General features: G+C 67.3%; 51 protein-coding genes, 1 tRNA gene and 1 riboswitch (2 of these 53 only partly in view). Of the genes, 21 read left to right on the top strand and 31 right to left on the bottom strand.

The features are described from left to right. The 3 genes from AC3WLE_RS13260 to AC3WLE_RS13250 form a co-directional block, all read right to left on the bottom strand. Window positions 1-1199, bottom strand: partial view of an ABC transporter permease gene (locus tag AC3WLE_RS13260; protein ID WP_492353089.1) — the 5' end (the start) only. It extends 1408 nt beyond the left edge of the window; 1199 of the gene's 2607 nt are visible here — the first part of the coding sequence; it begins with the start codon at window positions 1197-1199; its stop codon lies beyond the left edge, outside the window. A gap of 75 nt (window positions 1200-1274) precedes the next feature. After that, window positions 1275-1877, bottom strand: coding sequence for a DUF4126 domain-containing protein (locus AC3WLE_RS13255; RefSeq protein WP_492353088.1), 603 nt, complete (start codon window positions 1875-1877; stop codon window positions 1275-1277). Window positions 1878-1998: 121 nt separating this feature from the next. Next, window positions 1999-3096: a substrate-binding domain-containing protein gene (locus tag AC3WLE_RS13250; RefSeq protein WP_492353087.1), complete on the bottom strand. Its 1098-nt coding sequence runs from the start codon at window positions 3094-3096 to the stop codon at window positions 1999-2001. A 144-nt stretch (window positions 3097-3240) separates the two neighbouring features. On the opposite strand from AC3WLE_RS13250, the gene AC3WLE_RS13245 reads away from it, so the two are divergent. After that, entirely contained in the window at window positions 3241-4074 is an 834-nt protein-coding gene (locus AC3WLE_RS13245; RefSeq protein WP_492353086.1) for an ABC transporter substrate-binding protein, read from the top strand. A 26-nt stretch (window positions 4075-4100) separates the two neighbouring features. Here the strand turns inward: AC3WLE_RS13245 and AC3WLE_RS13240 are convergent, their stop codons facing one another. Continuing rightward, a complete protein-coding gene (locus tag AC3WLE_RS13240) occupies window positions 4101-5048 on the bottom strand; it encodes a LysR substrate-binding domain-containing protein (RefSeq protein WP_010809162.1) in 948 nt (315 codons plus the stop codon). 233 nt (window positions 5049-5281) lie between these two features. Between AC3WLE_RS13240 and xdhA the strand changes: the two genes are divergently transcribed. From xdhA to AC3WLE_RS13205, 7 genes are all read left to right on the top strand, one after another. After that, on the top strand, window positions 5282-6784 hold the full coding sequence (gene xdhA / locus AC3WLE_RS13235; protein ID WP_492320942.1) for a xanthine dehydrogenase small subunit: 1503 nt from the start codon (window positions 5282-5284) through the stop codon (window positions 6782-6784). A 25-nt stretch (window positions 6785-6809) separates the two neighbouring features. Further along, window positions 6810-9158: a xanthine dehydrogenase molybdopterin binding subunit gene (gene xdhB / locus AC3WLE_RS13230; RefSeq protein ID WP_492357429.1), complete on the top strand. Its 2349-nt coding sequence runs from the start codon at window positions 6810-6812 to the stop codon at window positions 9156-9158. Window positions 9159-9339: 181 nt separating this feature from the next. Next, complete coding sequence (xdhC, locus tag AC3WLE_RS13225) at window positions 9340-10329, top strand: xanthine dehydrogenase accessory protein XdhC (protein WP_492320972.1); 990 nt, start codon at window positions 9340-9342, stop codon at window positions 10327-10329. Between the two features lie 55 nt (window positions 10330-10384). Next, a complete protein-coding gene (locus AC3WLE_RS13220; protein ID WP_035819904.1) occupies window positions 10385-11440 on the top strand; it encodes an adenosine deaminase in 1056 nt (351 codons plus the stop codon). A 76-nt stretch (window positions 11441-11516) separates the two neighbouring features. Beyond that, the gene (gene guaD / locus AC3WLE_RS13215) at window positions 11517-12839 is read left to right on the top strand and encodes a guanine deaminase (RefSeq protein ID WP_492357428.1); all 1323 of its coding nucleotides are present in this window, start codon (window positions 11517-11519) and stop codon (window positions 12837-12839) included. Window positions 12840-13024: 185 nt separating this feature from the next. Then, the gene (locus tag AC3WLE_RS13210; protein ID WP_492320945.1) at window positions 13025-14200 is read left to right on the top strand and encodes a fatty acid desaturase; all 1176 of its coding nucleotides are present in this window, start codon (window positions 13025-13027) and stop codon (window positions 14198-14200) included. Between the two features lie 49 nt (window positions 14201-14249). Next, window positions 14250-14455, top strand: a riboswitch (yybP-ykoY riboswitch). A 64-nt stretch (window positions 14456-14519) separates the two neighbouring features. Next, window positions 14520-15095 (top strand): TMEM165/GDT1 family protein, encoded by a 576-nt coding sequence (locus AC3WLE_RS13205; RefSeq protein ID WP_492320946.1) that lies wholly within the window; start codon window positions 14520-14522, stop codon window positions 15093-15095. A gap of 161 nt (window positions 15096-15256) precedes the next feature. Here the strand turns inward: AC3WLE_RS13205 and AC3WLE_RS13200 are convergent, their stop codons facing one another. Beyond that, entirely contained in the window at window positions 15257-16465 is a 1209-nt protein-coding gene (locus tag AC3WLE_RS13200; RefSeq protein ID WP_010809170.1) for a urate hydroxylase PuuD, read from the bottom strand. Between the two features lie 31 nt (window positions 16466-16496). Next, window positions 16497-16850: a hydroxyisourate hydrolase gene (uraH, locus tag AC3WLE_RS13195; protein WP_010809171.1), complete on the bottom strand. Its 354-nt coding sequence runs from the start codon at window positions 16848-16850 to the stop codon at window positions 16497-16499. Window positions 16851-17147: 297 nt separating this feature from the next. On the opposite strand from uraH, the gene AC3WLE_RS13190 reads away from it, so the two are divergent. From AC3WLE_RS13190 to AC3WLE_RS13165, 6 genes are all read left to right on the top strand, one after another. After that, window positions 17148-17918 carry a GntR family transcriptional regulator gene (locus AC3WLE_RS13190; RefSeq protein ID WP_492320947.1) on the top strand — a complete coding sequence of 257 codons (771 nt, stop codon included), beginning with the start codon at window positions 17148-17150 and terminating at the stop codon, window positions 17916-17918. 179 nt (window positions 17919-18097) lie between these two features. Then, on the top strand, window positions 18098-19504 hold the full coding sequence (locus AC3WLE_RS13185) for a nucleobase:cation symporter-2 family protein (RefSeq protein WP_492320948.1): 1407 nt from the start codon (window positions 18098-18100) through the stop codon (window positions 19502-19504). 125 nt (window positions 19505-19629) lie between these two features. Then, window positions 19630-20580, top strand: a complete 951-nt coding sequence (gene puuE, locus AC3WLE_RS13180; protein WP_492363578.1) for an allantoinase PuuE — start codon at window positions 19630-19632, stop codon at window positions 20578-20580. Continuing rightward, window positions 20577-21095 (top strand): 2-oxo-4-hydroxy-4-carboxy-5-ureidoimidazoline decarboxylase, encoded by a 519-nt coding sequence (gene uraD, locus AC3WLE_RS13175; RefSeq protein ID WP_492340245.1) that lies wholly within the window; start codon window positions 20577-20579, stop codon window positions 21093-21095. The genes puuE and uraD overlap by 4 nt, the downstream gene beginning before the upstream one ends. Window positions 21096-21275: 180 nt before the next feature. Continuing rightward, window positions 21276-22343, top strand: a complete 1068-nt coding sequence (locus tag AC3WLE_RS13170; RefSeq protein ID WP_492320949.1) for a porin — start codon at window positions 21276-21278, stop codon at window positions 22341-22343. A 240-nt stretch (window positions 22344-22583) separates the two neighbouring features. Continuing rightward, the gene (locus AC3WLE_RS13165) at window positions 22584-22829 is read left to right on the top strand and encodes a hypothetical protein (protein WP_010809178.1); all 246 of its coding nucleotides are present in this window, start codon (window positions 22584-22586) and stop codon (window positions 22827-22829) included. 106 nt (window positions 22830-22935) lie between these two features. Here AC3WLE_RS13165 and AC3WLE_RS13160 read toward each other — a convergent pair whose 3' ends face one another. Beyond that, window positions 22936-25257, bottom strand: coding sequence for an NADP-dependent malic enzyme (locus AC3WLE_RS13160; protein ID WP_010809179.1), 2322 nt, complete (start codon window positions 25255-25257; stop codon window positions 22936-22938). A 341-nt stretch (window positions 25258-25598) separates the two neighbouring features. After that, window positions 25599-26222 carry a DUF4136 domain-containing protein gene (locus tag AC3WLE_RS13155; RefSeq protein ID WP_492320974.1) on the bottom strand — a complete coding sequence of 208 codons (624 nt, stop codon included), beginning with the start codon at window positions 26220-26222 and terminating at the stop codon, window positions 25599-25601. A 270-nt stretch (window positions 26223-26492) separates the two neighbouring features. Here AC3WLE_RS13155 and pepN point away from each other — a divergent pair, with 270 nt between their 5' ends. The 3 genes from pepN to AC3WLE_RS13140 all read left to right on the top strand — a co-directional run bounded on the left by pepN (window position 26493) and on the right by AC3WLE_RS13140 (window position 30529). Continuing rightward, on the top strand, window positions 26493-29189 hold the full coding sequence (pepN, locus tag AC3WLE_RS13150; protein WP_492357345.1) for an aminopeptidase N: 2697 nt from the start codon (window positions 26493-26495) through the stop codon (window positions 29187-29189). A gap of 97 nt (window positions 29190-29286) precedes the next feature. Then, entirely contained in the window at window positions 29287-30303 is a 1017-nt protein-coding gene (locus AC3WLE_RS13145; RefSeq protein ID WP_492320951.1) for a class 1 fructose-bisphosphatase, read from the top strand. Between the two features lie 150 nt (window positions 30304-30453). After that, window positions 30454-30529: transfer RNA gene (locus tag AC3WLE_RS13140), tRNA-Thr, on the top strand. A gap of 342 nt (window positions 30530-30871) precedes the next feature. Here AC3WLE_RS13140 and ppk2 read toward each other — a convergent pair. After that, window positions 30872-31789, bottom strand: coding sequence for a polyphosphate kinase 2 (ppk2, locus tag AC3WLE_RS13135; protein WP_436221104.1), 918 nt, complete (start codon window positions 31787-31789; stop codon window positions 30872-30874). A 130-nt stretch (window positions 31790-31919) separates the two neighbouring features. Further along, entirely contained in the window at window positions 31920-33308 is a 1389-nt protein-coding gene (locus AC3WLE_RS13130) for an FAD-binding oxidoreductase (RefSeq protein WP_492320952.1), read from the bottom strand. A gap of 245 nt (window positions 33309-33553) precedes the next feature. Here AC3WLE_RS13130 and AC3WLE_RS13125 point away from each other — a divergent pair, with 245 nt between their 5' ends. Beyond that, window positions 33554-34666 (top strand): CapA family protein, encoded by a 1113-nt coding sequence (locus tag AC3WLE_RS13125; protein WP_492320953.1) that lies wholly within the window; start codon window positions 33554-33556, stop codon window positions 34664-34666. A 61-nt stretch (window positions 34667-34727) separates the two neighbouring features. On the opposite strand, the gene AC3WLE_RS13120 is transcribed toward AC3WLE_RS13125, so the two are convergent. The 19 genes from AC3WLE_RS13120 to AC3WLE_RS13030 all read right to left on the bottom strand — a co-directional run bounded on the left by AC3WLE_RS13120 (window position 34728) and on the right by AC3WLE_RS13030 (window position 51828). Further along, window positions 34728-34883, bottom strand: a complete 156-nt coding sequence (locus AC3WLE_RS13120; RefSeq protein ID WP_013955963.1) for a hypothetical protein — start codon at window positions 34881-34883, stop codon at window positions 34728-34730. A 255-nt stretch (window positions 34884-35138) separates the two neighbouring features. After that, window positions 35139-36752: a flagellar assembly protein A gene (locus AC3WLE_RS13115; protein WP_492357346.1), complete on the bottom strand. Its 1614-nt coding sequence runs from the start codon at window positions 36750-36752 to the stop codon at window positions 35139-35141. A gap of 177 nt (window positions 36753-36929) precedes the next feature. Then, entirely contained in the window at window positions 36930-37736 is an 807-nt protein-coding gene (locus AC3WLE_RS13110; RefSeq protein WP_492320955.1) for a hypothetical protein, read from the bottom strand. A 41-nt stretch (window positions 37737-37777) separates the two neighbouring features. Then, window positions 37778-38119: a hypothetical protein gene (locus AC3WLE_RS13105; RefSeq protein WP_492352958.1), complete on the bottom strand. Its 342-nt coding sequence runs from the start codon at window positions 38117-38119 to the stop codon at window positions 37778-37780. A 16-nt stretch (window positions 38120-38135) separates the two neighbouring features. Continuing rightward, entirely contained in the window at window positions 38136-38879 is a 744-nt protein-coding gene (locus tag AC3WLE_RS13100) for a lytic transglycosylase domain-containing protein (RefSeq protein ID WP_492320975.1), read from the bottom strand. Beyond that, entirely contained in the window at window positions 38879-40249 is a 1371-nt protein-coding gene (locus tag AC3WLE_RS13095) for an OmpA family protein (protein ID WP_492357347.1), read from the bottom strand. The genes AC3WLE_RS13100 and AC3WLE_RS13095 overlap by 1 nt, the downstream gene beginning before the upstream one ends. Before the next feature lie 58 nt (window positions 40250-40307). Further along, window positions 40308-40700 carry a hypothetical protein gene (locus AC3WLE_RS13090; protein WP_492352960.1) on the bottom strand — a complete coding sequence of 131 codons (393 nt, stop codon included), beginning with the start codon at window positions 40698-40700 and terminating at the stop codon, window positions 40308-40310. A 168-nt stretch (window positions 40701-40868) separates the two neighbouring features. After that, on the bottom strand, window positions 40869-41579 hold the full coding sequence (locus AC3WLE_RS13085; protein ID WP_492320958.1) for a TadE family protein: 711 nt from the start codon (window positions 41577-41579) through the stop codon (window positions 40869-40871). After that, window positions 41576-41941: a DUF192 domain-containing protein gene (locus AC3WLE_RS13080; protein WP_492357348.1), complete on the bottom strand. Its 366-nt coding sequence runs from the start codon at window positions 41939-41941 to the stop codon at window positions 41576-41578. Before AC3WLE_RS13080 ends, AC3WLE_RS13085 begins: the two co-directional genes overlap by 4 nt. Further along, window positions 41938-42819: a type II secretion system F family protein gene (locus AC3WLE_RS13075; protein WP_492320960.1), complete on the bottom strand. Its 882-nt coding sequence runs from the start codon at window positions 42817-42819 to the stop codon at window positions 41938-41940. The genes AC3WLE_RS13080 and AC3WLE_RS13075 overlap by 4 nt, the downstream gene beginning before the upstream one ends. A gap of 12 nt (window positions 42820-42831) precedes the next feature. Continuing rightward, window positions 42832-43680 carry a type II secretion system F family protein gene (locus tag AC3WLE_RS13070; RefSeq protein WP_492311138.1) on the bottom strand — a complete coding sequence of 283 codons (849 nt, stop codon included), beginning with the start codon at window positions 43678-43680 and terminating at the stop codon, window positions 42832-42834. A gap of 9 nt (window positions 43681-43689) precedes the next feature. Continuing rightward, on the bottom strand, window positions 43690-45549 hold the full coding sequence (locus AC3WLE_RS13065; protein WP_492320961.1) for a TadA family conjugal transfer-associated ATPase: 1860 nt from the start codon (window positions 45547-45549) through the stop codon (window positions 43690-43692). A 7-nt stretch (window positions 45550-45556) separates the two neighbouring features. After that, window positions 45557-46981, bottom strand: coding sequence for a type II and III secretion system protein family protein (locus AC3WLE_RS13060; protein WP_037024375.1), 1425 nt, complete (start codon window positions 46979-46981; stop codon window positions 45557-45559). A 172-nt stretch (window positions 46982-47153) separates the two neighbouring features. Continuing rightward, entirely contained in the window at window positions 47154-48185 is a 1032-nt protein-coding gene (cpaB, locus tag AC3WLE_RS13055) for a Flp pilus assembly protein CpaB (protein WP_058696948.1), read from the bottom strand. 42 nt (window positions 48186-48227) lie between these two features. Further along, entirely contained in the window at window positions 48228-48401 is a 174-nt protein-coding gene (locus AC3WLE_RS13050; RefSeq protein WP_010809200.1) for a hypothetical protein, read from the bottom strand. A gap of 4 nt (window positions 48402-48405) precedes the next feature. Then, window positions 48406-49131: a hypothetical protein gene (locus AC3WLE_RS13045; RefSeq protein WP_492357349.1), complete on the bottom strand. Its 726-nt coding sequence runs from the start codon at window positions 49129-49131 to the stop codon at window positions 48406-48408. A 1-nt stretch (window position 49132) separates the two neighbouring features. Beyond that, on the bottom strand, window positions 49133-49894 hold the full coding sequence (locus AC3WLE_RS13040; protein ID WP_010809202.1) for a hypothetical protein: 762 nt from the start codon (window positions 49892-49894) through the stop codon (window positions 49133-49135). A 58-nt stretch (window positions 49895-49952) separates the two neighbouring features. Continuing rightward, a complete protein-coding gene (locus AC3WLE_RS13035) occupies window positions 49953-51482 on the bottom strand; it encodes a pilus assembly protein TadG-related protein (RefSeq protein ID WP_011614820.1) in 1530 nt (509 codons plus the stop codon). Window positions 51483-51534: 52 nt separating this feature from the next. After that, a complete protein-coding gene (locus AC3WLE_RS13030; protein ID WP_010809204.1) occupies window positions 51535-51828 on the bottom strand; it encodes a Flp family type IVb pilin in 294 nt (97 codons plus the stop codon). A 430-nt stretch (window positions 51829-52258) separates the two neighbouring features. Here AC3WLE_RS13030 and AC3WLE_RS13025 point away from each other — a divergent pair, with 430 nt between their 5' ends. After that, a complete protein-coding gene (locus AC3WLE_RS13025; RefSeq protein WP_010809205.1) occupies window positions 52259-52555 on the top strand; it encodes an ArsR/SmtB family transcription factor in 297 nt (98 codons plus the stop codon). A 516-nt stretch (window positions 52556-53071) separates the two neighbouring features. After that, entirely contained in the window at window positions 53072-53914 is an 843-nt protein-coding gene (locus AC3WLE_RS13020) for a class I SAM-dependent methyltransferase (protein WP_011614818.1), read from the top strand. On the opposite strand, the gene AC3WLE_RS13015 is transcribed toward AC3WLE_RS13020, so the two are convergent. Continuing rightward, on the bottom strand, window positions 53915-54490 hold the full coding sequence (locus AC3WLE_RS13015) for a DUF1415 domain-containing protein (RefSeq protein ID WP_492357350.1): 576 nt from the start codon (window positions 54488-54490) through the stop codon (window positions 53915-53917). 90 nt (window positions 54491-54580) lie between these two features. Between AC3WLE_RS13015 and AC3WLE_RS13010 the strand changes: the two genes are divergently transcribed. Beyond that, window positions 54581-55846, top strand: a complete 1266-nt coding sequence (locus AC3WLE_RS13010) for a TIGR03862 family flavoprotein (RefSeq protein WP_492320966.1) — start codon at window positions 54581-54583, stop codon at window positions 55844-55846. Here AC3WLE_RS13010 and AC3WLE_RS13005 read toward each other — a convergent pair. Beyond that, window positions 55843-56381: the final stretch of an NAD(P)/FAD-dependent oxidoreductase gene (locus AC3WLE_RS13005; protein WP_492320967.1), read on the bottom strand. It continues 1087 nt past the right edge of the window; only the last 539 of its 1626 coding nucleotides appear in the window; the start codon falls outside the window, past its right edge — the gene reads right to left on this strand; it ends in the stop codon at window positions 55843-55845. The two genes, AC3WLE_RS13010 and AC3WLE_RS13005, sit on opposite strands and share 4 nt — an antisense overlap.

The raw sequence follows: 56381 nt of genomic DNA, 5'->3' as shown, positions 1-56381 counted from the left end.
GCCAGCAGCACCAGCCCGGCCAGCACGCCCACCAGTGCCGGCAGCAGCGACGGCTGCGGCAGCGACACCCGCAGCAGCCCGCCCAGCGACAGCAGCAGGCCATAGTGCGCCAGGTACCCGAGCAGCACCCCGGCGAGCGCGCCCGCGGCCCCAACCAGCAGGAACTCCAGGCCGAAGGCGCGCAGGATCTGCCCGCGCGACAGCCCCAGGCACTTGTAGACCGCGCAGGCATCGGTGTGGCGCTGCATATAGCGGCGCGCCGACATGGCGATGGCCACCGCGGCGATCATCGACGACAGCACCGCCACCAGCGACAGGAAGCGCTCGGCGCGGTCCAGCGTGGCACGCATCTGCGGCTGGCCCGACTCCAGCGACTCGACCCGCGTATTGCGCAGCTTGCGGCGTCCGATCTCGTCCTGCGCCCATTTCTGGAAGGCAGCGCCCGCGGCGTCGGGGCCGGCCACCAGCAGCCGGTAGGTCACGCGGCTGCCCCAGCCGATCAGCCCGGTGCTGTCCAGGTCCGACAGCGGCATCAGCACGCGCGGCGCGAAGTTCATGAAGCCGGTGCCGCGATCAAGCTCCTGCGTGATGATGCGTTCGATGCGGAAGCTGCGGCTGCCCAGTTGCAGGGTGTCGCCCACGGCAACCCCCAGGGCGCCCAGCAGCGCCTCGTCGACCCATACCGTGCCCGGCGCCGGAATGCCTTCGGCGGGCGCATCCGGCGCCCCCGCCGCACTGGCTACCTTGAGCTTGCCCCGCAGCGGATAGCCGTCGGTCACCGCCTTGAGCGCGGCCAGCTGGCTGGGCGCGTCGCCGCCGGCCGGCGCCTTGCCGTTGGCAGTAGCCATGCTCGGGAAGGTGACGGTCTGGGCCACGGCCAGCCCCGCCGCTTGCGCACGCTGCGCGAAGGCGGCATCGAAAGGCTGGTCAGCCACCAGCAGTACGTCGGACGCGATCATCTGGCGTGCGTCGCGCTCCAGCCCCAGCCGCATGCGGTCGGCCATGAAGCCCACGCTGGTCAGCGCAGCCACGGCAAGCACCAGCGCAAACAGCAGCAGGTAGAGCTCGCCGGCCAGCCAGTCGCGCCGGGCCATGCGCAGCGCCTGGTGCCAGGCGGAGAAGCGGCCGCCATGCGCGGGACGCGTGCCGGCGGGGTTGGCGGCCGTGGCCGGGGCTTCGATGGCGGACTCGGGAGGCATCGGTTGGTTGGTTCTTGGTTTCTGGCGGCGGCGCGCCTCGGGTCAGTCGAAAAAAAAGCGGAAATGGCCGGGAAGCTAGCGAGGTGTGCCAGGCCGCTCAGACCTGCCGCGCAGGCTCGCATGCAGCCGGCGCACGCCGCGCCACAATTTCGGCAGCAGCCACACCGACACCAGCAGGAAGACCACCAGCAAGACCAGGAACACCACCGGCAGGAAAAACGCCAGCAGCAGGCTGCCGGTCGCGGTCAGGTCTTCAGTGAATGAGGCCGTCCAATTGGAGAACGGTTCCGGCGACACATTGATCAGCGCGCGCGTGCCCGCCTTGACCGCATGCGCGGTGCCGGCCAGCGTGCCGCCGATCAGCCCTGCCGCCACTATCCACTGCGGATCCAGCTGGCCGAAGGCGGCGGCGGCCAGGATCGCGCCGGCGGGGATCCGGATAAAGGTATGGATGCCGTCCCAGACGGTATCGAACGCGGGCACCTTGTCGGCGACGAATTCGGCCACGGCCAGCACGGCGGCCACGCCGATGACCCACCAGGATTCCAGCGGCTGCAGCCCGGGCGGCAGGTCCAGCCATCCCAGGCGCGCCAGCACGCCGGCGGCCAGCACCGCAAGGTAGAGGCGAAAGCCGCTGGCCCAGGACATGCCCGCGGCCAGCGCGGCGGTTTCCAGCATGGCGCTCCTTGCAAGGGTCTGGCGCAAGCCGATGCAAACCGCGGTGCGCCTGGCAGGGAGTGTAATACGGACCGGGCCGCGCAGCCGCGCGCCCGTCGGCGTCATGCCGCCTGGCTGGCCCTCAGTTGTCTTCCTTGCCGCCCGGCCCGAACCACGGCAACGCCTCCTGCGGCGTCAGGATACCGGCCGGCTCGGCCATGGTGTAGCCGGGCAGCGCCTCGATGCGCCGGGCAAAGGCCGGATCAGCCAGCAGGGCCAGCAGCGCTGCCATCCAGCCGGCGGTCTGGTCGTTCTTGCGCAGCGCCAGGTAGTAGGCCTCGCGCGTCAGCGGCACAAAGGCGAGCCCGTGGGCCTCGGCATTCATGCGCAGCCCGAAGCCCACCTGCGCGCGGCCGCCGTGCACGGCCTCGGCCACCTTCTCGTTGCTGAACTCGGTCTCGTCGTAGCCGGCGATCTGGTCGGGGTACAGGCCCTGCGCGGCCAGCAGCTGGTCGAACAGCATGCGCGTGCCCGAACTGCGCTGCCGGTTGACGAAGCGTGCCTGGGTGCGCGCCAGGTCGCGCAGGTCATGCACCTCGCGCGCCACCTCCGGCGCCAGGATCAGGCCCTGCTCGCGCCAGGCCAGCCGCAGCAGCCGCACCGCGGCCGGCCGCAGCCACTTGCGCAGCGTCACATGCGCGACCGAGCCCGCGGTCTGCACCGGCGAGACATAGAAGCCGGCCAGTTCCGACTGCCGCTCCTGCAGGCAGATCAGCCCCTCCACGCTGCCGCAGAACACCGTGTCGAGCTGCAGCGAGGTTCCTGCCTCGCCCAGCGCGGCGGCCAGCACCTCCACCGCCGGGTCATGGCTGCCGGTGAAATGCACCTGCGACTGCGGCTGCTGGGCATCGTCCAGCTCGGCAACGAAGTCGGCCATGGCCTTCTGCACCACCGGGTCGACCGATTCGCGCAGGCGCAGCTCGGCGCGCAGCAGGCGTTCGCCAAAGCGGGTCAGCGAGGCACCGCGGCCGCGCTCCATATCGAGCACGCTGCGCCCGAGCATTTCCTCCCAGGCCCGCATCACGCCCCAGGCATGGCGGTACGACAAGCCGATCTCGCGCGCGGCGCGGTGCAGCGAGCCGGTCTCGCGCACGGCCTTGAGCAGTTGGAAGACCTTGCCGTTGGCGCGCGGATTGTCGTCGGGCGCGATCACGGGGAACAGGTCAAAGCGGAAGGTCATATGTCATCCGCAGCATATTTACTTGTCGATCTCGGCTGGACCACAATGAATACCCCATTCTTATGTTCTTTTGCCGCATTCTCCATGAGATCGAAAGGCAAAAGCAATTATGTCTGAAAAAACATAATACCAAGGAGCCACCGCATGTCGCCTCGCCTTGCCCAACGCCTGCGCCGCCCAGCGCGCCATCTCGTTGCGATTGCCTGCGCAGGCCTGCTGTCGGCGGCCCATGGCGGGGAACTGAAGCTGGCCACCACCACCAGCACCGAGAACTCGGGCCTGCTGAAATACCTGCTGCCGCGCTTCGAGCAAAAGGCAGGCGTCACCGTCAAGGTGATCGCGGTCGGCTCGGGCAAGGCCATGAAGATGGGCGAGATGGGCGACGTCGACGTGCTGCTGGTGCATGCGCGCAAGATGGAAGACGCCTTTGTCGCGGCCGGCTACGGCGTGAACCGCCGCGACGTGATGTACAACGACTTCATCGTGGTCGGCCCGGCCAGCGACCCGGCAGGCGTCAAGGGCGGCAAGGACGTGCTGGCGGGGTTCCGCAAGCTCGCCGGCAGCGGCAGCAAGTTCATCTCGCGCGGCGACAACTCCGGCACCGACGTGATGGAGAAGGACTACTGGAAGCAGCTCGGCATCGAGCCCAAGGGCCAGCCGTGGTACGTCAACGCCGGCCTGGGCATGGGCGAGGTGCTGACGATGGCCGCGCAGATGCCGGCCTATACGCTGTCGGACCGCGCCACCTACGGCGCCTATCGCGCCAAGACCGGCCTGGCCATCGCCATCGAAGGCGATCCGAAGATGTTCAACCCGTACGGCATCATCGCGGTCAACCCCGCCAGGCATGCGGGTATCAACCACACGGATGCGATCAAGCTGGTGGAGTGGATCACGTCAAAGGAAGGACAGGACGCGATTGCCGGGTACCAGGTGGAAGGCGAGCAGCTGTTCTTCCCGAGCTACAAGGCAAAGTAAGCTCCTCGCCTGCTGCCCCGGCCCGCTCAGCCGGCCTCTGCCTCCAGCCGCGGCAACTGCGGCAGGTCCGCCGCCACCTCGGCGATCATGCGCCGGATCCACATCACATCCGGCGCCGCGTGGCAGCGCTCGTGCCACAGCTGGTAGAAGCGCATGCGCGGGAACGACACCGGCGAGGGCACCATGCGGATCGGCAGGTACTGCGCGTAGTGCGCGGCAAACTGGCGGCCGGTGGTAAAGACCATATCCGTCTTCATCAGCACATACGGCACCAGGCCGAAATACGGCAGCGTGACCTGGATGTTGCGCTTGTAGCCCTGCTCGGCCAGCGCCTGGTCGATCATGCTGCGCTGCATCGACGCATACGGCGCCGGGGCCAGGTGCGGCATCTCCAGGTAGTGCTTGAGCGTCAGCCCCTTGCGCGCCAGCGGATGCTGGGCGCCCAGCATGCACACCACCTCGTCGTCGAACAGCGGCGAGATATGCAGGTGCTCCGGCGGCGACAGCCAGTTGCCGACCACGATATCGAGCTGCCCCTGCTCCAGGTCGTCCAGGAAGTCCGACGACGACGTCATCGGATGCACGAACAGCTTGGCGCCCGGCGCCAGCCGGCGCACGCGTTCGACGATATTGGGCAGGAAGAAGGCGTCCAGGTAGTCCGGCGCGCCCAGGTGGAAGGTGCGCGTGGTGGTAGCCGGGTCGAACTGCTGCGGCGGGCGCGCGATGCGGTCCATCGCCGCCAGGCTCTGCTCGGCCAGCGCCAGCAGTTCGCGGCCGCGCTCGGTCGGCACCATGCCGTTTTTGCCCCGCACCAAAATGGCATCGCCGGTGATCTCCCGCAGGCGCTTCAGGGTATTGCTGATGGCGGGCTGGGACTGGCCCAGGCGCACGGCCGTGCGGGTCACGCTCTGCTCGGTCAGCAGGGTGTGAAGCACCCGCAGCAAATATGTATCGAGATGGTCGCGTCCGTGCATGGCGATGGCGGCCCTCCGGCGGGGGCCAGATGGGTGGCGTGGGGGATGGGAACGGCGCATAGTGTATGACAGGCGCCCCGCAAACGGTCAAATCACCTCCTCCAGGGGGGGGCGCCTTGCGGTGCGGCGGGGCACCAATCGGGCCGCCCGCTGATGGGGCATATCACCTGGGCCGAATATTGCATGAAAGGCCAGGGTGCTATGTTTCCGCCATCACCAAGAGAGAGAAGACCATGGAGACGCAAACCATCCGCTTTTTCCACCGCGGCCAGGTCAAGGAAGTATCCGACGCCCCCATCACCCGCACCGTGCTGCAGTACCTGCGTGAAGACGCGCGCTGCACCGGCACCAAGGAAGGCTGCGCCGAAGGCGACTGCGGCGCCTGCACCGTCGTGGTCGGCGAGCTGCAAGACGGCGGCGATGTCGAATTCAAGGCGGTCAACGCCTGCATCCAGTTCCTGCCCACGCTCGACGGCAAGGCCCTGATCACGGTCGAGGACCTGCGTCAGGCCGACGGCAACCTGCACCCGGTGCAGGAAGCCATGGTCGAGTGCCACGGCTCGCAGTGCGGCTTCTGCACTCCCGGCTTCGTGATGTCGCTGTGGGCGCTGTACCAGCAGCACACCCCGGGCGGCGAAGCGCCCTCGCGCCAGACCATCTGCGACGCGCTGACCGGCAACCTGTGCCGCTGCACCGGCTACCGCCCGATCATCGACGCCGGCGAGCGCATGATGGCCCTGCCCGCCCCGACGGCGGACAAGCTCAACCCGAAGCAGATCGCCGACACCCTGCGCAACCTCAAGCGCGGCGAGACCTTCCGCTACCGCGCCCAGGGCCAGGAGTTCTTTGCCCCGCGCAGCGCGGCCGAGTTCGGCGCGATCAAGGCGGCACAGCCCGATATCCGCATCCTGGCCGGCAGCACCGACGTGGGCCTGTGGGTCACCAAGCAGTTCCGCGAGCTGGGCAACCTGCTCTACGTGGGCCAGGTGGAAGACCTGAGCCACATTGAGGAACGCGACGGCATGGTCGAGATCGGCGCCGCCGTGACGCTGGAAAAGGCCTACGCCGCACTCAACGCCGCACACCCCGAGCTGGAAGAGATGTGGAAGCGCTTTGCCTCGCTGCCGATCCGCAATGCCGGCACGCTGGGCGGCAATATCGCCAACGGTTCGCCGATCGGCGACTCGATGCCGGCGCTGATCGCGCTGGGCACGGAAGTGGTGCTGCAGCATGGCGAGACGCGCCGCACGCTGCCGCTGGAAGACCTGTACCTGGCCTACCAGAAGACCGCGATGCAGCCGGGCGAATTCGTCGCCGCGCTGCGCGTGCCGGTGGCCGGCCCGCAGCACTTCCGCACCTACAAGCTGTCCAAACGCTTTGATGAGGATATTTCCGCCGTGTGTGCCGCATTCGGCATCACCGTGCAGGACGGCATCGTCACGCAGGCCCGCATCGCCTTCGGCGGCATGGCCGCCACGCCCAAGCGCGCCGCCGCCACCGAAGCGGCCCTGACCGGCCAGCCGTGGAATGAAGCCACCGCCCGCGCCGGCATGGCCGCGCTGGCGCAGGACTACACGCCGCTGTCCGACATGCGCGCGACCGCGTCGTACCGCAGCCGCGGTGCCGCCAACCTGCTGTACCGCTTCTGGCTGGAGACCCGCGCCGAAGCGCTGCCCGCGGCAGCCGTCAACGTCCGCGCCATCGGCGCCGGCGCCACTGAAACCGCCACGGCCTGAGCCAGAGAAAAAGGAAAGCATCGGCATGAACAAGCAAACCGAACCCTTCCTGCTCGACGCCACCGCCGAACAGGTCTCGCAGGTCGGCATCTCGCGTCCGCATGAATCCGCCCACCTGCACGTGGCCGGCACCGCCACCTACACGGACGACATCCCCGAGCTGGCCGGCACGCTGCACGCCGCGCTCGGCATGAGCACCCGCGCGCACGCCCGCATCAAGTCGGTCTCGCTCGACAAGGTGCGCGCCGCGCCCGGCGTGGTCGACGTGCTGACGGTGGACGACATCCCCGGCACCAACGACTGCGGCCCGATCATCCACGACGACCCGATCCTGGCGCGCGACGTGGTCCAGTTCGTCGGCCAGCCGGTCTTTATCGTGGTGGCGACCTCGCATGACGCCGCGCGCCGCGCCGCCCGCCTGGGCACGATCGACTACGAAGACCTGCCCCCGGTGCTGTCGCCGCAAGCCGCGCACGAGGCCGGCAGCTATGTGCTGCCGCCGATGCACCTGACGCGCGGCGAGCCCGCCGCGCGCATTGCCGGCGCGGCCCACCAGGACAGCGGCAGGATCCACCTGGGCGGCCAGGAGCAGTTCTACCTGGAAGGCCAGATCTCGTACGCCGCGCCGCGCGAGAACGACGGCATGCAAGTGTGGTGCTCGACCCAGCACCCGACCGAGATGCAGCACGCGGTGTGCCATATGCTCGGCTGGCAGGCGCACCAGGTGCTGGTCGAATGCCGCCGCATGGGCGGCGGCTTCGGCGGCAAGGAATCGCAGTCGGCGCTGTTCGCCTGCTGCGCCGCGCTGGCTGCCTGGAAGCTGATGTGCCCGGTCAAGCTGCGCCCGGACCGCGACGACGACATGATGATCACCGGCAAGCGCCATGACTTCGTGTTCGACTACACCGTGGGCCACGACGACGAAGGCCACATCGAGGGCGTCAAGGTCGAGATGGTGTCGCGCGCCGGCTTCTCGGCCGACCTGTCGGGCCCGGTGATGACCCGCGCCATCTGCCACTTCGACAATGCCTACTGGCTGCCGAACGTGCAGATCGACGGCTACTGCGGCAAGACCAACACGCAGAGCAATACCGCCTTCCGCGGCTTCGGCGGCCCGCAGGGCGCGTTCGCGGTCGAATACATCCTGGACAATGTCGCCCGCACGGTCGGCAAGGATTCGCTGGACGTGCGCCGCGCCAACTTCTATGGCAAGACCGAGAACAACGTCACGCCTTACGGCCAGACCGTGGAAGACAACGTCATCCACGAGCTGATCGACGAACTGGTGGCCAGCAGCGAATACCGCGCCCGCCGCGAGGCCACGCGCGCGTTCAACGCCACCAGCCCGGTGCTGAAGAAGGGCATCGCCATCACCCCGGTGAAGTTCGGCATCTCGTTCAACGTGGCCCACTTCAACCAGGCCGGCGCGCTGGTGCACGTCTACAACGACGGTTCAGTGCTGGTGAACCACGGCGGCACCGAAATGGGCCAGGGCCTGAACACCAAGGTGGCGATGGTGGTGGCGCATGAACTGGGCATCCGCATGGAACGCGTGCGCGTGACCGCGACCGATACCAGCAAGGTGGCCAATACCTCGGCCACTGCCGCTTCCACCGGCGCCGACCTGAACGGCAAGGCCGCGCAGGATGCCGCCCGCCAGATCCGCGAGCGCCTGGCCGTGTTTGCCGCGCGCAAGGCCGGCGTGGAGCCGTCCGAGGTGCGCTTCAACGATGACCTGGTCAGCGCCGGCGAACTGCGCGTGTCGTTCGGCGAGCTGGCGCGCGAAGCCTACGTGGCGCGCGTGCAGCTGTGGTCCGACGGCTTCTACACCACGCCCAAGCTGCACTGGGACCAGAGCAGGCTGCAGGGCCGCCCGTTCTACTACTTCGCCTACGGTGCCGCGTGCTCCGAGGTGCTGGTCGACACGCTCACCGGCGAATGGAAGCTGCTGCGCGCCGACGCGCTGCACGACGCCGGCCGCTCGCTGAACCCGGCGATCGACATCGGCCAGGTCGAAGGCGCCTTTATCCAGGGCATGGGCTGGCTGACCACCGAGGAACTGTGGTGGAACAAGGACGGCAAGCTGATGACGCACGCCCCGTCCACGTACAAGATCCCCACGGTCAACGACTGCCCGGAGGCATTCAACGTGCGCCTGTTCCAGAACCGCAACGTCGAGGACAGCATCCACCGCTCCAAGGCCGTGGGCGAGCCGCCGCTGCTGCTGCCGTTCTCGGTGTTCTTCGCGATCCGCGACGCCGTGGCTGCCGTTGGCGACTACCGCATCAACCCGCCGCTGAAGGCCCCGGCCACCAGCGAAGCGATTTTGGACGCCGTCGACGCCGTGCGCGCAGCCGCGGAGCAGCCAGCCTGAGCTGGCGGAACGATCGCAGGAAGCGCGCGCCTGCGGGCGCCCCCGGACTTTCCCCCCTTGGCCGCGTTGACGGGCAAGGGGCCGGTGGCAGAAGCAGGCGCGCGCCACTCTTGCGATGACACAGCGCAGGCAGCACCACAGCATCAAGCAGCAACCAGGCAACACCGACAAGGCCCCCGACATGCAGGACGCACCGCTCAAACCCTTCCGCTTCGCCGACGCCGCCCGCATGGTGCACGCCGGCGTGCCGGTGGCGATGGTCACCATCGTCGAAGTCAAGGGCTCGGCCCCGCGCGAGGCCGGCATCCGCATGCTGGTCAGCGCCGACGACCTGGTCGGCACCATCGGTGGCGGCCACCTGGAGTGGCGCGGCATGGATATCGCACGCGAGATGCTGGTGCGCGGTGAACAACGCCGGATCGAGCGCATTCCGCTCGGGCCGGCGCTGGGCCAGTGCTGCGGCGGCGTGGTGCAGCTGGCGTTCGAGGTACTGGGCAAAAGCGACCTGCACTGGCTTGACGCGGTCGAACGCAATTTCACCGCCGGCAAGGCAGTGCAGCGGCAGGTGCCGGCCAGCGGCGCGATCACCCATGGCGACAGCCATGCCGTGATCCCCGGCGTAACGCTGCACGCCGACGGCAGCTGGACCGATACGCTGGTGCCCGACACCATGCACGTGGTGCTGTTTGGCGCGGGCCATGTCGGCCATGCACTGGTCAAGGTGCTGGCCACGCTGCCGTGCCGCGTGCACTGGGTCGACGAGCGCGACACGCTGTTCCCCGGCGGGCTGCCCGACAATGTCGAGGCCGAGGCCAGCGACACGCCCGAAGCGGTAGTGGCCCAGGCGCCCGCGGGCAGCTACTTCCTGGTCATGACGCACAGCCATGCGCTGGACCAGACCCTGTGCGAGGAAATCCTCAAGCGCACCGATTTCGCCTACTTCGGGCTGATCGGCTCCAAGACCAAGCGCGCGCGCTTTGAACACCGCATGGCCGAGCACGGCATCGACCCGGCCCGGTTTGCGGAAATGACATGCCCCATGGGGGTTCCCGGGATTACCGACAAGGCTCCGGCTATGATTGCGGTAGCCATCGTCGCCCAGCTGCTCCAGGTCCGCGAACAGCGCCTTGCCGCGCTGCGTCTGGGCCGCCCGGAGGCGGTGCATCCCTGAACCCGTGCCGCCGGCCCCGCCGGCAGGCACAGAAATGCCCAGAAACGAGGCCCCCATGACCATCGATGCCGCGCTCGCGGAACAGATCCGCCGCACTCCCAAGGCCGAACTGCATGTGCATATCGAAGGCACGCTTGAGCCGGAACTGATCTTCCGGCTGGCGCAGCGCAACCAGGTGGCGCTGCCCTATCCCAGCGTCGAGGCGCTGCGCGCCGCCTACGCCTTCACCGACCTGCAGTCGTTCCTGGACATCTACTACGCCGGCGCCAGCGTGTTGCTGACCGAGGAAGATTTCTTCGACATGACCATGGACTACGTCAAGCGCGCCGTCGCCGACAACGTCCGCCACGCCGAGATCTTTTTCGATCCGCAGACCCATACCGCGCGCGGCGTGCCGATCGGCGTGGTGATCGACGGCATCGCCGATGCCCTGGCCCAGGCGCGCACCGAATATGACTTCTCCAGCAGCCTGATCCTGTGCTTCCTGCGCCATCTGCCGGAGGAAGACGCCTTCGCCACGCTGGAAGCGGCGCTGCCCTACCGCGACCGCTTTGTCGGCGTGGGCCTGGATTCGTCCGAGCAAGGCAACCCGCCCGAGAAGTTCGCGCGCGTGTTCGCCAGGGCGCGCGAGCTGGGCCTGCACCTGGTGGCCCACGCGGGCGAGGAAGGTCCGGCGCAATACGTCACCGACGCCCTCGACATCCTCAAGGCGCAGCGTATCGACCACGGCGTGCGCGCCATCGACGATCCGGCACTGGTGGAACGCCTGGCGCGCGAGCGCGTGGCGCTGACCGTGTGCCCGCTGTCCAACGTCAAGCTCAAGGTCTACCCGGACCTGCGCGACCACCCGCTCAAGCGCATGCTCGATGCCGGCGTGGTGATCACGCTGCATTCGGACGATCCGGCCTACTTCGGCGGCTATATGAACGCCAACTGGGAAGCCACCTTCGAGGCGCTGCCGCTGGACGCGGCCGATGCCCACAAGCTTGCCCGCAACAGCTTTGAAGCGGCCTTCCTGCCTGCCATGCAGAAGGCCGAATTCCTGGCGGAAGTCGACCACTTCTGGTCGAGCCCGCCCAAGTCCCCGCCCGCAACGGCCCCAGCGGCCTGAGCGCGGCGCATGCCAATAGCCCGGCCCGCTGCTTGAACCATGCCGTTCCGCGCGGGCCGGCCACAAGAGACAAACCATGACGACCAACCCCAAGACTGACTCCCTCACCCGTGCCATTCGCGGCCGCGTGCTGCATTTCCTGCGCGATCCGCAATTCCATGAGGATGCGTATCAGTATTGGGACGACGGGGTGCTGATCGTCACCAACGGGCGCATCGCCGCCGCCGGCGACCATACGCAGCTGGCTGCGCGCATTCCGGCTGATGCCGAGATCGTCGACCACCGCGGCAAGCTGATCGTGCCCGGCTTTATCGACACCCACGTGCACTACCCGCAGACCGACATGATCGCGTCGCCGTCGCCGGGCCTGCTGCACTGGCTCGACACCTACACCTTCCCCGAAGAGCGCCGCTTTGCCGACCCCGACTACGCGCGCGGCGTGGCCGGCTTCTTCACCGAGGAACTGCTGCGCAACGGCACCACCAGCGCGGTGGTCTGGAGCACGGTGCACAAGGCCTCGGCCGAGGCTCTCTTTGCCGAAAGCGAGGCGCGCAACCTGCGCATGGTCACGGGCAAGGTGATGATGGACCGCAACTGCCCGGAATTCCTGCGCGATACGGCCGAGACCGGCGCCCGGGACTCCGCCGACCTGCTCTCGCGCTGGCATAACAAGGGGCGCCTGGCCTACGCCATCACTCCGCGCTTTGCCCCGACCTCGACCGAGGCGCAGCTGGCCGCCTGCGGCGAGCTGGCGCGCGCCTATCCGGACGCCTTTATCCAGACCCACGTGGCCGAGAACCGCGACGAGGTCAAATGGGTGGCCGAGCTGTTCCCGGACGCGCGCAGCTACCTGGACGTGTACGACCGCTACGGCCTGCTGCGCCCGGGCGCGATGTATGGCCACGCCATCTACCTGGACCAGGACGACCGCCGGCGCCTGGCCGACAGCGGCGCCGCAGTGGCGCATTGCCCCACCTCCAACCTGTTCCTGGGCAGCGGCTTCTATGACTTCCACCAGTCCGACGCCAACCGCCTGAACGTGACGCTGGCCACCGACGTCGGCGGCGGCACCTCGTTCTCGATGTTCCGCACCATGAACGCGGCGCACAAGGTGGCGCGCATGGGCGGCTACTACCTGACCGCGCTGCGCATGTTCTACCTGGCCACCCGCGCCGCGGCCGAGGCGCTGGGCTGGACCGACCGCGTCGGCAACTTCAGCGTTGGCTGCGAGGCCGACTTCATCGTGCTGGACCCCAAGGCCACGCCGCTGATCGCGCGCCGCAGCAACCGCTCGGAAACGCTGGAAGAAGAGCTGTTCGCCTTTGCCATGCTGGGCGACGACCGCGTCATCGACAGCGTCTATGTGATGGGCGAGGCCGCCCACGTGCCGGCCGCCTGATCCGTCACCTGGCCAGCAGCCGCCCGCCGCCATGCGGCGGGCGCGCGTTTACCGCTTCGCCCCCGCCTCCGGCTTGACGACCGTCAAGGCCGCCTTCGACAAAGCCTTCTAACCTTGCGGTTCCGCCGCGGCCGTCTGCGTGCCGTGCGCCCCATACCCATCCGACCGCAATCAGAAGGTTCCGCATGACCGCTTCCCAATCCGCCGCTCACGCCCCTGAGCGCGCCAGTGGCCCGCATGGCGTGCCCCATGCCGCGCGCAAGGGCGCGCCCAACCACGCCCCGCTGCCGGAGCCGATCGCGCCGGACGCCCCGCTGCCCTCGCGCAAGATCATCCGCGGCTGGTTGATCCCGCTGGGCCAGCGCAGCACGCCGCGCGCACTGCTGTTGTTCGCCTTCGACTACTTGCTGTTCGGCGCCGTGTTGGCCGGCGTGGTGCTGGCGCAGCACTGGGCCGCCAAGCTGGCGCTGGGCGTGCTGGCCGGGCTGATCATCGCGCGCCTGTTTATCATCGGCCACGATGCCTGCCACCAGAGCCTGACCCCGCGCCGCGGCCTGAACAAGTGGCTGGGACGGCTCACCTTCCTGCCCTCGCTGACGCCGTACAGCCTGTGGGAAGTCGGCCACAACGTGGTGCACCATGGCTATACCAACCTGAAGGGCTTCGACTTCGTCTGGGCGCCCTACTCACTGGAAGAATTCAACGCGCTGCCGCGCTGGCGCCGCGTGATGGAGCGCATCTACCGCACCGGCTTCGGCCCGGGCCTGTACTACCTGGTGGAAATCTGGTGGTGCAAGATGTTCTTCCCCAGCAAGCGCCAGATGGCTACGCGCCGCCCGATCTTCACCGGCGACTGTGTGCTGGTAGCCGCCTTCGGGCTGGCCTGGATCGGCGCGCTGGCGGGCCTGGCGCTGGCCACGGAGCAGTCGGTGTGGTTGCTGATCGGCGCGGGCTTTGTGCTGCCATTCCTGGTCTGGAACGTCACCGTCGGCTTCGTGCTGTATGTGCACCACACCCACACCAGCGTCGCCTGGTATGACACCAAGGCCATGTGGGCCAAGGCACAGCCCTTTGTCTCGACCACCGTGCACCTGCGCTTCCGCCACGGCATCGGCGCGGCGCTGCACCACATCATGGAACACACCGCGCACCACGTCGACATGAGCGTGCCGCTGTACCGCCTCAAGCGCGCCCAGGCACTGCTGGAGCACGCGCTGCCGGGCCGCATCATCATCGAGAACTTCTCCTGGCGCTGGTATTTCGATACCGCGCGCCGCTGCAAGCTCTATGACTTCAAGGCCCTGTGCTGGACCGATTTCCGCGGCCGCCAGACCAGCGACAACGCGCCTGTACCCGTCTGAGGGGTCAGGCCTTGTGGCGGGGGCAGGTGGACGCCTGCCCCCGCCGCCGCTATAATTGCCGCTTCCATTGGGGAGTAGCCGCCCTGCTCTCACCGCGCCGCGCAATGCGGACTCCGGGGGACAGGGGCGTACGTCAACAGACTTGACCGCTTGCGGTTATGGCGTGCGCAGCTCCGGACCCGCCCGGCCGTACTGATACGGACCCTGCAGCGTCCAGCCTGGCGAGACCGATGACCATACCTTTCTGGCCGGGCCGGGAAAGGTGTGCGTCATTGGCATCTCGCGATGCATTGCGGCCCGGTTACCCCACAACACCAATATGGAAGCCTTCCTCGTCTCCACAGGCATCGTCGCCCTCGCTGAAATGGGCGACAAGACGCAATTGCTGTCGCTGGTGCTGGCCGCGCGCTACCGCAAGCCCGTTCCCATCATCGTTGGCATCCTGATCGCCACGCTGTTCAACCACGGCTTTGCCGGTGCGCTCGGCGGCTGGATCACGCATGTGCTGGGCGAAAGCCTGCTGCGCTGGATCCTGGGCCTGGGCTTTATCGCGATGGCGGCATGGATGCTGATCCCCGACAAGCTCGACGACGCCGAACAGGCCAGGCCGGTCAAGGGCGCCCTTGGCATCCTCGGCACCACCATCGTGGCCTTCTTCTTTGCCGAGATGGGCGACAAGACCCAGATCGCCACCGTGGCGCTGGCCGCGCGCTTCAGCGATGCGGTGATTGCCGTGGTGGCCGGCACCACCTTCGGCATGATGGTCGCCAATGCGCCGGCGGTCCTGCTTGGCGACAAGTTTGCCAACAAGATGCCGATCGGACTGGTGCACAAGATCGCGGCGGGGATCTTCCTGGTGCTGGGGGTGCTGGCGTTGCTGAATATCGGCGGATAAGTCGCCGAAAAAAACGGGGCACAAGGCCCCGTTCAAACCCTCGCCGGTCCGGTACTGATGGTTGCCAACTGCACAACCCTCCGGACCGTCGATCACCGATGCTCGGATTTCGCGGGCCGGCGGCACGCGCCGGCCCTGATGCTTTTCAGATCAAGCCACCCTCAGTTGGTGGTCTTGGCACCGCCTTCGAACCACTGGCCCAGCAGGGCGCGTTCGTCGTCGGTGATCTGCGTCACGTTGCCCAGCGGCATCGCCTTCTGCTGCACGGCCTGCTGGTAGATCAGCTGCGCGTGGGCCTTGATGTCTTCCGCGGTATCGAGCTTGATGCCCTTGGCTGCGGTCGGCATCATCTTCGGCTGCTCGGCGTGGCACTGCACGCAGCGTGCGTTCATCACTTCCTGCACCTTGGCAAAGCTGACGGCGGTGGCGGCTTCACCACCTTCTGCCTTGGCCACGGCCGGGCGCGGTTGCGGCGCGATCAGCACGGCGACCACGGCCAGCACGGCAACGCCGGCTGCGGGCCAGGCCACGTTGATCTTGCCCTTGTGCTTGAGGATGAAGAACTGGCGGATCAGCACACCGGCGAGCATGATCAGGATCAGCGCGGCCCAGTTGTACTTGTAGCTGTAGGTCATGCTGTAGTGGTTCGACAGCATCGCGAACAGCACCGGCAGCGTGAAGTACGTGTTGTGCACGCTGCGCTGCTTGGCGTTCTTGCCATGGACCGGATCGACCGGCTGGCCCGCGCGCAGCGCGGCAACCACCTTGCGCTGGCCCGGGATGATCCACACCAGCACGTTGGCGCTCATGATGGTGGCGATCATCGCACCGGTCAGCAGGAACGCCGCACGGCCCGAGAACAGGTGGCACGCCACGTAGGCAGCCACGGCCACGTAGATCGCCACCAGCACGCCCACGGTCTTGTCGCTCTTGCCGAACACGCGGCAGATCACGTCATAGACCACCCAGCCCGCGGCCAGGTAGGACAGCGCCAGGCCGACCGCCGCGCCGGGCGACATGTCGTAGACGTTCTTGTCGATCAGGAACGTGCTGGCGTTGAACAGGTACAGCACCACCAGCAGGCCGAAGCCGGTCATCCAGGTGGAATACGACTCCCAGTAGAACCAGTGCAGGTTCTCAGGCAGCGTCTTGGGTGCGGTCAGGTATTTCTGCGGGTTGTAGAAACCGCCGCCGTGCACTGCCCACAGCTCGCCGCCGACACCCTTCTCCTGCAGGTCAGGATCGGTGGGACGGGTCAGGCTGTTGTCGAGCCAGACGAAATAGAACGAGGAGCCGATCCACGCGATCGCCGTGATGACGTGCACCCAGCGCAGCAGCAGATTGGCCCAGTCGAGAATGTAGCCTTCCATGTCTTGTCTCCTGTTTCCCTATGCCACCGCTTCAGCTGCCGCGGTAGGTCGAGTACGACCAGGGCGAGACCAGGAGGGGCACGTGGTAGTGCGCGTTGACATCGGCAATGCCGAAGCGCAGGGGCACCACGTCCAGGAAAGCCGGCTCGGGCAGCTGCGTGCCTTGCGCGCGGAAGTAGTCGCCCGCGGCGAATTCCAGCTCGTACACGCCAACGGCGAAGTCCGCGCCTTCCAGCAGCGGCTGGTCGCAACGGCCGTCGTGGTTCGTCACGACTGTCTTCAGGGTTTCGCGACGATTGTCGACAATCTTATGAAGAGTAACCGACATGCCCTTGCCGGGCGTGCCGGCAGCGGTGTCAAGTACGTGTGTGGTCAAGCGTCCCATCGTGTTTTTCCTTAGGCGATTGGGTTGTGAGGGGCGCCGCTGCCTTCACTAGCACCATTTGTGGGAATGGTGCCCGCTCGGTACGTCTGGTAACGCATCCCGGCGCTGGGTGGTGCGTGGCGACAATGCGCCTGCACTACCCGGTTGGCAATTCAGGGATTTCCCTGAGTTGTCGAAAACCTGAGTCGGTTTTGTTGACAATATTGAAGCAGTAACCAAATAATTGTCAACAATTTTTGGATCACCGCTGCCTGATGTCCAGGATTTGCGGTGCCCTGCCTGACTGCTGGTGCCACGATGTCCAAGAGCCTGAAGCTGATTGCCGCCAACGCCGAAACCAAGGCCGACGCCGAGCTGACCGAGATCCAAGCGGGCAAGCCCGCCAAGCCCGCACGCAAGGGCTCGGTCGAAGAGCGCATGTATCACGAGATCTACGACGCGATCATGGAGCACCGGCTGCCGCCGCGCACCAAGCTGACCGAGCATTCCCTTTGCGAGATCTATGCCACCGCGCGGCACACGGTGCGCAAGGTGCTGTCGCACCTGGCAGCCGACGGCATGGTCGATCTCGAACCCAACCGCGGCGCCTTTATCGCCAGCCCCTCCACCGACGAAGCGCACGACATGTTCGAGCTGCGCCAGATGCTGGAACGCGCGGTGCTGGAAAAGCTTGCCGGCATGCCCGACGTCAAGGCCGTGATCGCGCCGCTGCGCCAGATGGTGGCCAGCGAGCGCCAGGCGTTCCTCACGCATGACCGGCCCAAATGGATCCGCCTGTCCGCCGAGTTCCATACGGCGCTGGCGGAACTGTCGGGCAATGCGCTGCTGGTCAACATGATGCGCCGGCTGGTGTCGCGCACCACGCTGATGATCGCCAGCGTGGAAGCCCCGGGCAACAACGCCTGCTCGTTCGATGAACACGAAGAGATTCTCGACGCACTCGAACAGGGCAATGCCGCGCTGGCCCAGTCGCGCATGGCGCACCACCTTGGCGCCTGCGCCGACCGCGTGCAGCCGGACGAGCCGGGCAACTTCGATCTTCGCAGCGTACTAGGCCGCTCCACCTAGCACGGTGTTCCCGCCCCTGCCCCCAACTACAAGGCCAGACCCGGTCGGCAAACAGCACCCGGCTCACCGACGAGAGTGCTGAGACGACAGGCAGATAACGGTCCGGAGACCTTCCGGGATCCAGGACCGGGGCCATGGCAGTGGTGTTCCCATCAAACCAAAGGAGAGGAGACGCACCCATGAATTCCGCAAGCACCACGGTCCCGACGGACCTCACCAACGAGCGTTTGCCTTCCGGGCGCCTGCTCGCGCTCGGGTTGCAGCACGTTCTGGTGATGTACGCCGGCACGGTTGCCGTGCCCCTGATCGTTGGTGGCGCGCTCAAGCTGCCCAAGGACCAGCTGGCGTTCCTGATCAACGCCGACCTGTTCGCCGCGGGCCTGGCCACGCTGATCCAGGCCTTTGGTTTCTGGAAGTTCGGCATCCGCCTCCCCGTGATGATGGGCGTGACCTTCGCCTCGGTGGCGCCGATGATCGCCATCGGCACCGATCCCAATGTCGGCCTGCTCGGCATCTATGGCGCGGTGATCGCATCGGGGGTATTCGGCATCCTGATCGCGCCGATGATGGGGCGCATGCTGGGGCTGTTCCCGCCGGTGGTGACCGGCACGGTGATCACGCTGATCGGCGTGTCGCTGATGCGCGTGGGCATCAACTGGGCGGCCGGCGGCCAGCCCACCACCCGTGCCGTGATCGACGGCGTGGTCAAGGAGGTGCCCAACCTCGCCTACGGCGACCTGGCCAACCTCGGCATTGCCGGCCTGACGCTGCTGATCATCCTGCTGCTGACCAAGTACGGCCGCGGCCTGGTGGCCAACTGCGCAGTGCTGCTGGGCATCATCGCCGGCACGCTGGTGGCGATGGCGATGGGCAAGGTGTCGTTCGAAGGCCTGGATGAAGCCAGCTTCGTCGCCGTCATCACGCCGCTGCACTTCGGCATGCCGACCTTCGAAGTGACCGCCATCCTGTCGATGTGCATCGTCATGCTGATCACGCTGGTGGAGTCCACCGGCATGTTCCTGGCGCTGTCCGACATCACCGGCAAGAAGCTGAGCAACGAGGACCTGACCCGCGGCCTGCGCGCCGACGGCCTCGGCACCGTGATCGGCGGCATCTTCAACACCTTCCCGTACACCTCGTTCTCGCAGAACGTGGGCCTGGTGACGGTGACCGGCGTGCGCTCGCGCTACGTGGCGGCTGCCGGCGGCATCATCCTGATCGCCTTCGGCCTGTTCCCCAAGATGGCCCACGTGGTGGCCTCGGTGCCGCAGTTCGTGCTGGGCGGCGCCGGCATCGTGATGTTCGGCATGGTGGCCGCCACCGGCATCCGCATCCTGGGCTCGTGCGATTTCAACCGCAACCGCCACAACCTGTTCATCGTCGCCATCTCGATCGGCGCCGGCATGATCCCGACGCTGGCACCGACCTTCTTCCAGTACTTGCCGAAGTGGACCGGTCCGTTCACCCACAGCGGCATCGTGCTGGGCACGATCGTGGCCGTGGCGCTGAACCTGTTCTACAACGGCATCCAGTCGCGCGAGGAGGCCATGCGCAACGCCGCCGCCAACTCGCACGGCACCGAGTAACTGAAGCAACGGTATCGAAGTATCCGGCACCGCCGCCGGCACGACTGGCACGTTCATTGCGTGATGGTCGGCGCTTGCGGGCGGCGCGGCGGTGCCGGGCGTTTTCCTGAAGCAAGCAAAGACACATGACAAAAGATAACTATCCACGCGATCTCATCGGATATGGTGCCCGGCCGCCGCACGCCCGCTGGCCGGGCGGCGCGCGCGTTGCGCTGCAGTTCGTGCTCAACTACGAAGAAGGCGGCGAAAACTGCGTGCTGCACGGCGATGCCGCCTCCGAGCAGTTCCTTTCCGAGATCGTCGGCGCCGCGGCCTACCCCGACCGCCACATGAGCATGGAGGGCATCTACGAATACGGCTCGCGCGCCGGCGTCTGGCGCCTGCTGCGCGAGTTCGAGAAGCGCGGCCTGCCGCTGACCATCTTCGGCGTGTCGATGGCGCTGCAACGCCATCCTGAACTGACCCGCGCCTTGGTCGAACTGGGCCACGAGATCGCCTGCCACGGCTGGCGCTGGATCCACTACCAGGGCATCGACGAAGCCACCGAGCGCGAGCACATGCGCATCGGCATGCAGATCATCAAGGACCTGACCGGCGAACTGCCGCTGGGCTGGTACACCGGCCGCGACAGCCCCAACACGCGCCGCCTGGTGGTGGAGCACGGCGGCCTCCTGTACGACTCGGACTACTACGGCGACGACCTGCCCTTCTGGACCGAGGTCGAAGTCACCGGCGGCGAGAAGAAGCCACACCTGGTGGTGCCGTACACGCTCGACTCCAACGACATGCGCTTTGCCACGCCGCAGGGCTTCAATACCGGCGAACAGTTCTTCCAGTACCTGAAGGATGCGTTCGACGTGCTGTACGAGGAAGGCGACCCGAGCGGCCAGGACAGCCCCAAGATGCTGTCGATCGGCATGCACTGCCGCCTGCTCGGCCGCCCGGGCCGCTTCCGCGCGCTGCAGCGCTTCCTCGACTATGTGCAGGGACACGACAAGGTGTGGATCTGCCGCCGTGTCGACATCGCCCGCCACTGGGCCGATACCCACCCCTACCCCCCCCGGAACCAAGCATGAGCCAGACCTACACCATCGCCCAACTCAACACCATGCCTGTCGCGGAGTTCGTGCAGGTGCTGGGCGGCATCTACGAACACTCGCCGTGGTTTGCCGAGACCGCAGCCGCGCAGCGGCCCTTCGCCGACGGCGCCGCGCTGGCGCAGGCACTGCGCAAGGCGGTCGATGAAGCGGGCGAGGCGGCCCAGCTCAAGCTGGTGCGCGCCCACCCGGAGCTGGCCGGCAAGGCCGCCGTGCGCGGCGAGCTGACCGCCGAATCCACGCGCGAACAAAGCGGCGCCGGCCTGAACCTGTGCACGCCCGAGGAGTTCGACCGCCTGCAGTCGCTCAACGCGGCCTATAACCACAAGTTCGGCTTCCCGTTCATCCTGGCCGTGCGCGGCTACGACCGTCACGGGATCATCGCGGAGTTCGCGCGCCGACTGGAAAACACGCCGCAGCAAGAGTTGCAAACTTGCATCAACCAGATCCATCGCATTGCGCAGTTCCGGCTTGACGACTTAGTATCCGCCTGAGCAAAAAAGCGTCACCTGTATAACAAAAAACGCTGTACCCGATGCCGCCGGCACCCATGCACCACCCCTCACCGAGCCAAGCCAGGCGGCACGAATAAAAGCACCAAGACATTAGAAGAACCCGACAGGGACCCAGTACACAACGTTCCAAGCAGGATCAAAAACCACGGAGGTCTAACAATGCAGAAGCAGTACAAGCCGGCACTAAAGCTGGCGGCAGTAGCGGCTACCCTTTTTTCCGGTGCGGCCATGGCCCAGTCCAGCGTCACGCTGTACGGCCAGGCTGACATGTTCATCGGCGGCGTCAAGAGCCCGGGTTCGGGCGAGCGCGCATGGGTGGCCAACTCGGGCGGTATGCAGACGTCCTACTGGGGCATCAAGGGCACCGAAGACCTGGGCGGCGGCACCAAGGCCATCTTCGACCTGAACGGGTTCTTCCGCACGGACAGCGGCAACAGCGGCCGCTTCACCGGCGACTCGATGTTCAGCCGCAACGCGTACGTCGGCCTGCAGAATGACAAGCTGGGTACGTTGAAGCTGGGCCGCAACACCACCCCGTACTTCATCTCGACCATCCTGTTCAACCCGCTGGTCGACTCGTACGTGTTCTCGCCGACCATCTTCCACACCTACTTCGGTGCGGCCAGCAATGGCGTGGTGGATCCGGGCATCATCGGCGACTCGGGCTGGAGCAACTCGGTGCTGTACTCCACCCCGAACTTCGGCGGCCTGAGTGCGAACCTGATCTACTCGGCAGGCGAGAAGGCAGGTGCCGCGGGCCAGAACAAGTGGGGCGGCAACCTGATGTACTTCAACGGGCCGTTCGCCGCGACCGTCGCGTTCCAGCAGGTCCGCTTCAACGCCGTTCCCGACGACCTGTCGGTAGCAGGCCTGAGCCGCCAGGACGCTGTGCTGGGCGGCATCACGTACGACTTCAAGGTGGTCAAGCTGTTCGCCCAGGGCCAGTACATCAAGACCAAGGCCAGCACGGCCGCCAGCGGCGACATCAAGCACACCAACGGTCAGGTCGGGGCCTCGGTACCGGTCGGTGCCGGCAACGTGCTGGCGTCCTACGCCTATGGCAAGACCGAGAACGCGATCGGTGACTTCAAGCGCAACACGTTTGCCGTCGCCTACGACTACAACCTGTCCAAGCGCACCGACGTCTACGCCGCTTACTACTACGACAAGATCACCGGCATCGAGCACGGCGATACCTTCGGCGTGGGCATGCGTCACAAGTTCTGATGGCGTAAGCGCCTCACCGGCAGCACTGGAGCCCGCCTTCCCGGCGGGCTTTTTCATTGCCGCGCACGCGTCACTTTAGGCAAGACTTTTGCCCCGGAATGCTGCAGCGCGCCATTCCCTGCTAAGCTTCACACCGGATCGGAAGCCCGCGCTCCATAGTCGGATTCAATTGGAACGGCCCCCGCCCGCTACCTAGATTGGTGTTCCAGGCCTCAAAAAACGATCCTAGAGAGGTGATTCATGCGGCGATATCCGAAGACCCGTTCCGAACTGATGGCCATCCTGAACCAGTGCCTCGACAACAACCCCGAGTGCGGCGAATGCGAGTTGCACGCGGTGCGAATGCACCAGCCTGACCATACCGGATGCAACTGGAGCGCCGAGGTCGATTTCCCGCAAGAATCCGTCGACAACCTGGGCACGCAGCTCGCCGCGGCCAAGTCGATCATTGTCGTAATGCGCGAGCAGTACAACGTGCTGCAATAGCCACCGAACCAGCAGCGTGCCCTGCGCGCTTGCCGCGGGGCACCATCAAAGAAAAAGCCGGATCATCAGACCCGGCTTTTTACATTGGCTCACGCCTTTCAGCGCATCAGCGCACCGCGTTGCTCTCCGCCACCGCCACGGCCGTCATGTTGACGATCCGGCGCGTAGTGGCCTGCGGGTTCAGGATATGCACCGGCTTGGCCGCGCCCAGCAGGATCGGGCCCACCGTGACGCCCTGCCCGCCCGTGATCTTGAGCAGGTTGAAGGCGATATTGGCGGCGTCCAGCGTCGGCATCACCAGCAGGTTGGCGCTGCCGGCCAGCTTGGTCGACGGCAGGAAATGGCGGCGCACGTCTTCGTCCAGGGCAGCGTCGCCCTGCATCTCGCCTTCCACTTCCAGGTGCGGAGCCACCTTGGCCAGAATCCCCGCGGCCTCGCGCATCTTGCGCGCCGACGGACGGGTAGAAGAGCCGAACATCGAGTGCGACATCAGCGCGACCTTGGGAACCAGGCCGAAACGCGCGATTTCCTCAGCGGCCAGTTGCGTGATCGCGGCCAGTTCGTCGGCGGTGGGATCGTCGTTGACGAAGGTGTCGGTGATGAACAGCGTATGCTTTTCGAGCATCAGCGCGTTCATCGCGGCGAACACCTTGGCGCCCGGCGCCAGGCCGATCACGTCGCGCACGTGCTCGAGGTGTGCCTCGAAGCGGCCCACCGTGCCGCACAGCAGCGCATCGGCATCGCCCATGTGCATCAGCATGGCGCCGATCAGCGTGTTGGAGCGGCGCAGGGCCACCTTGGCCATGTCCGGCGTCACGCCGTCGCGGCCGCGCAGCGCGTGGTAGGCCTCGTGGTAGGCGCGATAGCGCGGGTCTTCTTCCGGATTGACCAGATCGAAGTCCACCCCGGCCTTGAGGCGCAGGCCGGCCTTCTCGATGCGCATCTGGATCACGTGCGGGCGGCCGATCAGGGTGGGGCGGGCCAGCCCTTCGTCGACCACGGTCTGCACGGCACGCAGCACGCGCTCTTCCTCGCCCTCGGCGTAGGCCACACGCTTGGGCGCGGCCTTGGCGGCCGAGAACACCGGCTTCATGATCAGGCCGGTGTGATAGACATAGGTGGACAGCTGCTGGCGATACGCCTCGAGATCCTTGATCGGGCGCGTGGCCACGCCGGATTCTTCCGCGGCCTTGGCCACCGCCGGCGCGATCTTCTCGATCAGGCGCTGGTCGAACGGCGTCGGGATGATGTAGTCCGGGCCGAACTTCAGCTCACGGCCGCCGTAGGCGGCGGCAACGGCGTCGTTCAGCTCGGCCTCGGCCAGCTCGGCGATGGCCTTGACGCAGGCCAGCTTCATCGCTTCCGTGATCTTGGTCGCGCCGCAATCCAGCGCGCCGCGGAAGATGTACGGGAAGCACAGCACGTTGTTGACCTGGTTCGGGTAGTCCGAACGGCCAGTGGCGATGATGCAGTCCGGTCGCGCGGCCTTGGCCACTTCCGGGCGGATTTCCGGCTCGGGGTTGGCCAGCGCCAGGATGATGGGCTTGTCGGCCATGGTCTTGACCATCTCGGCGGTCAGCACGCCGGCGGTCGAGCAACCCAGGAAGACGTCGGCGTCCTTGACGATGTCAGCCAGCGTGCGCGCCGAGGTGTCCTGCGCATAGCGCGCCTTGTTGGCTTCCATGTTGGCGTCGCGGCCAACATAGATCACGCCCTTGGAGTCCACCACCGAGATGTTCTCGCGCTTCACGCCGAGGCTGACCATGGTGTCCAGGCAGGCAATGGCGGCCGCGCCGGCGCCGGACACGGCCAGCTTCACCTTGGCGACGTCCTTGCCGACCACCTTCAGGCCATTGAGCAGCGCCGCGGTAGAAATGATCGCGGTGCCGTGCTGGTCGTCGTGGAAGACGGGGATGTTCATGCGCTCGCGCAGCTTCTGCTCGATGTAGAAGCATTCCGGCGCCTTGATGTCTTCCAGGTTCACGCCGCCCAGCGTGGGCTCGAGCGCGGCAACGATCTCGACGATCTTGTCCGGGTCGCGCGCGTCGAGCTCGATGTCGAACACATCGATGCCGGCGAACTTCTTGAACAGGCAGCCCTTGCCCTCCATCACCGGCTTGCCGGCCAGCGGGCCGATATCGCCCAGGCCCAGCACGGCGGTGCCGTTGGTGACCACGGCCACCAGGTTGGCGCGCGAGGTGTACTCGGCGGCGGTGGCGGGGTCCTTGGCGATTTCCTCGCAGGCATAGGCCACGCCCGGCGAATATGCCAGCGACAGGTCGCGCTGGTTGGACAGCGCCTTGGTCGCGGTTACCTGGATCTTTCCCTTGGTGGGGCTGCGGTGGTATTCCAGCGCGGCGAGGCGCAATTGCGCTTCAGGACTGTTCGGGGCATGTTGCGGTGCATCACCGCTATTCTTGCTGCTCATTGGCTCGTCCGGAAAATGGCCCGAACCGGAAGCGCCCCTCTCCCGCCAAGATCCGGCTCAGCCCCGATCGAGAAATCTCAGGATACGGGCCGGCAGCGAAGGACAACGCCTGGCAGCGAAACTGGCGATCCCGGCAGACAGGCCGGAAAAATCGAGCAACCATTCTAGCCCACGTGTCCGCGCAAAGTACCACCAGAGCCCGCCTGCAGGCCGCTTTTTGGGTGGATTATTCCAGTTAAACAGCTTTTACCATTGCGTATGCAATGCAGGTGCAGACGCATGCCCGTGCATGCATCCGCACGCATCGCCTGGCAGGGACCGCGCGGCCGGCCCCGGCCGCCCTACTTTGCGTTTTTCTCGACCTCGAGCGTCACCCGGCGCGGACGGCCGCTCTCGGCCGGGAAGTCGGTAAAGGCGCTGCGGATCAGGTAGGGCATGACCGCAGGCAGGCTGCCGTTCTCGGTCTGGTTCTGCGCGGTGACCTGGTAGACCCGCTTGCCGCTGGCCGCATCCCTGAAATACACCCGCAGGCTGGAGAACGTCACCGGAATGTCGCGCACCACGGTCTGCGGCGGCCAGTAGCCCGGCCCCCATGGGCCCCACGGACCCCAGGGCCCGTACGGGCGGTAGTAGCCAGGCCCCCAGTACGGGCCCCACGGGCCGTACCACGGGTCCGGATAGACGGTCTCGGCCACGCGCACGATGCCGGGCGCGGCATCGAAGTCCATGCTGACGCGATAGCGCGCCTGTTTCGCCGGCGCCTGCTCGAAGCCGATCTCCGCCAGCGCCGCGGCCAGCCACTGCTCATAGGTCTGGCGGTCAAGCTGCGCCGCCTGCTCGGCGCTGCGCTCGAAGCTGTAGGTGCGCGGCGCATCGTTCTGCCAGCCGGGCTGGCGGAACGCCGTGACATCGGTCACCACCGTGCTGGCGCACCCTGACAGCAACAGCGCCGCCAGCAACGCCATCGCCCCCCACCACCTGCGCGGCCCCGCCGCTCCTGCCTTGCCGACACCGCCTGCGCGCTGCCACATAGTGCTACCTCGCTTTCCGCTGAATACCCACGTGTCTCTGAGACCACGCCGCCGGCGCGGAATTCCCCGCAGCTTGCCGATGCCGTGCTGCGCCGGGCCGCGCCCCGACCCCTTGGCTACAATGAGGACTTCAGCGCCATGCTTCGCTGCCGCGCGCATGGCCCGCCCCCTTTCCTAACGGTCTTCCGAAGACAGGATCTTTCCATGCTGCGCACCGACACGCCCGTTACCGTCTATCGCAAAGACTATACCCCGCCGCCGTTCGCCATCGACCACGCCGAACTGGTGCTGGACCTCGATCCCCAGCGCACCGTGGTCACCAGCACGCTGCGCTTCGCGCGCCAGGCCGGCGCGCCCGACGCAGCGCTGGTGCTGGCCGGCGAGGAACTCGAACTGATCGGCGTCAGCCTGGACGGCAAGCCGGTCGCCAACGCGACCCAGGATGCCGGCACGCTGACCATCCCCGGCCTGCCGGCGCAGGGCACGCTGGAGATCACCACCGCTTGCCAGCCCGCGGCCAATACCACGCTGTCGGGCCTGTATGTGTCCAACGGCAACTTCTTCAGCCAGTGCGAAGCCGAGGGCTTCCGCCGCATCACCTACTTCCTGGACCGCCCCGACGTGATGGCGACCTACCGCGTCACGCTGCGCGCCGACCGCGCCGCCTATCCGGTGCTGCTGTCCAACGGCAACCTGGTGGGCCAGCGCGAACTGCCCGACGGCCGCCATGAAGCCGTATGGGAAGACCCGTTCCGCAAGCCGGCCTACCTGTTCGCGCTGGTCGCGGGCAAGCTCGAATGCATCGAGGAACGGATCCAGTCCGCCTCCGGCAAGGACAAGCTGCTGCAGGTCTGGGTCGAGGCGCGCGACCTCGACAAGACCCGCCACGCCATGGATTCGCTGATCCATTCGATCCGCTGGGACGAGCGCCGCTTCGGGCTGGAACTGGACCTGGACCGCTTCATGATCGTCGCCGTGGGCGACTTCAACATGGGCGCAATGGAGAACAAGGGCCTGAACATCTTCAACACCAAGTACGTGCTGGCCAACGCGCAGACCGCCACCGACACCGACTTCGCCAATATCGAGGCGGTGGTCGGCCATGAGTACTTCCACAACTGGACCGGCAACCGCGTGACCTGCCGCGACTGGTTCCAGCTTTCGCTCAAGGAAGGCCTGACGGTGTTCCGCGACCAGGAGTTCTCGGCCGACATGATGGGCTCGGAATCCGGCCGTGCGGTCAAGCGCATCGAGGACGTGCGCGTGCTGCGCCAGGTGCAGTTCCCCGAGGACGCCGGCCCGATGGCGCACCCGGTGCGCCCCGACAGCTATGAAGAGATCAATAACTTCTACACGGTCACCGTGTACGAGAAAGGCGCCGAAGTCGTGCGCATGTACCAGACCCTGCTCGGCCGCGACGGCTTCCGCAAGGGCATGGACCTGTACTTCCAGCGCCATGACGGCCAGGCCGTCACCTGCGACGACTTCCGCGCGGCCATGGCCGATGCCAACGGCCGCGACCTGACGCAGTTCGGCCTGTGGTACAGCCAGGCCGGCACCCCGGTGGTGACGGCGCGCACGGACTGGAACGGCGACGACGGCAGCCTGACGCTGACGCTGTCGCAGCGCTGCCCCAAGGTCGGCATCGAGACCCGCGCCGGCACGCCCGAGAAGCAGCCCTTCCATATCCCGTTCGCGCTCGGGCTGCTTGGCGCAGACGGCAAGGACCTGCCGCTGCAGCTCGAAGGCGAAAGCACGCCCGGGACGACCACGCGCGTGCTCGACTTCACGCAGGCCGAGCAGAGCTTCCGCTTCATCAACCTGCCGCGCGGCGCCAGTGCCCCGCTGCCCTCGCTGCTGCGCAACTTCTCGGCGCCGGTGATCGTCGATGCCGAGTACACCGACGCGCAGCTGACCTTCCAGCTGTCGCACGACAGCGATGCCTTCAACCGCTGGGAAGCCGGCCAGCGCCTGGCCACGCGCGCGCTGCTGCAGCTGGTGGCCGAGGTCCAGGCCGGGCGCGAGCTCAAGCTCGATCCCGCGCTGGTGCAGGCCATGCGCGCCGTGCTCACCGACGACACGCTCAACCCCGCCTTCCGCGAACAGGCGCTGGTGCTGCCCGCCGAGGCCTACCTGGCCGAGCGCATGGGCGTGGCCGATCCCGCCGCCATCCACCGCGCCCGCCAGTTCATGCGCGAAGGCCTGGCGCGCGCGCTGCAGGCCGACTGGCTCGCCGCCTACGAGGGCAATGCCACGCCGGGCGCCTACTCGCCCGATGCCACCTCCGCCGCCAGGCGCGCACTGCGCAACCTTGCGCTCGGCTACCTGGCCGACGGCGGCGATGCCGCGATGCAGGCGCTGGCCGAGCAGCAGTACCAGAACGCCGACAACATGACCGACCGCTTCGCCGCGCTGTCGGCGCTGGTCAACAGCTTCGCCCCCGGCCGCGAGCACGCGCTGGCGGACTTCTATGAGCGCTTCGAGGACGACCCGCTGGTGATCGACAAATGGTTCTCGCTGCAAGGCATGCAGCGCGGTGAAGTCGGCCCGCACGCCGGCAAGCGCACCATCGACACCGTGCTCGCGCTGATGGAGCACCCCGCCTTCAACCTGCGCAACCCCAACCGCGCGCGTTCGCTGATCTTCAGCTTCTGCTCCGGCAACCCGGCCCAGTTCCACGCCCAGGACGGCTCGGGCTACCGCTTCTGGGCCGACCAGGTGCTGGCGCTCGACGCCATCAACCCGCAAGTGGCGGCGCGCCTGGCGCGGGTGATGGACCGCTGGCAGAAGTACGAAATGGCGCTGCGCGACCGCATGCGCGCCGAACTGGAACGCGTCGCCGCCAGCAGCACGCTGTCGCGCGACGTGCGCGAGATCGTCGGCAAGGCGCTGGCCGCCTGAGCGGCGGGAACGACACAAGGAGGCCCGCCAACGCCCCCTTTGCCCGGTCAAGCGCGGCCGGGCATGTAGAATTGCGGCCATCCAAGGAGAACCAACCATGACTCGCATCAGCCTCACCCGCTACCTGGTCGAGGAGCAGCGCAAGCACAACACGATCCAGCCCGAACTGCGGCTGCTGATCGAAGTGGTCGCGCGCGCCTGCAAGGCCATTTCCAACGCCGTCAGCAAGGGCGCCCTCGCCGGCGTGCTGGGCTCGGCCGGCACCGGCAACGTCCAGGGCGAAACCCAGCAGAAGCTGGACGTGATCGCCAATGAAGTGCTGCTCGACGCCAATGAATGGGGCGGCCACCTCGCCGCGATGGCGTCGGAAGAAATGGAATCGTTCTACGAGATTCCCAACCGCTACCCGAAGGGCGAATACCTGCTGATGTTCGACCCGCTGGACGGCTCGTCGAACATTGACGTCAACGTCTCGATCGGCACCATCTTCTCGGTGCTGCACATGCCCAAGCCGGGCCAGACCGTGACCGAGGCCGACTTCATGCAGCCCGGCACCCACCAGGTCGCCGCCGGCTACGCCGTCTACGGCCCGCAGACCACCCTGGTGCTGACCGTCGGCAACGGCGTGCACATGTTCACGCTCGACCGCGAGGCAGGCAGCTTCGTGCTGACGCACTCCAATGTGACGATCCCGGACGACACCAAGGAATTCGCCATCAACATGTCGAACATGCGCCACTGGGCCCCGCCCGTGCGCCGCTACATCGACGAATGCCTGGCCGGCGAAGAAGGCCCGCGCGGCAAGAACTTCAACATGCGCTGGGTCGCCTCGATGGTCGCCGACGTGCACCGCATCCTGACCCGCGGCGGGATCTTCATGTACCCGTGGGACCAGCGCGAGCCGGAAAAGCCGGGCAAGCTGCGCCTGATGTACGAAGCCAACCCGATGGCGATGCTGGTCGAGCAGGCCGGCGGCGCCGCCACCAACGGCCACCAGCGCATCATGGACGTGCAGCCCGAAAAGCTGCACCAGCGCGTCTCCGTGATCCTGGGCTCCAAGAACGAAGTGGAACGCGTCACGCGCTACCACCTGGAAGCCGAAGGCAAGGCCTGATTCCGGCCGCGCGGCAATAGCACGGGGCGCCCAGGTGGCGCCCCGTTTTCTTTCGGCCCCGGCCGGATGGCACGGGCGACACAAAAGGGGTTCACAGGGCGGAAAAACGCTGCTATTATTGCGGGCTGTTCCAGTTCACCGGAACATGTTGCCGAAGTAGCTCAGTCGGTAGAGCAGCTCATTCGTAATGAGAAGGTCGGGGGTTCGATTCCTCTCTTCGGCACCACAGAATTCCAGGGCATCGCCCACACAAGCCAACCCGGACAGCGTCACGCTCTCCGGGTTTTTTGTTGCCTGTGATCGGGCAAAGCCGGCGGTGGCAGCGGGCGCCCCAGCCGGTGCGCCCACCAGTAGCGGAAGGGATGATCGAAGTCGGGATAAAGCACCGGCTGGCTGAAGCAGCCGGCACGCTTCATCAGGAGGTAGGCAGCAAGCATGGCCGCCCAAAAAACTAGCAGTTCCACGATAACGGCCACCCTTGGATTTACAGGCGGCTGTTTTCATTATAGGTAGCCGCCTACCCCAGGGGGACGATGGCGCACCCGTGCAAACCCTAGGGTCTGTTCCCTCAATACACATCCGGAACGATCATCTCCTTCGGCACCGGTTGCCGCACATAGTCCTCATGCCGTTCGCGCCCCGGCAGCACCACGCTGGGCGCCTCCACTTCCGCATAGGGCACCTGGCTCAGCAGGTGATGGATGCAGTTCAGCCGTGCGCGCTTCTTGTCGTCGGCCTGCACCACCCACCACGGCGCCTCGGCAATATGCGTGCGCTCGAGCATGATTTCCTTGGCCTTGGTGTAGTCCTCCCAGCGGCGCTGCGATTCCAGGTCCATCGGGCTCAGCTTCCACTGCTTGAGCGGATCGTGGATGCGGCTGAGGAAGCGCAGGCGCTGTTCGTCGTGCGTGATCGAGAACCAGTACTTGATCACCTGGATGCCGGAGCGCACCAGCATCTTTTCGAACTCGGGCACTGAGCGGAAGAACTCTTCGTACTGGTCGTCGGAGCAGAAGCCCATCACGCGCTCGACGCCGGCGCGGTTGTACCAGCTGCGGTCGAACAGCACGATCTCGCCGGCGGCGGGCAAGTGCGCCACGTAGCGCTGGAAGTACCACTGGGTGCGTTCGCGGTCGTTGGGCGCTGGCAGCGCCGCCACGCGGCAGACGCGCGGGTTCAGGCGCTGCGTGATGCGCTTGATCACGCCGCCCTTGCCGGCGGCGTCGCGTCCTTCGAAGATGATGACGATCTTGTGTCCGGTGGCTGCCACCCAGCTCTGCAGCCGCACCAGTTCGCCCTGCAGGCGGAACAGCTCGCGGAAATAGTGGCGGCGGCTGTCCTGCTCGGCCTCGTCGTCCAGGTGCACCGGATCGCCGAAGGCCTCGCTGGCTTCGCGGTCGTCCAGTTCCAGTTCGATCTCTTCGTCGTAGTAGTCGGCCACCTCATTGTGGATGCGCCGCACCAATTCTGCTTCGCCCGGTCTCATCTGATCTGCTCTCCCTGTGGATACAACGCGGTCGCGCCGATACTCGCATGCCGGTATTGCAGCCGCGTGAAAGCGGGGCAGGCCAACCGCCCTGCCCCGCCTTCCTGCCTGCCCCTGCAGATTACGCCAGTTACGCCGCCGGATTGATGTTGTGGTTGTGGCGGAACAGGTTGCCCGGGTCATAGCGCCGCTTCACCTCGACCAGCCGGTCGTAGTTGGGCCCGTAGGCCGCGCCGATGCGGTCGGTTTCTTCCTGCGTCAGGAAGTTCACATAGACGCTGCCCAGCGCGAAGGGCGCTGCCGCGCGGAACACTTCACGGGCCCAGCTGATGCACTTGTCGTCGTCAGTGGGCGCGTCCCAGCGCCCGTGCAGGTTCATGATGAAGTTGGCGTCGCGGCTGGCGTAGGCGGTGGCATCGGGCGCGACGCGGTTGGTCTGCCCGCCCATGGCGCCGATAAAGACCTCGCATTGCGGCGAGGGCAGTTTGCCGATCTGTTCGATCAGCATCGTGATCAGGCCGTCGTCCAGCCCGGCGAAGTTGTGCGATTTCCAGTAGTTGCGCGCGCCCGGTGTCAGCAATGGATCGAACGCCTGCTGCCATGCCGTGAGCGGCATCGGGCCGAGATGCTCGCCATAGGGTGTGCCGAGCTTGCGCAACGGCTCGACCAGTTCGGGGCCTTTGTCAGGCGGGCCGATATAGCAGATCGCCAGTGCCGCGACCGGCTTGCCGTGCGTCTCGGGCGGCAGGAACGGCAGCGGCGGCGCCTGGCGCAGCACCACCCAGACGGTCAGCTCGTCAGGCATCGACTTGAACAGTTCACGGTAGGCCGGCAACACCGCGGCGGCCTGTTCCAGCGGATAGACGATCAGCCCGCCATAGATCTCGGGGCCGACCGGGTGCAGCCGGAACTCGAACATCGTCACCACGCCGAAGTTGCCGCCGCCGCCGCGCAGCGCCCAGAACAGGTCGGCGTTCTCGCCGGCGCTGGCGCGCACCAGCTTGCCGTCGGCGGTCACGACCTGTGCCGCCACCAGGTTGTCGACGGTGGTGCCGAACTTGCGGCTGAGCCAGCCGAAGCCGCCGCCGAGCGTCAGCCCGGCCACGCCGGTGGTGGAGTTGATGCCCAGTGGCGTGGCGAGGCCAAAGGCCTGCGCCTCGTGGTCGAAATCGCGCAGCGTGGCGCCGGGCTCCACATAGCCGCGTTGCGCGTGGGGATCGATGCGTACGGATTTCATCTGCGACAGGTCCAGCACCATGCCGTCCTCGCAGATCGCCAGCCCGCCGATATTGTGGCCGCCGCCGCGTATCGACAGCAGCACGCCATGGTCGCGCGCGAAGTTGACCGCGGCGATCACGTCGGCAGCGCCCGCGGCCTGCACGATCAGTGGCGGACGGCGGTCGATCATCGCGTTCCAGATGCGGCGCGCTTCGTCGTAGCCGCTGTCGTCGGGCTGCAGCAGGCGCCCGCGCAGCTGCGCCTTGAGTGCCTCAATGTGTTCCTGCGATGGCTGGGCCATAGTGTGCCTCCCGATGCTGGTTGGAAACATCGGACGGCGCGCGGCGTCTGGGTGCAGGGAAATGGCCACGAGGACCGATGACTAGATCATTTAAGGCAGTCACCGCTTGAATGTAAATGGGCCTTTGGCCCCACGCGCACAATCCCCATGGCAAGTGCCGCAACGCGTTCATGCCGCCCCGCCACCCTGCCGGCCTATCATGAATGAACAGCCGGGACGGCGCCCTCGCGCCGTCCGTCTGCACCATGAACACAGCCAGCCACCCTCCCCTGTTCTTGTGCGGCGACGTGATGACCGGGCGCGGCATCGACCAGATCCTCGCGCATCCCAGCCAGCCGCTGCTGCATGAATCGTATGTGCATTCGGCGCTCGACTACGTGCGCCTGGCCGAGCACAAGGCCGGCCCGATCGCACGCCCCGCCGCGCCGGAGTACCCCTGGGGCGATGCCCTGGCGGAACTGGAAAGCCGCGCTGCGCGGCCGCGCATCGTCAACCTGGAAACCGCCGTCACCACCAGCGACGATGTCTGGCCCGGCAAGGCGGTGCACTATCGCATGCATCCGGACAATGTCGCCTGCCTGCAGGCCGCCGGCATCGACTGCGCAGTGCTGGCCAACAACCATGTGATGGACTGGGGACGCGCGGGCCTGACGGATACGCTGGCAGCGCTGGACGGCGCGCATATCGCGCATGCCGGCGCCGGCCCCGACGAGGCAAGCGCGGCGCACGCCGCACTGCTGCAGCGGCCCGGCGGCGGCCGCGTGCTGGTGCTGGCCCTCGCCATGGAAAATGCCGGCACCCCCGCGGCCTGGCGCGCCAGCGCCGGACATTCCGGCGTGAACCTGCTGGAAGACTGGTCGGTGGCATCGCGCGAACGCATTGCCGCGCAGGTGCGCAAGTTCAGGCGTGCCGGCGACATCGTGGTGGTATCGATCCACTGGGGCCCGAACTGGGGCTACCACATCGACCCCGCGCAACGCGCCTTCGCCCGCGCGCTGGTGGAGGGCGGCGAAATCGACATCGTGCACGGGCATTCCTCGCATCATCCGCTCGGGATTGAGCTGCATGCCGGCAAGCCGATCCTGTACGGCTGCGGCGATTTCATCAACGACTACGAAGGCATCGGCGGCTACGACGCTTACCGGCCGGACCTGGCGCTGATGGTCTTTGTCAGCTTCGATGCCGGCGGCAGCGCCGACCTGCGGCTGGTGCCGTTGCGGCGCAGCCATTTCCGGCTGGCCTATGCGCGCGAAGTGGATATGGCGTGGCTGCAGGCCATGTTCGAAGACGAGGGACGGGCACTCGGCACCCGGGTGGAGCGCAGCGGCTTGCACGAACTGCGCTTGTGGGCGGCTTGAGCCTCAGCCCATGAAAAAGCCCGCCGTTGCGGCGGGCTGCCCGAAAGCCAATCGCCACGCGTCAGTGGCGATGGATCATGTGGTCAAACCAGGTGCGCACCGACTGCTCCTGCTGCTGCAGCAGCGTCGGGTTCTTTTCCCGCAACATCCAGATGGTAAATGCGGCGCACGCAACAAGGGCGATCAGGACCAGCGCGGTAATCAAGGTGGCGGCCATCGCAACCTCCTTTGGATAATGGTTGCACCTTCAGTGTAGTTCGCCCGGCAGCCGTCCCGGAAAGCAGAAAGGCCAGCCTTGATGGCTGGCCTTCCGGTTATTCCAGTGCCACGTGAGTTGGTTCCGTGTAACGCTTCCGCAGAGTGCTGATCCGCTTCTTCATTCACTGCCCGACTCTAGCTCACTCGCCCATCCTGCGGCACCCCAGGACATAACTGCAGCATAGTACAAATCCCCGCGGATAACAGCGCGCGTTCAGCTGACAGCGATGCGGTCGTCGACCAGGCGGATCTGGCCGCCAGGCTTGTCTTCCATCACTTTGAGCACGCGGCTGCCTACCTGCAGCGTGACGCCGCCATGGATGCGGCGCGCGGCGTCGATCACGGCCTCGGCGGCCGGCTGCATCTGCTGCCCCAGCTCGGCCAGGCGGGCCTCCAGCTCGAACAGGTCGCGCGACAGCTTGAACAGTGTCGCGCGTGCCTGTTCGCGCAGGTCGCCCACGGCCTTCTCGGGATGCTTGGCAAAGAAATCCACCAGCTGCCTGACCTTGTTCTGCTCTGCCAGCATGCGGCGGCGCTCGGCTTCCAGCGCGGTGCGCTGTGCGTCGGCAAATGGATTCAGGCCGACCTGGATGCTGGTGGCGGTGCCGGCCGGTGCGCCCAGCACCGGGGCGCGCACCGCCAGCAAGGCACGGCTGCGGCCGCCGCTGATGCTGCCCTGCGCGCCGGTGCCGCCCACCACGATGCGCTCGCCGGCAGCAACATCGCTCTGCCGGATGCCGCTTTCGACGTTGACCTCGGTGCCGGCCTCGACCACGGCGTTCTCGATAAAGCGCGCCTTCACCGCGCCCTTGCAGCGCACGCTGGCGCGGCTGATGCCGCCTTCGGCGCGGCCGGTGTCGGCCTTGCCGATGATGCCGCCCTTGACGATGACATTGCCGCCGGCCTCGACATTGGCGGCTTCGATGGTGCCCTCGACCACCACGTCGCCGCTGACGTTGACCGACATGCCGGTGCGGATGTCGCCCGACACGCGCAGCGTGCCGTCGAACGCCACGTTGCCCGAGTGCAGGTCGACCGACTCCACCTGCACCACGGGGCTGACCGAGATGCCGTGCACGCCAACCACCGGCGATCCGGCGATCACCGCGCGCAGCAGCTCCGCATCGTCGGCATCGGCGGCAGCGCCGGTCAGGCCTTCGGCAAAGGGCGGATCATCGACCGGATCGGCGGCGACGGGCTTGCCAAATACGTCGACGCCGTCATTGCCGCGCACCGCCGGAACGCGCCGCATCAGCGGCGTGCCGGGGCTGACCAGCAGCAGATTGCCCAGGTCGCGCAGGTCGACCTTGCCGGCCTCGTCGTCAGGCTGCGCCGGCTTGCGCGGTTCGAGCAGGTTGATGAAGCGCGCCGGCTCACCCTGGCGCGGCGCGACGCCGGCGGCAATGGTGCGCAGCTCGCAACGGCCTTCGGCCAGCGCGGCGTCCAGTGCCAGGGTCTGGATCGGCGCCACCACGCCGCGCGCCGCCGCGGCACGGCGGATGTCCTCGGCGCCGACCGGGCGGCCGCCTTCGGCTGGCAGCAGCGTCAGCCGCACTGCCAGGCCGTCGGCGGTGATGTCGAGCTCGAACGCGCCGTCGATCAGCGCACCGATGGTGGCATCGATCTCATGCTCGGCGCGCTGGCATTGCGCCAGGAACTGCGCCATCGCGCGCGCATCCAGCCGCGCCCCGGCCCAGCCCAGGCTGTCCAGGCATTGGCGCAGGCTGGCCTGGTCCGGCGGCAGCCTGCCTGGCTGCGGCGTGTAGCGCGCATGCACCTGCTCGCCTGGCTCGGCAAGCTCCAGGCGCAAACCCGACTCATGCGTCATGCGTCCCCTGAATCGTCTTGTGCAGCCGCGCGGCGGGTGCCGGCGCTCCGCTTGTTATCGATCCATAAACCAACGGCAGCAGCGCAGAGAACTTTAGCGCACACCTTGCCGCGTCGGCGGGGCTGCCATCGCCTTCGTGGACAAGCGCCTGGGGGGACGATCCGGACGATGTCCGGGCTATTTGACCGAGACCACCTCGATGGTACCGGTCTGGCCGCTCTGCACGACCTCCTGCTTCATGACCAGGCCCATGTCGGGGCAGTACCAGTCCGTAACGCTGGCGCTCGCCGGCGGCACCGACACGGTGTGGCCCGCCACCGTGACCGGCGCCATGGTCGTGCTGCGCTCGTAGCGGACCGGCCAGCAGGATTTCTGGCCGAGGCGGGTGGGGATGGTCGCGCGCTTGCCGACGACCTTGCCGCCGATGGTGACCTTGGCGGACGGGATCCTGGCCTGGCCGGCGCTCTGGCCGGCGGCGGTCATCTGCAGGTCCATGCGCACCGTCTGCGACTCGCCCGGCAGCCGCTGCCCTTCCGCTTCAATGACGCCGCCGTAGGCCAGCGTGCCGACCGCGCTGCTGTCGAGCATGCCTGATGCCGTGCCGGCGGCGCTCTTGCCCTCGACCTTGCCCGGCGCGCCGCCGCGCGAGATGGTCAGGCGGTCTTCGATCACCGCCATGGTGTAGTCCAGCCGCGTCTCGTTGCCCGAGCCGGCCGCGGCCACCTTCGACACGACGCTGATATTGGCATTGCACTGGCCCTTGCCCGACTTGCGCACGCCGGACACGGACATGGTCGCCGTGCCCGGCGCACCGCCCTGCATGGTCATGCGGATCTCGCCGCCGTCGTGCATCCACGGCGCATCGCAGACGCCGGCCGCTGCGGCTGCCGGCAGCAGCAGCGCAGCGAGGGCCACGCTTGCGCCAAGCGCCGTGCGGCGGTCCAGGGATTGACGCGCGCCAGCGCGGTCGGAATTCTTCGGCATCTGTCGCCTCTCCATTGGTCAGTTCAGCAAAGCACCGGCAGTCAGTCCTTGCATTGCGGCATGTCGCGGAAGCTGTCGCGCACCGTCGCACAGGACTGCGCCAGGCCATCCTTGTCGGAGACGCCGGCCCAGCGCGTGCGGATCGATTCCAGCTCGCCGGGCAGCCCGTCGCGCAGGGTCTGGGCGGCCGCGGCCTGCCCCGACTTGTCGAGCTTGGCCGCCATGTTCTCGGTGCAGGCGCGCTGCGCGGCCTCGGCTTCCTGGCAAGCCTTCGGCAAGGCATCGCTGGCCGCGGCGGAACGCCCTTCTTCCTTGCCACAGCCGGCAGCAGCCAGCGCCAGCATGACCGGCAGGCAGGCACGCGGAATCCAGTACGACTTCATGACTTCTCCTTTTTCTTCACCGCGGAGGCGGGGGGTTCTGATACGAGACAATGGCAAGGCCGCCGTGCTGCGCCGGCGACGCCGGCTGGCGCAAGGGCGCCGCGGTGCTGCCGTCCTGGCCGCCGCGCAAGCGCGCATAGCGGCCCAGCACCTGCGGCACGTAGGCCTGGGTCTCGGCAAACGGAGGGATGCGCGACCCGTGGCGCAGCACCGCGCCTTCGCCCGCGTTGTAGGCGGCCAGGGCCAGGCTGGTGTCGCCGTTGAAGCGCGACAGCAGGCCGCCCAGGTAGGACGCACCGGCCTGCAGGTTCTGGGCTGGATCATAGGCATCGGTCACGCCCAGCATGCGAGCCGTGGCCGGCATCAGCTGCGTCAGGCCGATGGCGCCCTTGACGGAGGTGGCTTGCGGGTTCCAGCCCGACTCCACCTCCACCATGGCCATCAGCAGATGCGGGTCCACCGCCGCGGCCTGCGCCGCGCGGTGCGCGAGGGCAACCAGCTCAGAGGGTGGGGACTTGGCGCTGACGACCGCGGCCTTTGCCGCCGCCAGCGTTGGCAGCCCGATAAACGCCCGCGCTGGCAATGCCGCGGGCGCCGCGGTGGACGCCAGCCGTGCCGGCGCGGCGCTGCGCGACGTGAGGAAGGTCACGCCGCTGCCGCGGTCGGCATGCATCACGATCTCGGCGCCGGCCGGCACCGCGCCCGCCAGCAGCATTGCCGCCACCACACCGCGCGCCGGCGCGGCCACAAGCGCAGGCATCACTGCTTGGCCAGCTCCACGCGGCGGTTCTGCGCGCGGCCGAACGGCGTGTCGTTGGGCATCAGCGCATGGGTGGCGCCATAGCCCTTGGCATCGAGGCGGTCGGCGGGCACGCCAGCGCTTTCCAGGTAGCGCTTGACGGCGGCGGCGCGGCGCTCGGACAGCGGCTGGTTGCGCACGTCGCCGCCGGTGCTGTCGGTATGCCCCTCGACGCGCAGGCGCCAGTCGGGGTGCGCCAGCACCGCCTTGGCGGCACGGTCCAGCAGCGGCCGGGCCGCCGCGCTCAGCACATCGGAATCGGTTTCGAAGTTGACGCCGTAGAGCTGCACGCGGCCCGCGCCTTCCAGCGCCTGGCCGATGGGATCGGGGGCTGCCTCGGCCTTCGGGAAGCACGGCGGCGCCGTGTCCGCCAGGCGCCAGCCGCCGGCCTCGCGCACGCTGTCGAAGGTGCGGGCATCGCCCTTCACCAGCGCCGCGTAGGCATGGCTGCCGTCCGGGCTGAAGGCCATGGCGCCCTTCTCAGGCGCGCCCTCGGTGGTGCGCCGGAAAGCCAGCAGGGCGCCATTTTCCAGCCCGCCGGAAATCGTTCCCAGCACCTGCGTGATCTTCATCTGCTTGTTGCTGTAGTCGCCTTCCACGTAGCAGCCTTCCACCGCAGCGCCGTCCTGGTGCAGCAGCACGTAGCCGGACGAACCGAATTCCACCGGGAACTGGTAGATGCCGCCCACCTGGCGCACCTTGTCGGCCACGGCCTCGGGCTTGCCGTAGGCCATGAACTGCTGCAGGCCGATCTGGCCCTCGTCCTGGTCGCCCGGCCAGCGGTTGCCGGTAAGCGTCAGGCGCAGGGCCCCGGCCTTGACGGGCTGGGCCAGCGGCACGCGGGTATCGTAGCCGTCCTGCCCCGGCAGGTCCGCATCGTAGATCACGGTCCAGGGGCCTTGCGTGCCGCCGGCCGAGGCTTCGACGCGGGCATGGCGCGCATTGCTGCGCGCCCCGGCATCGGACAGGCCGCGGAAGCGCAGCACGTCGACGGACGAGGCCTGCGCCAGCGCAATCACCAGCTCCTGCCGGCTGCCGTTGCGCATAAAGCCGGCATGGTCCGGAATCTCATTGAGCAGCGGATACCACGAGCGGTCTTCCTTGTCGCGGTTGACCACGAACGCGCCGGACCACAGGCCGGCAACGTTGGTTTGCGCGGGCGTTGCCGGCGCCGTTGCCACGGGCTGGGCCGATGCCGCTGCAGGCGCGGGCTGCGCATCGCCTTGCGCAGCGGCGCTGTCAGCAGGCTTCTTCTTGCAGCCCGCCAAGGCCAGCAGGGCCACGACGCCCAGGCCGATAGCGGCCTTGCGGGTCGTCAGTCCAAACGTCATTCCCTTCAAGGTACTTCCCCTTCTTCTTTTTGTGATGCCGGCCGGTCCGGTGCGCGCCTCAATGCGGGGCGCGCATCAGCATGTCGATCTTCTGCAGCCGCGCGCGGACTTCGCGCTCCAGCGGCGCCAGTGTTTCCGGGCTGGCTCCGGCCTTGCTGGCGCGCGCGTAGTTCGCGATCGCCTCGTTCATGCCGCGCTGCTCTTCGGCCAGCGCACGCTTGACCAGCTCGCGCTCATCGCTGGCCGCCACGCTCGGAATCGCCGCCTGCGCGGCGCCCGCGACGGCGGCCTGCGCCTGGTCGGGCGCGTTGCCGCGTGCGGACGGTGCCGCTGCCTGGGGCGCGGAAGCCGCCGGAGCCCGCGCTGCCGACGCCGGCACGGCGCCGCTCACCGCCGGCGGCGCACGCCGCGTGGTGATGATCTGCACGCCTTCGGAGCGAGAAACCTCCATCGCCGCCAGCGCCGGTCGCGGCACGAACCCGAGGTTACACAACAACAGCAACGCCAAACAACCCCGCTTCGGCAATTTTGTCGACCTTGTCGATTCTGGCATCGGTGTCTTCGGGCCTATCCCGGCAAATTTTCACAAATACTTACAAAAACGGCGGCTGCGGAAGCATCAGTTGCCGCGATACGGCGATTGCATCCGCACGATCGCCTCGGACTCGAGCGGGATGCGCCATTCCGACGCCAGCGTGGCCCGTCCGGTGCAGAAATTGGGCGTGGTCGGGACCTCCATGCCGCCGTACGAACCGGTTGCAACAAAATTCCGGATGCCGTTGACCAGCGAGTAGATGGTGCGGTCGGCAAACGGCACGAACATTTCATAGCAGTACGTGACCCGGATCTTCAGCAGGTTGGCGTCCTGGATATTGACGCCAGAAGACGGCCCCGCGCTGGTGGCGCGGTACATCAGGCTGTCGTTGGGGATCTCCCGCGTGGTCTTGCCGGCGTAGTAGCCGCTTCGCCCGAAATCCTGCAGCGCCGCCGGCGTCGGGTTCAGCACGTCGATCCTGGCCTGGGTGCGGGCTTCGAACTGGGCCTTGGCATAGCCGGTGGCATGCGCGGTACGGTCGGCGGAGCGCACGAACAGCGGCGTCAGCCCCAGCGCCAGCCCCTTGCGCATGCTGGCCAGCCGCCCGTGGTCGACGGCGCCTTCGCGCGCGGCCTGCAAGGCGGCGTGGTCGAGCGTGGCCTTGGCCTGGTACAGCAGCCCGAACTGGATCACGCCCAGGCACAGCAGCAGCAGCGCCGGCGCGATGATCAGGAATTCCACCGCGGACTGTCCCCGTGCCCCGCGCCGCGCCGCGTGCTTTTGCTGGTGCGTCATGGCCCCTCCTCCCGCATTTCCAGGGTCTGGCCCGGCGCAATCCCCAATGCCGCCGCGCGCCCCGCGCCGAGCTCAAGCGTCTGGCACGCGCGCCAGTGGGCACGCACGCGCTGGCGCCCCACGCTCGGGTGCACCGCCAGCACGCGCTGCCGCTTGTCGAGAAACACCACGTCGATCGCCATGCGCATGCCAAAGGTGTGGACGGCGCCGCAGGGAGACAGCAGCAAGGCTTCGTCCGGTGCCATCGAATCGCGGCTGAGCAGCCCCGTCATGCGTTCGCGCGCAGTGGCCGCCACCGACACCCGCACGCCGGTGTCGAGCGTGCCGTGGCTGGCCCGCAGGTAGAGGCGCGCCTGCCTCACAGCAGCCCTTCCTGCATGAATTTCATCACGATCGGGAAGCCAAGCACGATAAAGGTGACCGGGAAGATAAACACCACCAGCGGAAAGATCAGCTTGACCGGCGCTTCCATGGCCTGCTTCTCCGCGCGCTGGAAGCGCTCGGTGCGCCGCTGCTCCGACTGGAAGCGCAGCGTGGCGGCCAGCCCCGAGCCCATGCGCTCCGCCTGGATCACGGCACCGACGAAATTGGTGACCTCCTTCACGCGCAGGCGGTCATCCATGCGGCGCAGCGCATCGGCGCGGCTCAGGCCCGACTTCAGGTCGCGCAGCACGTGCTCGAACTCGCGCCGCAGCGGGCCCTCAGGCCCCTTCTCCACCGCCTGCAGCAGTGCGCCGTTGATGTTCAGGCCGGCCTCCACGCTCAGTGTCAGGAAATCCAGAAACACCGGCAGGTGGCGCGTGATCTGCAGCAGGTTGCGCTTGCGCACGTCGCGTAGCCAGATGCGCGGATAGAAGAAGCCCAGCGCGCCGGCGGCAAGCAACAGCAGCGGCGAGAACACGTCCAGCCCCAGCATGGCTATGCCCGCCAGCAGGCAGAACGCCAGCGCCGAAACGATCGACAGCGACAGGAACTGGCGCGCCGTCATCAGGAACGACATGCCCGTCAGGCGCAACTGCTCGTCCACCGCGGCGCGCAGCGACTTCGGCGTGATCCAGACGAAATGGTGGTCGAAGAAGCGCACCACCGGCCAGACCGCGCGCAGCGACGGCGGCAGCGGGTCGAGGTAGTCGCGCGCCTCGTCGGGCACGGCCACGGTGAGGCGGCGCATGGCCATGGTGGTGGCGGCGAGCACGCCGACCAGGCCGGCGGCGAGGGCGAAGGCAACAACAAGCATCATGGTCGGCCCCGGTCAGACATCGATATGGGTGATCTTGCTGATCGCCTTGTAGCCAAGCAGCTCCATCACCGCGATCACGGACAGCGTGCCCCAGCCGATCGGCGAATTGAACAGCGGCGCCATCGCCACCGGCTCCATGTGGTTCAGCACCACGATCAGGAACAGCGGCAAGCCCGTCATCACCAGGCCCTGCATCTTGCCCTGCGCGGTCAGCGCGCGGATCTTGCCTTCCATCTGGTGCTTCTCGCGCAGCGTGCGCGCCACCGACTCCAGCGTCTCGGCCAGGTTGCCGCCCACCTCGCGCGAGATCGTGATGGCCGCGGTCACCATCAGGAAGTCGGGCACCGGGATGCGTTTCTCCATATTGCGCAGCGCGTCCATCAGGTCCACGCCAAGCCGGACTTCGCGCATCAGCAGGTCGAACTCCTGCGAGATCGGCGGGCGCGACTCGGCCACCACGCTTTCCAGCGCCATCGGGAAGCTGGCGCCGGCGCGCAGCGCGCTCGACATCATCAGCAGCGCATCCGGCATCTGGTCTTCGATGGCCATCAGGCGCTTGCGCTGCATCTTCTTCACCAGCGCGCGCGGCAGCAGCAGGCTCACCGGAATGCTGAGCATCGCGAAGAACACGTTCTGCGACACCAGCCAGGTCAGCAGCGGCAGCGCGAATACCGCCACCACCGAGATGCCGGCCACCTGCCGCATGTTGATGAAGATGAAGAGATCGGCCAGCGAGGCCTCGACCTCGGTCGCCAGCGTCTGCGTGTGCCGCACGAACCAGCGCTTGCCCTGCGACAGCACGGCCCACGCAATCAGCACAGTCATCAGGAAGGCGCCGCACAGCACCAGGGCAAGGTTCATATGGCCTCCTTACTCGTCGCGGGCGGTGAAGATGCCCGTATTGACCTGGATGCCGCGACGGATCAGGTCCTGGTAGAAATCCGGGATATACGAGGTGGCGACATAGCGCCCCTTGACCTTGCCGTCGGCACCGTAGCCTTCCTCGCGGAACATGAACACGTCCTGCAGCTGCACCACGCCCGTTTCCATGCCGCTGACCTCGGTGATATGCGTCACGCGGCGCGAACCGCAGGAGAAGCGCGTCTGCTGCACGATCACGTCGACCGCCGAGCAGACCTGTTCGCGAATGGCCTGCACCGGCAGGTCCAGCCCCGCCATCAGCGTCATCACCTCGAGACGCGACAGGCAGTCCCGCGGCGAGTTGGCGTGGGCCGTGGTCAGCGAGCCGTCATGGCCGGTATTCATGGCCTGCAGCATGTCCAGCGCTTCCCCGCCGCGGCATTCGCCGACGACGATGCGGTCCGGGCGCATGCGCAGGCAGTTCTTGACCAGGTCGCGGATCGTCACCGCGCCCTTGCCTTCCATATTGGGCGGCCGCGCCTCCAGCGACACCAGGTTGGGCTGCGACAGCTGCAGTTCGGCAGCATCCTCGACCGTGACGATGCGTTCGTCATCCGGGATGAAGCTAGACAGCACGTTCAGCAGCGTGGTCTTGCCCGAGCCCGTGCCGCCGGAGATCACGATATTGGCGCGCCGCTCCACGGCGGTGCGCAGGAACTCCAGCATCTCGGGCGACAGCGAGCCGAAGCCGACCAGGTCTTCGCCCCTGAGCTTCTTGCGCGAGAACTTCCGGATGGTGATGTTCGGCCCCTTGAGGGCGAGCGGCGGGATCACCGCGTTCACGCGCGAGCCATCGGGCAGGCGCGCATCGACCATCGGCGAGCTTTCATCGATGCGCCGTCCCAGCGGCGCGACGATGCGCTCGATGGCGCCCAGCACGGCGCGGTCGTCGGTAAAGATCACCGGCGAACGCGTCAGCCTGCCGGCGCGCTCGACAAAGATCTCGTCATGGCAGTTGACCATGATTTCCGAGACCGCGTCATCGTCCAGCAGCTCTTCGAGCGGACCCAGCCCGATCACTTCGTCGAAGACGCTCTGCTTGAGCGCGTCCAGCGGGATCTCCTGACTGCGGAACACGCTCTCCTTGAGGATGTCGTCGAGCAGCGAGCCGACCAGTTCGCATAGCTCGTCCTCGGCCATGCGCGCGACGTTGACGCGGCGCAGGTCGAGCGCAGCGATCAGGCGCTGGTGCGCCTGCTTGCGCAGTTCCACGCCGCGCGGCGAGTTGATGGGCGCGCGCAAGGCCTCGTCGAGCGGCGCCGCCGGCGCAGGTTTGGCGGCCACCGGCGCTGGCTTCGGCGCAGGTGCCGGCGGCCTGGGTGCGGGCACGGCTTCGCGCGGCACCGGCTCGCTTGCCTGGGGCGATGGCGACAGGGTCACCGCCTCCCGTGGCGGCGACGGAGGCGGCACAGGCATGGGCACCGGCACCGCCGGTTGAGGCGCCACGGCATCCTGTGGTGGTTGGGCGTGGTGCTGCAGCGGCGATGGCTGCGCCGCCACGCCCGCTCCCGCACGCCCCGGCTCGGCCACGACCGACAGCACGAAGCCGCCGATCTCGATCTGGTCGGCCGCGGCCAGCGGGCCATAGCGCGTGATCGGGTCGCCGTTGATCAGCGTCGAGGCAATGCCGCCCTGATCCTCGATATACCAGCCGCCGTTGTGTCCTTCGATGCGGGCGTGGACCTTGCCGATCAGCAGGCCCTTGAGGACGACGTCGCAGCCGGGATCCTTGCCGATGGTGCAGCCCGGCCCCTTCACATGGATCACCTCGGCGCTGCCATTGCGCTGCTGCAGGCGGATATTGAGCATGGCCGGATCAGCCTCCGTTCATCGGGTCGACGCCGGGCGGCGGCAGCGGCGGCCGCTTCTGCTCCATCACTTCCTGCTCGCGCACGGCATTCGCAGCGGGCAGCGGGCTCGGCTCGCCGAAGCGGTGGCGGTAGTTGGCATCGACATCCGCACCACGCTGCAGCAGCGCGGCGTTTTCCGGGCTGGCCGGGTCATAGACGACCGGGGTGACAAAGATCACCAGGTCGCTCTTGTTGTTGCGGAATTCGTCGGAACGGAACAATCGCCCGAGGATGGGAATGCTGCCCAGCAGCGGCACCTTGTCGACGGCCTTGGACGCGTCGGCATTGACCAGCCCCGAGATCGCCAGCGTTTCGCCCGCGCGGATCGAGGTCTCGGAGGTGGTGCGGCGCGTCAGGAACGCCGGGAAGCCGCCGAACGATACCGACGGGTCGATCTGGCTGATCTCGGTTTCCAGCGTGGTCGAGATGACGTTGTCGACGTTCACCGCCGGGCGGATGTTGAGCTTGATGCCGTACGGCTTGTAGTCGACGTCGGTGGTGCCGAACGCGCCGGCCTTGGGAATCGGCACTTCGCCGCCGGCCAGGAAGGTGGCCAGCCCGCCGCTCTTGCTGTTGAGCTCCGGCGCGGCGAGCACGTAGGCATCGCCATCGGAGATGGCCAGGTTGATGCGCGAGAAGATGGTCGTGGCAATGCCGAGATAGAAACCGCTGGCGGCGCCGGCAACCTGGCTCGGGGTATCGGTGAAGGTGGCCGCATCGGTGGACGGCAGCGTGCGATAGCGCCCGGTGTGCACCGGATTGCCCGCGAACGCGATCTGCGGCCCGTTGAAGCTCTGCTGCCAGGCAATGCCCAGCTTCTCCATGCCGCGCCGGGTGATCTCCATGATGTGCACCTTGAAGTGCACGGTCTTCTTCAGGGCGTCGCCCTCGTCGGCGCGCACCAGGTTGACCACGCTGTCCAGGCCCGAGGTGGCGGTCTTGATCAGCGGCACCATCTGCGGATCGACGATGCCCGACAGCACCACGCTGGGGCCGACCACCTCGATCTTCAGGCCGCGCACGCTGCCCAGCGACGCCCGCAGGCGCTGGGCCACGTCGGCGGTATCGGCCGGCGCCACGCGCAGCTTGCCCTGCAGGGCCACGCCGCGCTCGTTCCAGACGATCAGGCTGGTGGTGCCGATCTCCTCTGCCAGCAGCAGCAGGCGGCCGTCGACCACGGTGCTGCTGACCAGCGCGCCGTTGCCGATGGCCACGCGCTTGATGGTGCCCGGCACCTCGAGCGCGCGCACCTCGCCCTTGAACAGCTCGATCGCACCAAAGCGCGCCGGCAGCTCGTACGACGGCGGCTGCGCGCCTGTGCGGGCCGCGGTGGTCACGGGCTCGGCGGCCCAGGCTCCCGAGGCCAACGCGGCTGCCGCCAGTGCTGCCATACCCCCGCGCACCGCATGGCGCGCCCCCTTACCCGTTTTCCCGTCCGGTGCTCTGTGTACCGTGACCGCCTGCAGGCGCCCGGCGATGCCGCCGCGCTGCGCGAAAGACCCATCCATTGCGTGTTCCGTCAGTTGGTGTTCTGGATAATCCGATGTCGTGCGGCCGCCGCGCTCAACGCGAGGCCGGCCGGCCCGCCATGGCGTTGGCGGCGTTGGCAACGGCGCCCTGCTGGGCCTGGGCGATGCCGCCCGCGGAACCGCCCATGGATCCGCCATTGGCCAGCGCCGAAGAAATGGCGTTGCCGATGTCCTGCGCGGTAGGCAGCTTGGAGATCATGTTGGCGCCCGCGGAACGGCCACCGACGATGTATTCGATGGCCGCTTCGTCGCCACCGGCGAAGAGCGCGTGCTCGCTGACCGCGATCTGCGGGGTCGCGGTCTTGTCGGCCGCATTGCGCAGCACCGCGCGCAGGCTGCCGACCTTCTGCGCCAGCGCCAGCCGCGCCGCCTGTTCGGGCGACACCATCAGCGTGAGGCTGTCGTAATCCGGGTTGGTGTCCACGCCCTCCGCGCCTTCCGCGGCCTGCGCCGCCATGGCTTCGCCATAGTCGCGCGGGCGCACGTCCTGGCCGGTGGCCAGCACCAGCATGTCCGACATCAGCAGCCGCGCGGTCTGCTTGTCGGTGCCTGCCGCGGTGGGCGAGGTGGAGCTGATCAGGAACAGGTCGACATGGTTGCCAGGCTTGAGCATCTTGGCCGTCGAGTTGACCATGTCGACCTCGATGGTGAAGGCGCGCTTGCCGGGCTTGAGCAGGTCGGAGAAATCGCGCGACTGCAGCGCTTCCACGTCGGCACGCCGCACCGGCTGGCCCTGCCGCACCTGGCGCACCAGGCGCAGGTTCGCCACCTTGTCGAAGCTGCTCGCCAGGATCATGTCTTCGTAGACCAGGTCGGCCGGAATCTCCCGCGCCGCGAAGCCATTGCCGTCGATCACCGTGCCCGGCGCGGCATTGCGCACCGGCACCATGACGGCCACGCGGCGGCCCTCGTTCAGCTGTGCGGCCAGCTGCTCTTTCAGTGCCGCTTCGCGCCCGCTCAGGAAGCGGTAGATCCACAGTGTCAGCAGGCCGGCGACCAGCACAGCGATGACAAGGACGACCCAGGGATTCCCGATAATTGAATGAATCTTGATTTTCTTCAGCATGAATGTGCTTGCAATGGCCAGACGCCGCCTGGTGGCGGTGCGTCAGGGAAGTGACAGGGAAAAGCTGTACGCCTGAAAGAAGGACCTGAACGCCGCGGCCAGCATGCTGATGACCGAGTTGTCGCCGCCGGCGACCAACACGGCAACGACCAGCAGCGTGATGACGATGTATTCGAACGCGGCCTGCCCGCGCTGGCGCCTGCTACGGATTGCCATCGCGCTACTCCGGCCGTGCCACGGTGATCACCGCGTCGGTCTGGCCGGCGCGGTCGACAAAGGTGGCATCCATGCGTTCCTGCTGCCGCTGCATGGCCAGCGTGAGGCCCTCGATGCGGCCCGAACCGTCGGCCACGGGCGCGGGCATCTGCACCACCGAACTCCAGCCCTGCGCCGCCAGCCGCTCGGCGGCGCGCTGCCGCGCCGCCTGCGCGTTGCCGGGCAGCCGGACCACCAGGGTGCGCCCGCGCTGGCCGCGGTCCGTGCTCTGGACATCCGACAGGACCTTGGCGCCGGGCGGCAGGCCCAGGTCGCCCAGCCCGGTGCCGGACGCCACCGGCGCCAGCTTGCTGACCGAGAAGATGCCCGCCACATGCCCGCCCGGCGCGGGCCTGGGCTCCAGCGACAGCACATAGTGGCAAAGCCCGTCGATCGCGCTCAGCACGTACTGGCCGCCGGCGCGCTGCCCGCGCGCCGGCACGCCTTCGCGCGTCCAGTACTGGCGCCACGCGTCCGAGACCGCTTCGGCGGTGCCGGCGAACTCCATCGTCAGCACCCGCGTGGGCAGGCCGTTGACCACCATGTCGGTGCCGACCGCATGCGCCCTGGCAGGCGCAACCGGCTGCCGCGTGCAGTCCGTCGCGGTCGCTGCCGCCGCGGACCAGGCGAGCGCGGCCGGCAGCAGCGCGGCCAGGCAGCGCATCAGCACGCCATGCATGCAGGCTCTCATCTCAGCGGCTCCCCAGGCGGTCGGCGGGGACCACGTCGGGCTGGATGCGGCCCAGGTCCAGTTTCAGGATTTCCGGCCCGAAGGCGGCCAGCCCGACGGTCAGCGCGGTGTCGATCACGCCGCCCTTGCTGGTAGGCACCGCTTCCTTGATCACGGCGAGCGTGCCGTTGCGCCCCTCGGGCGTCCAGGCGTTGGTCAGCAGCACGGTGTGGTCCTGCATGCCGAAGCCGGTCCAGCCCGGCCACAGCGCGCGCAGGGCCGCGTTGTCGCCGGCGACGGACAACCCCACCTCGGCCCGGTAGAGGTTGCGCGTGGCCAGGTCGAAGCCGGCGCTGACCGCGTTGGCCGCACCCATGGCAGCCGTGATCGGCTTGAGCGTGGCTGCCGGGGTTTCGTCGACGCCGCTGCCCAGGGTCACGTCGGCATAGTTGCGCAGCATGTCGACGCCGGCATGGTCTTTCCACATCGGCGCCATGCCGCCGGGCAGGCGGCGCGCCGTGCGGTCGCTCGACGCCAGCGCGGCCTGGTCGTGCCCCAGTACGCGCTGCACGAATTCGCTGCGGATCTCTTCGTCGCCCTTGCTGGCGAAGCTGCCGTGCGACGCGCGCCAGCCCGGGTCGACGGTCCAGACCGTGCGCTCCCAGCCGGCATAGCGCGAGGCCATCAGCGCCTTGTTGCGCACGTCGCTGAACTTGCCCAGCATCGCCATGCCGAGAAACAGCACGCCAAGCACCGTCATCGCGGCGATCACGAATTCGATCATTGCCTGTCCGGCTGCCCGGTTCGGCCTGGCTGGCCTGCGCATGCGCATGTCCGTTCCCTCAGTTGCCCTGTGCCGCGATCGCGGCAACGCGTTCGAGATCGCTGGTCTGCGTCAGCGATGCCTGCCAGTACGGATTGAAGAGGCTCGGGTATTCGATGCGCGAATCGGCGCGCCGCCACCCCGCCGCGCTGCGCAGCGCGCCCGCCATGCCGCCGCTGTCGGTCGGGCGGATAAAGTACGCGCTGCCGCTGGCAAGCGCGCGCATCATGCCGCCGGCCATGCGCCCGTCCAGCGTCAGGCGATCGCCGCCCGGCAGCACGCGCGAACTGGTGACGACTGAAGTGTCCTGGCGCTGCGCCTCGATCGTGATCGAGGGCGCGCGGTTGAAATCGTCCACGGGCCCGGTGCCGGGCTTGGGCTGGTTGCTCAGGTCGGCGTACTCCTGCAGCCCCGCGGGCTTGTTGTGCAGGGTCTTGCCCGGGCCCGACGAGTACTGCATCTGCGCGGCGATCAGCGTCAGCGGGTTCAGCAGCGAACCGCCGAAATTGCTGTAGCCACCGTAGCCGGAGCGGCCCGAATAGCGCCCGCCCGGGCCATTGGCCGCGCCGCCGCGCCCGACACTGGACACCGTGGGAATCGCAAACCCGACCGGGCCGGCCGGCGTGGCCCAGACACAGGCAAGCGTGCCGTTGGCCTGCGAGGCATCGAGTGCTTCCCAGCCCTTCTTGTCGCGGCGCAGATGCGTGCCGCCGTCATGCGTGACGACGGTCACCATGATGGCCACCACCGCGCCCTTGCAGCCCTTGTAGGCAGTCGGGACCGCCGTCGGCGAGCGCGGCGAGCCGCGGTCCTTCAGAAAGCCGTCGAGCGTGGTGCCGTCGGTGGTGACGTCGGCAAAGCGGTCCTTGCCGGTGGCCGAACCCTGCTTGGGATTCTGCGGATCGGTCACGGTGGTGAACTTGGTCCAGCGGGCCAGCTGCACGCCATAGCGCGGGCCAAAGAAGTAGCCGGAACTGACCGTCGAATCCGGCTGGTTGCGCTTGGCGACTTCGTCGGTCACCAGCGGCACCGCGGCAATGGTGCCCGCGTGGTAGGCGCGCTGCGCCATGCTGAGCGCGGCGATGATGTCATCGAGCCCGGTCACCAGCGGCGGCAGCAGCGTGTTCAGGGCGGATCGCACCGGCGTGATCGCGGCCTTGCCCAGTTGCTTGGGCGTGGTCCACAGCAACTGCCCGTCGGAGAAGATCTTGACCAGCGTGTCGATCCAGGTGTTTTCCGTGTAGGTGCCCTTCAGCTCGTCGATCCACGACTTGAGGCTCACGGCCTGCGCCACGGCCACCTGGTTGGCCACCATCGCGCGGTTCGCGTAGGCGGCAAAGTTGTAGTCGCGCGCCTGCAGCACCGCGGCGCTATAGGCCGCTGCGTCCGCCGTGTTCTGCAGCTTGGTCTTGGCGCTGGTCAGCTGGCTCGCGTTGAAGGCGAGATACAGGGCCAGCCCGCCGATGGCGAGGAACACCAGCGCGAAGGCGAGTGCCTGACCGCGCTGGCCGGGACGGCTGCGTCGATGCGCAAGACCTGTTTTGCCCATGTTCCGGGATCGCGAGTGCTGGAGCGCAGCAAGCAACTGGCGGCGATGCCGCTTAGTTGTTCTTGCCCGTGTCGTTGCCGACGTTGTAGTTGTTCAGCCCCTTGCCCTGGTTAGCCTTGGAGCTGGCATCGTCCGCGGCGCTGCCGGCTTGCTTGATGGCCTGCTTGGACGCCGAGTTCTTGCCGGCCATTTCCTGGGCGAGGCCCGCGGTCTGGTTGCGGATGGTCTGGCCGAACATGGCATAGACGCCGATCGCGGACACGGCGATCAGTGCCACGATGATGATGTATTCGGTCATGCCCTGACCTTGCTGACGCGCCTTGCGGCGCAGATTTGCGAATGTCATAACGACTCCTTCCATGGGAATGCACAGAAACGGTTGCGCCATATGAAAGGCGCCTCATATGGAAGCCATATGTAAAGAAAACGCTGATGCGAACGGTTATCCGGCAGCAGCGGCGTGCATGCTATCAAAAGGTTCCTTAGGGCCGAAGAGGAATAATTTCAATATTTTTAATAGCGTTGAAATAACCCTACCAGGGACTCCCCCGAATGTAACAAAAAGTAATCCTTCACAATGGACGGAGGTTATACGAACTATTCTCGGAACCGGCACATTGCCAGCAATGGGGTGCTGTTGAGCGTTGATTTACGGATGACAAGCCGCGCCACGGGCGGCAGGCCGCATGCGGCCTGCCTGCTGGACTTCAAGGCGAACCGGGGCAGTCATACCGCCCCTGCCAGCTGCCCGCGGCATAAAATAAAGAAGCAAAAAAATGGCAGAACTGGATATAAAGAATGCAGTGGAAATACTGGGGGCGTTAGCACAGGAAAATCGGCTCAGGATATTTTTACTGCTCGCCGATTCGGGACCGGAAGGAATACCGGCAGGTATTATCTCCGCATCTTCCGATTTAACTCCCTCTTCCGTAACATTCCATTTGAAGGAATTGGTCAGGACGGGGTTGGTTAAAAGCCGCCAGCAAGGGCGGTTCATGATTTACTCCGCCACCACCGACGGCATTTCCTCAGTCCTCGCATTTCTTGGCGGGAAATGCGCTTCCCTGCAGTAGAGGGCACTGTTCCGGCGGCGCGCCGCGCCGCCGGACGACCCGCCGCGCGGGCCTGCGCCGCCAGCCCGGCACCTCATCCCGACAATCCCGTCTGCCAAATTTGCGTATTTCGAATTCATGACACAAATCGTGTCAATTATGTTGTTTCAGGATCATTGCCGATTTCGGAATTCAGCCTTTGTCCAGATGCAACACGCCGCCCGCTGGTGGCCAAAGGCAGTCGGTTTCTGACCATTTGCCGCGCTTTTGCCGGAGCCGAGCGCCAGGAGCCCGGAGAAACGCAGGCATCCCGTGGCGGTAACAATGCAGCATTTTTAATACTTTTACCATTTATCCGACAGCAACTCGCAAGCTCGATCGAGCCCGCCGAGAGCCCGTGCCGGCGATGCGGAAGCGCCAACCACACCACGCCCCGCACCGGTGAGGCCAGCGTCACTCGGGGACCCTGCGGGACTTTTCGGTAAACTGTCGGCATTCCGGGACGCGCCGCGTCCCGCAGCCTGCGCAGTCCCCCTCATGTCAAATACCCACGAAATCCGCCCCGGCCAGTCCATCGAACTGCTCAAGGAACTCCATATCCTGACGCGCGACGGCAAGATGAATCAGGACAGCCGGCGCAAGCTCAAGCAGGTCTACCACCTGTTCCAGTTCATCGAACCGCTGCTGCAGGAAGTCAAGGCCGAGCGCGGCCGCGTCACGCTGGTGGACCACGGCGCCGGCAAGTCGTATCTGGGCTTTATCCTCTACGACCTGTTCTTCAAGGCGCTGCAGGACGACTCACATATCTTCGGCATCGAAACCCGTGAAGAACTGGTGAAGACCTCGCAGGCGCTGGCTGCGCGGCTGGGCTTTGCTGGGATGTCGTTCCTGAACCTGTCGGTGGCGGATTCGATCACCTCGCCGCAGTTGCCGCCCACCGTCGACGTCGTCACCGCGCTGCATGCGTGCAATACCGCGACCGACGACGCGATCCGCTTTGCGCTGGCCAAGCAGGCCCGCCATATCGTGCTGGTGCCGTGCTGCCAGGCCGAGGTGGCCAGCGTGCTGCGCAAGCACAAGGGCAAGCTGCTGGCGGGCAATCCGCTGACGGAAATCTGGCGCCACCCGCTGCACACGCGCGAGTTCGGCAGCCAGGTGACCAATGTGCTGCGCTGCCTGCAGCTGGAGGCGCATGGCTACCAGGTCAGCGTGACCGAGCTGGTGGGCTGGGAACACTCGATGAAGAACGAGCTGATCATCGCGCAGTACAAGGACCTGCCGCGCCGCCGCCCGGCCGAGCGGCTGGAAGAGGTGCTGGAAAGACTGGGGCTGGAAGAGATGCGCGAGCGCTTCTTCACCGCGCCGGTGTCGGCTGCGTAGTCAGACTTTACCGGGCTCGTCCTCGCCCGCCATCCAGCGCTGCCAGCCCTCGTGGCCCAGGCGGCGCATGGTGGCCTGGTTGCGCTCGTAGATGTCCGCCGCATCCGGGAACGCCGCCGCCGCGCGGGCGATGGAGTCCTCGCGCAGCAGGTGCAGGATCGGATACGGGGCGCGGTTGGTGTAGTTCTCGATATCGTCCGGCTCGGTCCCGGCAAACTGGTACTGCGGATGGAAGCTGGCGATCTGCAGCGTGCCTTCCAGCCCGAGGCTGCCGAGCAGGCGCTCGGCAAAATACAGCAGGTCGTTGAAGTCGAGGAAGTCCGCCACCGCATCCGGCAGGATCAGCAGCGTGGTGTCGATCTGGTCGGGGTCGGCGTCTGCCAGCAGGCGCAGTTCGCGCTCCAGGTCGTCCATCACGTCCGGCGCTTCGGTGACGGTGCTGACCACGTAGCGCACCTGCTCCTTCACATACACGCTCTTGGCGAACGGGCACAGGTTGAGCCCGATCACGGCGCGCTCCAGCCAGTGGCGGGTGGCGGCGATGACGATGTCTGCGGAGTGAGTGGCGGAGGTCATGATGGCGATGCGCGGCAAACCGTCATTCTAGCGCTGCCGCAGGCTCTATAATCCGCGGCGGAAACACCCCGCCCCCTGCCGAGCCTCCTGATGCCCTCTTCCGCCACTTCCTCCCCTTCCCAAGCCAGCGTCGACGTTGCCGTCATCGGCGGCGGTCCGGCCGGCCTGATGGCGGCCGAAGTGCTGGCGGCGCAAGGTGCCAGCGTGGCCGTCTACGACGCCATGCCGTCGGTCGGGCGCAAGTTTTTGATGGCCGGCAAGGGCGGCATGAACCTGACCCACGCGGAGCCGGAGCCGGCCTTCCTCGGCCGCTATGGCGCCCGCACCGCGCAGATCGCGCCGATGCTGGCGGGCTTCGGCCCGCAGGCCCTGCGCGACTGGGTGCACGGGCTTGGCATCGAGACCTTCATCGGCAGTTCCGGCCGCGTCTTCCCGACCGACATGAAGGCCGCGCCGATGCTGCGCGCGTGGCTGCACCGCCTGCGCGAGTCCGGCGTGCAGTTCCATATGCGTCACCGCTGGCTGGGCTGGGACGACGGCGCGCCGCATGCGCTGCGCTTTGCCACGCCGCACGGTGAAACGGTCATGCGGGCACGCGCGGTGGTGCTGGCGCTGGGCGGTGCCAGCTGGGCAAGGCTGGGATCGGATGGTGCGTGGGTGCCGCGGCTGGCCGAGCGCGGCATCGAGATTGCGCCGCTGCGGCCCGCCAACTGCGGTTTCGATGTGGCGTGGAGCGAAGCGTTTGCGGCGCGCTTTGCCGGCGAGCCGGTCAAGCCGGTAGCCATCGCCCTGACCGACCGCGATGGGCAAGCGCACTACCGCCAGGGCGAGTTCGTCATCAGTGCGACCGGCATCGAAGGCAGCCTGGTCTACGCGCTGTCCGCGCCGATCCGCGACCGCATCGAGGCCGATGGCGGCGCCACCATCCACCTGGACCTGCTGCCGGCGCATAGCGCCGAACATGTCAGCGCGCAGGTAACGCATCCGCGCGGCGCGCGCTCGCTGTCGAGCCACCTGCAAAGCCGGCTCGGCCTCACCGGCGTCAAGGCCGGACTGCTGCGCGAATGCCTGTCGAAGGAAGCGATGCACGATGCCGGCACGCTGGCCGCATCGATCAAGGCGCTGCCGCTGCGGCTGCTGCGCCCGCGGCCCATCGACGAAGTGATCAGCAGCGCCGGTGGCGTGCGCTTCGAGGCGATGGATGAAGGGTTGATGCTGCGCGCGCTGCCGGGCGTGTTCTGCGCCGGCGAGATGCTGGACTGGGAGGCACCCACCGGCGGCTACCTGCTGACGGCGTGCTTTGCCAGCGGGCGCACCGCGGCGCTCGGCGCCGCGGCTTACCTGCAGCAGGCTTAGGCGGCCTTGCCGCCGACGATGCTGAGCGCCACCGCCTCGGCCACTTCGATGCCGTCGATCGCCGCGGAGTAGATGCCGCCGGCATAACCCGCGCCTTCGCCCGCCGGGTACAGGCCCTTCACATTGATGCTCTGGTAGTCATCGTTGTTGCGGCGGATGCGCAGCGGCGACGAGGTGCGCGTCTCCACCCCGGTCAGCACGGCATCATGCAGGGCAAAGCCAGGCAGCTTCTTGTCGATCTCGGGAATGCCCTCGCGGATCGCCGCGATCACGTAGTCAGGCAGCGACGTGCTCAGGTCGGTCGGCGTCACGCCGGGCTTGTACGAGGGCTCGACCGAACCCAGCGACGTGGATGGCCGTCCCGCGATGAAATCGCCCACCAGCTGGCCCGGCGCGCAGTAGTTGCTGCCGCCCAGCTCGAACGCGCGCTCTTCCCACTTGCGCTGGAATTCGATGCCGGCGAGCGGGCCGCCGGGATAGTCCTCGGGTGTGATGCCGACCACGATGCCGGCATTGGCGTTGCGCTCGGCGCGCT

Source organism: Cupriavidus sp. FW306-1B-F12B (assembly GCF_058781795.1).
The sequence above is the reverse complement of the archived record's forward strand: the minus strand, read 5'-3'. Positions and strand labels throughout refer to the sequence as shown.

Coding starts and splice junctions, on each gene's coding strand:
- AC3WLE_RS13255 (WP_492353088.1), bottom strand. CDS start 1,877: ATGCTGGAAACCGCCGCGCTGGCCGCGGGCATGTCCTGGGCCAGCGGC.
- AC3WLE_RS13250 (WP_492353087.1), bottom strand. CDS start 3,096: ATGACCTTCCGCTTTGACCTGTTCCCCGTGATCGCGCCCGACGACAAT.
- AC3WLE_RS13245 (WP_492353086.1), top strand. CDS start 3,241: ATGTCGCCTCGCCTTGCCCAACGCCTGCGCCGCCCAGCGCGCCATCTC.
- AC3WLE_RS13240 (WP_010809162.1), bottom strand. CDS start 5,048: ATGCACGGACGCGACCATCTCGATACATATTTGCTGCGGGTGCTTCAC.
- xdhA (WP_492320942.1), top strand. CDS start 5,282: ATGGAGACGCAAACCATCCGCTTTTTCCACCGCGGCCAGGTCAAGGAA.
- xdhB (WP_492357429.1), top strand. CDS start 6,810: ATGAACAAGCAAACCGAACCCTTCCTGCTCGACGCCACCGCCGAACAG.
- xdhC (WP_492320972.1), top strand. CDS start 9,340: ATGCAGGACGCACCGCTCAAACCCTTCCGCTTCGCCGACGCCGCCCGC.
- AC3WLE_RS13220 (WP_035819904.1), top strand. CDS start 10,385: ATGACCATCGATGCCGCGCTCGCGGAACAGATCCGCCGCACTCCCAAG.
- guaD (WP_492357428.1), top strand. CDS start 11,517: ATGACGACCAACCCCAAGACTGACTCCCTCACCCGTGCCATTCGCGGC.
- AC3WLE_RS13210 (WP_492320945.1), top strand. CDS start 13,025: ATGACCGCTTCCCAATCCGCCGCTCACGCCCCTGAGCGCGCCAGTGGC.
- AC3WLE_RS13205 (WP_492320946.1), top strand. CDS start 14,520: ATGGAAGCCTTCCTCGTCTCCACAGGCATCGTCGCCCTCGCTGAAATG.
- AC3WLE_RS13200 (WP_010809170.1), bottom strand. CDS start 16,465: ATGGAAGGCTACATTCTCGACTGGGCCAATCTGCTGCTGCGCTGGGTG.
- uraH (WP_010809171.1), bottom strand. CDS start 16,850: ATGGGACGCTTGACCACACACGTACTTGACACCGCTGCCGGCACGCCC.
- AC3WLE_RS13190 (WP_492320947.1), top strand. CDS start 17,148: ATGTCCAAGAGCCTGAAGCTGATTGCCGCCAACGCCGAAACCAAGGCC.
- AC3WLE_RS13185 (WP_492320948.1), top strand. CDS start 18,098: ATGAATTCCGCAAGCACCACGGTCCCGACGGACCTCACCAACGAGCGT.
- puuE (WP_492363578.1), top strand. CDS start 19,630: ATGACAAAAGATAACTATCCACGCGATCTCATCGGATATGGTGCCCGG.
- uraD (WP_492340245.1), top strand. CDS start 20,577: ATGAGCCAGACCTACACCATCGCCCAACTCAACACCATGCCTGTCGCG.
- AC3WLE_RS13170 (WP_492320949.1), top strand. CDS start 21,276: ATGCAGAAGCAGTACAAGCCGGCACTAAAGCTGGCGGCAGTAGCGGCT.
- AC3WLE_RS13165 (WP_010809178.1), top strand. CDS start 22,584: ATGCGGCGATATCCGAAGACCCGTTCCGAACTGATGGCCATCCTGAAC.
- AC3WLE_RS13160 (WP_010809179.1), bottom strand. CDS start 25,257: ATGAGCAGCAAGAATAGCGGTGATGCACCGCAACATGCCCCGAACAGT.
- AC3WLE_RS13155 (WP_492320974.1), bottom strand. CDS start 26,222: ATGGCGTTGCTGGCGGCGCTGTTGCTGTCAGGGTGCGCCAGCACGGTG.
- pepN (WP_492357345.1), top strand. CDS start 26,493: ATGCTGCGCACCGACACGCCCGTTACCGTCTATCGCAAAGACTATACC.
- AC3WLE_RS13145 (WP_492320951.1), top strand. CDS start 29,287: ATGACTCGCATCAGCCTCACCCGCTACCTGGTCGAGGAGCAGCGCAAG.
- ppk2 (WP_436221104.1), bottom strand. CDS start 31,789: ATGAGACCGGGCGAAGCAGAATTGGTGCGGCGCATCCACAATGAGGTG.
- AC3WLE_RS13130 (WP_492320952.1), bottom strand. CDS start 33,308: ATGGCCCAGCCATCGCAGGAACACATTGAGGCACTCAAGGCGCAGCTG.
- AC3WLE_RS13125 (WP_492320953.1), top strand. CDS start 33,554: ATGAACACAGCCAGCCACCCTCCCCTGTTCTTGTGCGGCGACGTGATG.
- AC3WLE_RS13120 (WP_013955963.1), bottom strand. CDS start 34,883: ATGGCCGCCACCTTGATTACCGCGCTGGTCCTGATCGCCCTTGTTGCG.
- AC3WLE_RS13115 (WP_492357346.1), bottom strand. CDS start 36,752: ATGACGCATGAGTCGGGTTTGCGCCTGGAGCTTGCCGAGCCAGGCGAG.
- AC3WLE_RS13110 (WP_492320955.1), bottom strand. CDS start 37,736: ATGCCGAAGAATTCCGACCGCGCTGGCGCGCGTCAATCCCTGGACCGC.
- AC3WLE_RS13105 (WP_492352958.1), bottom strand. CDS start 38,119: ATGAAGTCGTACTGGATTCCGCGTGCCTGCCTGCCGGTCATGCTGGCG.
- AC3WLE_RS13100 (WP_492320975.1), bottom strand. CDS start 38,879: ATGCCTGCGCTTGTGGCCGCGCCGGCGCGCGGTGTGGTGGCGGCAATG.
- AC3WLE_RS13095 (WP_492357347.1), bottom strand. CDS start 40,249: ATGACGTTTGGACTGACGACCCGCAAGGCCGCTATCGGCCTGGGCGTC.
- AC3WLE_RS13090 (WP_492352960.1), bottom strand. CDS start 40,700: ATGGAGGTTTCTCGCTCCGAAGGCGTGCAGATCATCACCACGCGGCGT.
- AC3WLE_RS13085 (WP_492320958.1), bottom strand. CDS start 41,579: ATGACGCACCAGCAAAAGCACGCGGCGCGGCGCGGGGCACGGGGACAG.
- AC3WLE_RS13075 (WP_492320960.1), bottom strand. CDS start 42,819: ATGATGCTTGTTGTTGCCTTCGCCCTCGCCGCCGGCCTGGTCGGCGTG.
- AC3WLE_RS13070 (WP_492311138.1), bottom strand. CDS start 43,680: ATGAACCTTGCCCTGGTGCTGTGCGGCGCCTTCCTGATGACTGTGCTG.
- AC3WLE_RS13065 (WP_492320961.1), bottom strand. CDS start 45,549: ATGCTCAATATCCGCCTGCAGCAGCGCAATGGCAGCGCCGAGGTGATC.
- AC3WLE_RS13060 (WP_037024375.1), bottom strand. CDS start 46,981: ATGGCAGCACTGGCGGCAGCCGCGTTGGCCTCGGGAGCCTGGGCCGCC.
- cpaB (WP_058696948.1), bottom strand. CDS start 48,185: ATGCTGAAGAAAATCAAGATTCATTCAATTATCGGGAATCCCTGGGTC.
- AC3WLE_RS13050 (WP_010809200.1), bottom strand. CDS start 48,401: ATGGCAATCCGTAGCAGGCGCCAGCGCGGGCAGGCCGCGTTCGAATAC.
- AC3WLE_RS13045 (WP_492357349.1), bottom strand. CDS start 49,131: ATGAGAGCCTGCATGCATGGCGTGCTGATGCGCTGCCTGGCCGCGCTG.
- AC3WLE_RS13040 (WP_010809202.1), bottom strand. CDS start 49,894: ATGATCGAATTCGTGATCGCCGCGATGACGGTGCTTGGCGTGCTGTTT.
- AC3WLE_RS13035 (WP_011614820.1), bottom strand. CDS start 51,482: ATGGGCAAAACAGGTCTTGCGCATCGACGCAGCCGTCCCGGCCAGCGC.
- AC3WLE_RS13030 (WP_010809204.1), bottom strand. CDS start 51,828: ATGACATTCGCAAATCTGCGCCGCAAGGCGCGTCAGCAAGGTCAGGGC.
- AC3WLE_RS13025 (WP_010809205.1), top strand. CDS start 52,259: ATGGCAGAACTGGATATAAAGAATGCAGTGGAAATACTGGGGGCGTTA.
- AC3WLE_RS13020 (WP_011614818.1), top strand. CDS start 53,072: ATGTCAAATACCCACGAAATCCGCCCCGGCCAGTCCATCGAACTGCTC.
- AC3WLE_RS13015 (WP_492357350.1), bottom strand. CDS start 54,490: ATGACCTCCGCCACTCACTCCGCAGACATCGTCATCGCCGCCACCCGC.
- AC3WLE_RS13010 (WP_492320966.1), top strand. CDS start 54,581: ATGCCCTCTTCCGCCACTTCCTCCCCTTCCCAAGCCAGCGTCGACGTT.